This window comes from Colwellia sp. Bg11-12, assembly GCF_014076955.1.
GTDB lineage: Bacteria > Pseudomonadota > Gammaproteobacteria > Enterobacterales > Alteromonadaceae > Colwellia_A.
This window is the reverse complement of sequence record NZ_JACGUZ010000050.1, coordinates 1-57,671: the sequence shown is the minus strand read 5'-3', so window position 1 is coordinate 57,671 and position 57,671 is coordinate 1. Positions and strand designations below refer to the sequence as shown.

52 protein-coding genes and 1 other RNA gene (1 of these 53 running past the window's edge) are annotated in these 57,671 nt (G+C 37.7%); 27 read left to right on the top strand and 26 right to left on the bottom strand.

The window, feature by feature from the left end; translation table 11 throughout:
- From H4J39_RS02145 to H4J39_RS02135, 3 genes are all read right to left on the bottom strand, one after another.
- Nucleotides 1-809: the beginning of a TonB-dependent siderophore receptor gene (locus tag H4J39_RS02145; protein WP_259368733.1), read on the bottom strand. It extends 1,735 nt beyond the left edge of the window; 809 of the gene's 2,544 nt are visible here — the first part of the coding sequence; it begins with the start codon at nt 807-809; the stop codon falls past the left edge of the window.
- A gap of 468 nt (nt 810-1,277) precedes the next feature.
- On the bottom strand, nt 1,278-2,339 hold the full coding sequence (locus H4J39_RS02140) for a FecR family protein (RefSeq protein WP_182225780.1): 1,062 nt from the start codon (nt 2,337-2,339) through the stop codon (nt 1,278-1,280).
- Nucleotides 2,340-2,364: 25 nt separating this feature from the next.
- On the bottom strand, nt 2,365-2,925 hold the full coding sequence (locus tag H4J39_RS02135; RefSeq protein ID WP_182225779.1) for an RNA polymerase sigma factor: 561 nt from the start codon (nt 2,923-2,925) through the stop codon (nt 2,365-2,367).
- 290 nt (nt 2,926-3,215) lie between these two features.
- Here H4J39_RS02135 and H4J39_RS02130 point away from each other — a divergent pair, with 290 nt between their 5' ends.
- Nucleotides 3,216-3,518, top strand: coding sequence for a hypothetical protein (locus tag H4J39_RS02130; RefSeq protein ID WP_182225778.1), 303 nt, complete (start codon nt 3,216-3,218; stop codon nt 3,516-3,518).
- Between the two features lie 307 nt (nt 3,519-3,825).
- Nucleotides 3,826-4,386 (top strand): CBS domain-containing protein, encoded by a 561-nt coding sequence (locus tag H4J39_RS02125; RefSeq protein ID WP_182225777.1) that lies wholly within the window; start codon nt 3,826-3,828, stop codon nt 4,384-4,386.
- A gap of 171 nt (nt 4,387-4,557) precedes the next feature.
- On the opposite strand, the gene H4J39_RS02120 is transcribed toward H4J39_RS02125, so the two are convergent.
- The 6 genes from H4J39_RS02120 to H4J39_RS02095 form a co-directional block, all read right to left on the bottom strand.
- Nucleotides 4,558-5,658, bottom strand: a complete 1,101-nt coding sequence (locus tag H4J39_RS02120; protein ID WP_182225776.1) for a phosphotransferase enzyme family protein — start codon at nt 5,656-5,658, stop codon at nt 4,558-4,560.
- 188 nt (nt 5,659-5,846) lie between these two features.
- Nucleotides 5,847-7,391 carry a DUF2235 domain-containing protein gene (locus tag H4J39_RS02115; RefSeq protein ID WP_182225775.1) on the bottom strand — a complete coding sequence of 515 codons (1,545 nt, stop codon included), beginning with the start codon at nt 7,389-7,391 and terminating at the stop codon, nt 5,847-5,849.
- Nucleotides 7,392-7,461: 70 nt separating this feature from the next.
- The gene (locus H4J39_RS02110) at nt 7,462-8,778 is read right to left on the bottom strand and encodes a cell wall metabolism sensor histidine kinase WalK (RefSeq protein WP_182225774.1); all 1,317 of its coding nucleotides are present in this window, start codon (nt 8,776-8,778) and stop codon (nt 7,462-7,464) included.
- A gap of 5 nt (nt 8,779-8,783) precedes the next feature.
- On the bottom strand, nt 8,784-9,479 hold the full coding sequence (locus H4J39_RS02105) for a response regulator transcription factor (RefSeq protein ID WP_182225773.1): 696 nt from the start codon (nt 9,477-9,479) through the stop codon (nt 8,784-8,786).
- 31 nt (nt 9,480-9,510) lie between these two features.
- Nucleotides 9,511-9,990 carry a DUF3019 domain-containing protein gene (locus H4J39_RS02100; protein ID WP_182225772.1) on the bottom strand — a complete coding sequence of 160 codons (480 nt, stop codon included), beginning with the start codon at nt 9,988-9,990 and terminating at the stop codon, nt 9,511-9,513.
- The gene (locus H4J39_RS02095; RefSeq protein WP_182179181.1) at nt 9,980-10,843 is read right to left on the bottom strand and encodes a MipA/OmpV family protein; all 864 of its coding nucleotides are present in this window, start codon (nt 10,841-10,843) and stop codon (nt 9,980-9,982) included. The genes H4J39_RS02100 and H4J39_RS02095 overlap by 11 nt, the downstream gene beginning before the upstream one ends.
- Nucleotides 10,844-11,168: 325 nt before the next feature.
- Here H4J39_RS02095 and H4J39_RS02090 point away from each other — a divergent pair, with 325 nt between their 5' ends.
- The 4 genes from H4J39_RS02090 (at nt 11,169) to H4J39_RS02075 (ending at nt 13,943) form a co-directional block, all read left to right on the top strand.
- Complete coding sequence (locus H4J39_RS02090) at nt 11,169-12,362, top strand: acyl-CoA dehydrogenase (RefSeq protein ID WP_182225771.1); 1,194 nt, start codon at nt 11,169-11,171, stop codon at nt 12,360-12,362.
- 103 nt (nt 12,363-12,465) lie between these two features.
- Entirely contained in the window at nt 12,466-12,936 is a 471-nt protein-coding gene (gene argR, locus H4J39_RS02085) for a transcriptional regulator ArgR (RefSeq protein ID WP_220460025.1), read from the top strand.
- 229 nt (nt 12,937-13,165) lie between these two features.
- Nucleotides 13,166-13,627, top strand: a complete 462-nt coding sequence (locus tag H4J39_RS02080) for a hypothetical protein (RefSeq protein ID WP_182225770.1) — start codon at nt 13,166-13,168, stop codon at nt 13,625-13,627.
- A gap of 1 nt (nt 13,628) precedes the next feature.
- The gene (locus H4J39_RS02075; RefSeq protein WP_182223825.1) at nt 13,629-13,943 is read left to right on the top strand and encodes a helix-turn-helix domain-containing protein; all 315 of its coding nucleotides are present in this window, start codon (nt 13,629-13,631) and stop codon (nt 13,941-13,943) included.
- A 51-nt stretch (nt 13,944-13,994) separates the two neighbouring features.
- On the opposite strand, the gene H4J39_RS02070 is transcribed toward H4J39_RS02075, so the two are convergent.
- A complete protein-coding gene (locus tag H4J39_RS02070; RefSeq protein ID WP_182225769.1) occupies nt 13,995-15,098 on the bottom strand; it encodes an aldose epimerase family protein in 1,104 nt (367 codons plus the stop codon).
- A 265-nt stretch (nt 15,099-15,363) separates the two neighbouring features.
- Between H4J39_RS02070 and H4J39_RS02065 the strand changes: the two genes are divergently transcribed.
- Complete coding sequence (locus H4J39_RS02065; RefSeq protein ID WP_182179191.1) at nt 15,364-16,161, top strand: EAL domain-containing protein; 798 nt, start codon at nt 15,364-15,366, stop codon at nt 16,159-16,161.
- A 73-nt stretch (nt 16,162-16,234) separates the two neighbouring features.
- On the opposite strand, the gene H4J39_RS02060 is transcribed toward H4J39_RS02065, so the two are convergent.
- The 3 genes from H4J39_RS02060 to H4J39_RS02050 form a co-directional block, all read right to left on the bottom strand.
- Nucleotides 16,235-17,212 carry a C1 family peptidase gene (locus H4J39_RS02060; protein WP_220462101.1) on the bottom strand — a complete coding sequence of 326 codons (978 nt, stop codon included), beginning with the start codon at nt 17,210-17,212 and terminating at the stop codon, nt 16,235-16,237.
- 33 nt (nt 17,213-17,245) lie between these two features.
- Entirely contained in the window at nt 17,246-17,941 is a 696-nt protein-coding gene (locus tag H4J39_RS02055) for an iron-containing redox enzyme family protein (RefSeq protein ID WP_182225768.1), read from the bottom strand.
- Between the two features lie 79 nt (nt 17,942-18,020).
- On the bottom strand, nt 18,021-18,191 hold the full coding sequence (locus tag H4J39_RS02050; RefSeq protein WP_182179195.1) for a hypothetical protein: 171 nt from the start codon (nt 18,189-18,191) through the stop codon (nt 18,021-18,023).
- A gap of 280 nt (nt 18,192-18,471) precedes the next feature.
- Between H4J39_RS02050 and H4J39_RS02045 the strand changes: the two genes are divergently transcribed.
- The 3 genes from H4J39_RS02045 (at nt 18,472) to H4J39_RS02035 (ending at nt 27,061) form a co-directional block, all read left to right on the top strand.
- A complete protein-coding gene (locus H4J39_RS02045) occupies nt 18,472-24,597 on the top strand; it encodes a response regulator (RefSeq protein ID WP_182225767.1) in 6,126 nt (2,041 codons plus the stop codon).
- Between the two features lie 2 nt (nt 24,598-24,599).
- Nucleotides 24,600-25,511, top strand: a complete 912-nt coding sequence (locus tag H4J39_RS02040; protein WP_182225766.1) for a diguanylate cyclase domain-containing protein — start codon at nt 24,600-24,602, stop codon at nt 25,509-25,511.
- Between the two features lie 95 nt (nt 25,512-25,606).
- A complete protein-coding gene (locus tag H4J39_RS02035; protein ID WP_182225765.1) occupies nt 25,607-27,061 on the top strand; it encodes a sensor histidine kinase in 1,455 nt (484 codons plus the stop codon).
- Here H4J39_RS02035 and H4J39_RS02030 read toward each other — a convergent pair.
- The 3 genes from H4J39_RS02030 to H4J39_RS02020 form a co-directional block, all read right to left on the bottom strand.
- The gene (locus H4J39_RS02030) at nt 27,058-28,110 is read right to left on the bottom strand and encodes a trypsin-like peptidase domain-containing protein (protein WP_220462100.1); all 1,053 of its coding nucleotides are present in this window, start codon (nt 28,108-28,110) and stop codon (nt 27,058-27,060) included. The two genes, H4J39_RS02035 and H4J39_RS02030, sit on opposite strands and share 4 nt — an antisense overlap.
- Nucleotides 28,111-28,250: 140 nt before the next feature.
- A complete protein-coding gene (locus H4J39_RS02025; RefSeq protein ID WP_182225764.1) occupies nt 28,251-29,612 on the bottom strand; it encodes a Do family serine endopeptidase in 1,362 nt (453 codons plus the stop codon).
- A 92-nt stretch (nt 29,613-29,704) separates the two neighbouring features.
- Nucleotides 29,705-30,160: a YhcB family protein gene (locus tag H4J39_RS02020; protein ID WP_182225763.1), complete on the bottom strand. Its 456-nt coding sequence runs from the start codon at nt 30,158-30,160 to the stop codon at nt 29,705-29,707.
- A 176-nt stretch (nt 30,161-30,336) separates the two neighbouring features.
- On the opposite strand from H4J39_RS02020, the gene zapE reads away from it, so the two are divergent.
- The 8 genes from zapE to H4J39_RS01980 all read left to right on the top strand — a co-directional run bounded on the left by zapE (nt 30,337) and on the right by H4J39_RS01980 (nt 36,699).
- Complete coding sequence (gene zapE / locus H4J39_RS02015) at nt 30,337-31,452, top strand: cell division protein ZapE (RefSeq protein ID WP_182225762.1); 1,116 nt, start codon at nt 30,337-30,339, stop codon at nt 31,450-31,452.
- A gap of 273 nt (nt 31,453-31,725) precedes the next feature.
- Nucleotides 31,726-32,154 carry a 50S ribosomal protein L13 gene (gene rplM / locus H4J39_RS02010; protein ID WP_182179214.1) on the top strand — a complete coding sequence of 143 codons (429 nt, stop codon included), beginning with the start codon at nt 31,726-31,728 and terminating at the stop codon, nt 32,152-32,154.
- Between the two features lie 3 nt (nt 32,155-32,157).
- Nucleotides 32,158-32,550 carry a 30S ribosomal protein S9 gene (gene rpsI, locus H4J39_RS02005; RefSeq protein WP_182225761.1) on the top strand — a complete coding sequence of 131 codons (393 nt, stop codon included), beginning with the start codon at nt 32,158-32,160 and terminating at the stop codon, nt 32,548-32,550.
- 380 nt (nt 32,551-32,930) lie between these two features.
- Complete coding sequence (petA, locus tag H4J39_RS02000) at nt 32,931-33,521, top strand: ubiquinol-cytochrome c reductase iron-sulfur subunit (RefSeq protein WP_182225760.1); 591 nt, start codon at nt 32,931-32,933, stop codon at nt 33,519-33,521.
- Entirely contained in the window at nt 33,521-34,786 is a 1,266-nt protein-coding gene (locus H4J39_RS01995; RefSeq protein WP_182225759.1) for a cytochrome bc complex cytochrome b subunit, read from the top strand. Before petA ends, H4J39_RS01995 begins: the two co-directional genes overlap by 1 nt.
- Nucleotides 34,786-35,499, top strand: a complete 714-nt coding sequence (locus H4J39_RS01990; RefSeq protein WP_182225758.1) for a cytochrome c1 — start codon at nt 34,786-34,788, stop codon at nt 35,497-35,499. The genes H4J39_RS01995 and H4J39_RS01990 overlap by 1 nt, the downstream gene beginning before the upstream one ends.
- Nucleotides 35,500-35,584: 85 nt before the next feature.
- Nucleotides 35,585-36,223 (top strand): stringent starvation protein SspA, encoded by a 639-nt coding sequence (gene sspA, locus H4J39_RS01985; protein WP_182179224.1) that lies wholly within the window; start codon nt 35,585-35,587, stop codon nt 36,221-36,223.
- Nucleotides 36,224-36,240: 17 nt separating this feature from the next.
- A complete protein-coding gene (locus tag H4J39_RS01980) occupies nt 36,241-36,699 on the top strand; it encodes a ClpXP protease specificity-enhancing factor (RefSeq protein WP_182225757.1) in 459 nt (152 codons plus the stop codon).
- A gap of 89 nt (nt 36,700-36,788) precedes the next feature.
- Here H4J39_RS01980 and dolP read toward each other — a convergent pair whose 3' ends face one another.
- From dolP to H4J39_RS01960, 4 genes are read right to left on the bottom strand one after another with little or no spacing between them, the layout of a single operon-like run.
- The gene (dolP, locus tag H4J39_RS01975; RefSeq protein ID WP_182225756.1) at nt 36,789-37,358 is read right to left on the bottom strand and encodes a division/outer membrane stress-associated lipid-binding lipoprotein; all 570 of its coding nucleotides are present in this window, start codon (nt 37,356-37,358) and stop codon (nt 36,789-36,791) included.
- A gap of 1 nt (nt 37,359) precedes the next feature.
- The gene (locus tag H4J39_RS01970; RefSeq protein WP_182225755.1) at nt 37,360-37,950 is read right to left on the bottom strand and encodes a phosphoheptose isomerase; all 591 of its coding nucleotides are present in this window, start codon (nt 37,948-37,950) and stop codon (nt 37,360-37,362) included.
- A 27-nt stretch (nt 37,951-37,977) separates the two neighbouring features.
- Nucleotides 37,978-38,370: a YraN family protein gene (locus H4J39_RS01965; RefSeq protein WP_182225754.1), complete on the bottom strand. Its 393-nt coding sequence runs from the start codon at nt 38,368-38,370 to the stop codon at nt 37,978-37,980.
- A complete protein-coding gene (locus H4J39_RS01960) occupies nt 38,339-40,216 on the bottom strand; it encodes a penicillin-binding protein activator (RefSeq protein ID WP_182225753.1) in 1,878 nt (625 codons plus the stop codon). The genes H4J39_RS01965 and H4J39_RS01960 overlap by 32 nt, the downstream gene beginning before the upstream one ends.
- Before the next feature lie 76 nt (nt 40,217-40,292).
- Here H4J39_RS01960 and rsmI point away from each other — a divergent pair, with 76 nt between their 5' ends.
- Both rsmI and rnpB read left to right on the top strand, forming a co-directional pair.
- Nucleotides 40,293-41,141, top strand: coding sequence for a 16S rRNA (cytidine(1402)-2'-O)-methyltransferase (gene rsmI / locus H4J39_RS01955; protein WP_182225752.1), 849 nt, complete (start codon nt 40,293-40,295; stop codon nt 41,139-41,141).
- Nucleotides 41,142-41,221: 80 nt separating this feature from the next.
- Nucleotides 41,222-41,655, top strand: an RNA gene (gene rnpB, locus H4J39_RS01950) — RNase P RNA component class A.
- Between the two features lie 168 nt (nt 41,656-41,823).
- On the opposite strand, the gene hmpA is transcribed toward rnpB, so the two are convergent.
- The 3 genes from hmpA to H4J39_RS01935 all read right to left on the bottom strand — a co-directional run bounded on the left by hmpA (nt 41,824) and on the right by H4J39_RS01935 (nt 43,565).
- A complete protein-coding gene (hmpA, locus tag H4J39_RS01945) occupies nt 41,824-43,005 on the bottom strand; it encodes an NO-inducible flavohemoprotein (RefSeq protein ID WP_182225751.1) in 1,182 nt (393 codons plus the stop codon).
- 118 nt (nt 43,006-43,123) lie between these two features.
- Complete coding sequence (locus H4J39_RS01940) at nt 43,124-43,291, bottom strand: hypothetical protein (protein ID WP_182225750.1); 168 nt, start codon at nt 43,289-43,291, stop codon at nt 43,124-43,126.
- A 1-nt stretch (nt 43,292) separates the two neighbouring features.
- Complete coding sequence (locus tag H4J39_RS01935) at nt 43,293-43,565, bottom strand: hypothetical protein (RefSeq protein ID WP_182225749.1); 273 nt, start codon at nt 43,563-43,565, stop codon at nt 43,293-43,295.
- Nucleotides 43,566-43,740: 175 nt separating this feature from the next.
- Between H4J39_RS01935 and norR the strand changes: the two genes are divergently transcribed.
- Entirely contained in the window at nt 43,741-45,321 is a 1,581-nt protein-coding gene (gene norR / locus H4J39_RS01930; RefSeq protein ID WP_182225748.1) for a nitric oxide reductase transcriptional regulator NorR, read from the top strand.
- Nucleotides 45,322-45,494: 173 nt separating this feature from the next.
- On the opposite strand, the gene H4J39_RS01925 is transcribed toward norR, so the two are convergent.
- Entirely contained in the window at nt 45,495-46,766 is a 1,272-nt protein-coding gene (locus H4J39_RS01925) for a glutamate-5-semialdehyde dehydrogenase (protein WP_182225747.1), read from the bottom strand.
- A 196-nt stretch (nt 46,767-46,962) separates the two neighbouring features.
- Nucleotides 46,963-47,742, bottom strand: coding sequence for a pyrroline-5-carboxylate reductase (locus H4J39_RS01920; RefSeq protein ID WP_182225746.1), 780 nt, complete (start codon nt 47,740-47,742; stop codon nt 46,963-46,965).
- Between the two features lie 380 nt (nt 47,743-48,122).
- On the opposite strand from H4J39_RS01920, the gene proB reads away from it, so the two are divergent.
- The 6 genes from proB (at nt 48,123) to H4J39_RS01890 (ending at nt 54,613) form a co-directional block, all read left to right on the top strand.
- Nucleotides 48,123-49,301, top strand: a complete 1,179-nt coding sequence (gene proB / locus H4J39_RS01915; RefSeq protein WP_182225745.1) for a glutamate 5-kinase — start codon at nt 48,123-48,125, stop codon at nt 49,299-49,301.
- A gap of 252 nt (nt 49,302-49,553) precedes the next feature.
- Nucleotides 49,554-50,915: a DASH family cryptochrome gene (locus H4J39_RS01910; protein ID WP_182225744.1), complete on the top strand. Its 1,362-nt coding sequence runs from the start codon at nt 49,554-49,556 to the stop codon at nt 50,913-50,915.
- Nucleotides 50,908-52,464, top strand: coding sequence for a cryptochrome/deoxyribodipyrimidine photo-lyase family protein (locus H4J39_RS01905; RefSeq protein WP_182225743.1), 1,557 nt, complete (start codon nt 50,908-50,910; stop codon nt 52,462-52,464). Before H4J39_RS01910 ends, H4J39_RS01905 begins: the two co-directional genes overlap by 8 nt.
- Before the next feature lie 20 nt (nt 52,465-52,484).
- The gene (locus H4J39_RS01900) at nt 52,485-52,625 is read left to right on the top strand and encodes a DUF2256 domain-containing protein (protein WP_182225742.1); all 141 of its coding nucleotides are present in this window, start codon (nt 52,485-52,487) and stop codon (nt 52,623-52,625) included.
- Between the two features lie 57 nt (nt 52,626-52,682).
- On the top strand, nt 52,683-54,233 hold the full coding sequence (locus tag H4J39_RS01895; RefSeq protein ID WP_182225741.1) for a cryptochrome/photolyase family protein: 1,551 nt from the start codon (nt 52,683-52,685) through the stop codon (nt 54,231-54,233).
- 128 nt (nt 54,234-54,361) lie between these two features.
- Nucleotides 54,362-54,613, top strand: a complete 252-nt coding sequence (locus H4J39_RS01890; protein WP_182225740.1) for a TIGR03643 family protein — start codon at nt 54,362-54,364, stop codon at nt 54,611-54,613.
- A 106-nt stretch (nt 54,614-54,719) separates the two neighbouring features.
- Here the strand turns inward: H4J39_RS01890 and putA are convergent.
- The coding region (gene putA / locus H4J39_RS01885; RefSeq protein WP_182225739.1) for a bifunctional proline dehydrogenase/L-glutamate gamma-semialdehyde dehydrogenase PutA at nt 54,720-57,671 on the bottom strand (2,952 nt) is incomplete at its 5' end.

The following is a 57,671-nucleotide window of genomic DNA, read 5'->3' as shown; positions in this document are numbered from 1 at the left end:
TGATCAGAGTCTGCATCACCTATACGAAAGGTTTCACGTGTTGCGGTAGCTTCTCGCGGATCACCTAATAAATAATCTCCGTTATCAAGTTGCGTACAGCCTGAAAACTGACATGAACCATGTAAACCTGCTCGATCTGAATAGCCTCTATCACGTATGTTTAACGTGGTATTAAGAAAGCCACTATCACCCAATGAAAAACCCTTTGAAATATCAATATTAGTCGTTTCACCATCGCCTGCTGAATTCTCGCCATAAGAAACGGCAACACTTCCGCCTTCGCTTTGATCTTTGAGAATAATATTTATGACACCAGCAATTGCGTCTGAACCATATTGTGCAGCAGCACCATCACGTAATACTTCAATACGCTTTATAGAGGCAGCAGGGATGGCATTCATATCGGTGCCAGCAGTACCACGACCAACAGAAGTATTAATATGAATTAAACTGGCTTGATGGCGACGTTTACCATTGATCAATACTAACGTTTGATCTGGGCCTAAACCGCGTAATGTTGCTGGGCGCAAGGCATCAGTTCCATCACTAATTGACGAGCTAGAAAAGTTAAACGATGGGGCAATAGCTTGTAACATTCGACCCACTTCAGTTTGCCCTGTATTAAGCAACGCTTCAGCAGATAAGATATCTACAGGAACAGGTAAATCTTCAGCAGAACGACCTGCAACACGGCTACCAATAACTGAAATTTTTTCTACTTCTTGTTCATTGACCTGAGCAGGCTCTTGGGCCAGTGCAGTTTGACTGGCTGCGCTTAGTAAAAGTGGTACTAAAGCGGCTTTGAGCATTGTCTTTTTATCCATTGTTATATCACTCCTGAGATGTTTATGTTGTTTTATGCTCAGTTGACCAGTGTTATCTATAACAGCGATTAAGTCGGTATTTTGTAAAAGTTTTTGTAAGCCGTCTTTTACCGAGTATTCGCCCTGTAATTCATTTGCATCATGATCTTTTGTTAAATCATAGGAAAATAAAATTGTTTTATTTGCCTGCAACGCAAACGAAATAAGCGCTTTATCAGCACGTTGTTTCTTCACTGTAAAGTTGATCAAGCTTTCGGCAAATGCTCCAGACGTGAATAAAATACAAGCGCATATAAACAGGGTTACGCTTGTTAACGGCTGAAATACAGAAAGTTGAAAACGACAAAATAACTTTTGCCAACCTTGCAGATGTAATAAACAGTTCAGAAGGAAATTTCCTCTATAATATTTTATAAAAAATATATTGAGTTAGAAAATAGGGAATACGCGTAATTATTTTGAAGCATGTAAACTCAAGCGAATCGAGGTGTTATTTATTTTTTCAAATTGAATATTAAAATTGCTACTCAAAGATTTAAGTAATCCGTCAATATCGTTCGCTTTAAAGTAACCTGCCACTTTTATTTTAGTCAAGGCATCATCATCAATTTCAAACGTTGTTGTGGTGTAGCGGCTTACCTCTGCTAATGCTTCATCAAGTGGTTCACCGGTAAAGACCAACATACCTTGCTGCCATGCGAGTTCACGTTGAATCTTTTCAAATGATATTTTTTGATTTAACGTTTGAGTGTTATTTTCAATAGTCGCAATTTCACCCGATGTTATTAATACACCCGGTAACGCTTCCTTAGGTAAAATCGTAAGCATGTTTGCTATTTTATTTAATGGTTCGCTTGATTTTGTTATCAGTACACGACCTTCAGTGACAACGAGTTCCATATTTTCATTCGATTTTTTTTGTACATTAAAAATAGTGCCTAAAGCCGTAAATGATTTTTCACCTACCGTGACGGTAAAGGGTCTACTTTTATCTTTGGCCACATCAAAACTAGCTTCGCCTTTGATAAGCGTTAATAAGCGGTTGTTTTTTGAAAAGCTGACGTTGACTAAACTGTTGGTATTAAGCTTTATTCTTGAACCATCAGACAGTGAAAACCGCGTTTGTTGGCCAATGAGTGTTTGTAACGTTCTTACTTCGACAAATTGTTTGTCGTTAGTTGCATCAGAAAAAGGAGAGATATTCATAAATAAACTCCCAGCAAATAACAAAATAAAGGCTGTGCTCGCTGCGATAGCATATCTAGCGATAAAACTGTTTTTTTCTGGCATTGTTTTTTCTAGAGGAAATAGAGCACTTAACTCATTGAGCACACTTAAATCATCCCAAAATGCCGCGAGAGAAAATAAAGAGTTACGGTAAAAATCACTTTGCTTGGCCCATTGTTGTAAGGCAAGTTTTTCTTCTAGAGAAAGACCTCGATCGATTTTACTTATCCAAAGGCTTGCTTGCGCTTTGATATCGTCTTTACTCGTAAATGGTTTAATGGTTGTCATACAATATTCTTTCTTATTTAATACTTTATTTTGTTATTGAACGTGCGTTAATTTTTAAGACTGAAGTTTTTGGTGTACTATTTTGTTCAACCCTTTCCATATATTCTGCGCACTTTAATAGACCTTTGGCGACATGTTTTTCAATAGTACTTTCACTAAGGTTTAAATAGTTAGCAATTTCTTTTTGACTAAAGCCGTAAACCTTTTTTAATATGAATGTTTTACGTACAACGTCAGATAATTGCTCGGTAGCACGGCAAAATAATAAGAAACGTTCTTTGCTCTCAAACTGTTCTTCAAATTTTAACGAGGTTAATCCAACCACAGGGTCAGAAAAATCATCAAGCGGGTCGTTGTATTTATTATCCCACTTATTAACGTGATTTAAAGCAAGGTTTTTAGCTGTTTTAAGCATAAAACTGCGGGCGTATTTTATTTCTTCTTTGAGATCCGCTTCATAAGTACGAATAAACGTTTCTTGAATAATGTCATCAATATCATCAGGACTGACAATTTTATTGATATAGCGCTTGATGTTAGCGGTGTAATTAACAAACAGCGTAGTGAATTTACTATTCTGAGCCATTGTTGTTCTTGTTATTATTATTTTATTTTGACAGTTAGTGTAGGGGAAAAAACAAACAATCACAATGGTGTTTGGATAGGTATTCTACAAAGCTTTTAGGTTGTTGTATTCGTTTTGTAATGGCACGTTAAATGAAAATATGAATAAAATAACACCGGTAAAGTAGCGGCTAAATATTAATGAGGAGGATGTCACCAAAAACAATCGAAATAAATAATTACATTTACTCACTTGAAAAATATGTTTGTTACTCAATATTATTATAGGTAGTCATCAACTCAGAGAAATTTGTGTATAAATTTATTTTTACAATATTTTTATTTTCTGTAACTTACTCAACTATTGAGTTGGGTTATAGTGTTGCTGATGAAATAAAAGTTAACACTGCTAGCACGTTATTTCTTGATGTAGTGACTGATATTCAATTAGATTCAGAACATGAGTTGTATTCTTTAGTTACAGATACCGATAGAAATAATAGAATACTTCAACTAACTCACCTATCTAAACACCTAGCGAACAAAAATCTAAATATATTAAAAAATAAATTTCAATCTCTGCAACCAAGAGCTCCTCCCTCTATCACTGTATAAATCTCACCACTTATCATTAAGTCAATTTTCGTCTTGTTTTTTGGCGTCATGTCGCTCATTTATTGAGAAGACTGTTCTGATGATACAAGCATTTTTTGTCATGAAGCATAGGATTAACATTCTATTTGATAAAGAGTGAAACCTTAGTTCTACACTGAACTGATTAATTGTATAAACGCTATTTTTTCAACCCGCATTTGATCAGCTTAGCAGCGAACTTAAACATTCCGTTAGGTATAAAACACGATTGATCGTTAGTTGATCGTTCTGTTAAAGCCGTATTATTTTTATAAAATTAGAGGTTATTATGAAAAAATTACAATTATTTGATTTAGATTTAGTCGATAACATTATTTCTCCCGAGTATTTTGAACAAACAACGTTAATGTCTCCAGCTAAACAGGTGTTTACTGACTTTAAAGCGCATAAAGCATTAGTTATTGAAGGAGCGACTACCGCAGCGGAAGCCTTAAACTTAATGCGAAAAACCCATGTAACAATGAAAATCGTTGTTTCAGAAAATGATGATTTTATGGGGATAATTAGTACCGAAGAGTTAACCGAACGCCTTATAGTTTCAGAGGTTGCTAAAGGACGTGATCGCCATGAGGTCTTAGTCAGTGATTTGATGCTTGCAAGAGATACGTTACATGCGTTTGACTTTAAGGAAATAGAAACAGCCACTGTTAATGATGTTGTTGCGGCATTAGAAAACTATGGGTTACGTCATTGCTTAGTTCTTGATAGAGAGCATCATCATATTCGTGGTGTTATCTCTTCTAGTGATATTGCGAAAGAGTTACATTTAGCAATAGACATTTATCCTAAACCTTCCTTTAGCCAGGTTTTTAAAGTTATTCATACGTAAAGGCTTGCTAACCTTAACGTGAGTGTAAATCTTGCTCGCTGAATTCATTAAAAGCGCCACTCATTTACATTCAAAAGGTTAATCGTTTTAATGCTAAATAGGTAAATAACTTAAGTTAGGTTATTTACCTGTCACTTGTTTAATCATATTAAGAGATGAAAGTGTGCTGCACTAAATTAAGGCAAGGGAGGAATGATGAGTTATTTTATTCAGTTTCTCATGGTTTTCATGTAATAAGCGATAAAGATTAAGCTGGTTTTTGGCTCGCTCTAAGTTATGGCCTTCATGTTCAACATGAAAATAGTTATCCCCATCTAAATAATCCGTTAAAAACCGAACACCGATCATAAATGGGAGTAATTGTGCACCAATGGCTAAGCTTTGCTGCTCAAGTTCAGACATTTTATCACCAAAGGCTTCAATATAACCTTGTGCTAATGCACTATAAATATCAAAACTAACCGACATATTAGCTAAATCTTTGCCATCTTCAGGTAAGTTTGAACAACAGGTTCTGACCATATCGCCAAAGTCGTGCATGAGGTATCCCGGCATACAAGTGTCTAAATCAATCACAGCTAGTGGTTCATTCGATTTGGCACAAAATAATAAATTATTAATTTTAGTATCGTTATGGGTAACTTGTATTGGAAGTTGTTGTGTTAAAAGCTCTACTTCATCAATAAAATTTTGTTGTGCAAAGCAAAAATCAACTAACGTTTGGCATGAAGATAAGCGACGCTTTGGATCAGCTTTAATGACCGCTCTTAAATGATTAATTCGCTTAGACAAATTATGAAAATCAGGGATAGTTTCGACTAACGATTCGGCAGGGAAATCACTTAATGCAGAAGTAAACTGCGCAAAAGCTGATCCTACTTGTCTCGCTTGCTTTGGCGTCTCAACTTCCTCAACGGTAAAGCAATTGGGTATGTATTGAATAGCTCGCCAATACTCATTGCTCGCATCAATAACCATCGCTTCTGCATTTATAGTAGCGACTTGCCAAATGGGAGATAGCGAATATAAATTCTTTTGTTTTTTTGCTAGTAGGTGTTTGTTAACTAACTCAGCATTATTAATAACGTCTGCGGGCTTCTTAAAAACGTTTTTATTGATTCGCTGTAAAACAAAATTAGCGTTGTTACTACTGACTAGATATGTGCTGTTAATTAAGCCGTTCCCTAACGGAGATACTGTACAGTTATCAATAGAGCATCGGTAATTCGTTAAAACTTGGTTTAAGGTTTCGTTGTTAACAACTTTAGTCATAATTATTTACTGCTAGCGTTTGTCATTGATAAATTCAAAGACAAAATAGTCCTTCACTTTAGAATGTTATTGGTTGATTTTTTGAGATGGAATCAATAGCTATATTAATAGAAAGCCGCAAATATGGGAAGTTAAAGCTTTCCTCATATTCACGAAATGTTGTTGTCTTTAATTAAGTTAACATACCTTTATGCAGAAATGCATCGCACGGTCAGTAATAATTTACCTGAGTTATTACCGTAATAGCGGACTAAGTCATTAGCATAAGCGCAAAATTCTCCAGATTTAGGGGCGGTAAAATGCGTTAACTCAGTACCAATGAGGAAAGCATCGTCACTTGCGGTTCCTATTGAACCAATTAACGTAAACCACTTTGCATCAGGAAAACGTTTAAACGGCGCCATTGCGGCAATGGCAATCTCTTTTAATCCTAAGGATACATCAGCTCTATCCCAGCCATTAGCATCGCAAGCTATGGTGGCGTCAAACCATTGCTGCTGTTTGTTATTTACTAATTTCTCAACAATAAACTGATACGTTTTACCTTTTTCAAGCATCAGTGCGGTATGATTATTAGGCTCATAAGCGAATATACTGACGGTGGTTGATTTACCCATATCGAGTACTTTTAAATTTCGTTGCGCGAATACAATATGATCTTTAACCCCTGTCGCCGCTATTTTTTCTTCGCTGGGGTAAATAATTTCATGTGGAACGCCTTTTAATGTATCGGGCCGATAGTCACTATCGCCATTGATCCTTTGCGCAACAGAGTGATGTACTATAGGTAAGGTGCTGACAACTTCGTCATGGGCAATCACACAACAACGTCGGTCGGTTAAGGTAAACCAGTTAACAACGGGAAGACGGTCTTGTTGATGATTTTTACCAAAAACATTAGGTGTAATAATAACATCATCAATGCTGATATTATATTTAGTTTTTTCAGGTAAAAGTGTTGTAAAGTCAATGTCATCCATGGTTTTTAAAGTTAATTTAATGGGTAATTCTTGAAGCCAATTAAGCATGAACCGTAAAGTAATGTCAGATAAACCATCGCGATAATAGCCGCCGCCAACATCTGAATGTGCTCCGGCAAACCACACTTCTAAAATACGTTCATCAAGGTTCATTAGTGTTGGCTGAAAGGCTTTTCTTTTATCATCAAGTGCAACCATATGAAGGGCTTTTTCTACAGTAGAAGCTAGTGTATGGCCATGTTCAAAAATAACATCAGAATGAGGACGATCGTTTTTACTTAAGTTAGGTAAACCAATAGAAGCAACCGTTTCAAAAATCGCTTGATAGATTTTAAGCTCGGGCATATCACGGCTAATAATAGTGCAAAAGCGCCTTGCAAGTGCTCCTCCTCGGCTAAACCCTGTCAAAAGTACTTCATCACCAATTTTAAAATGTTGAATAAAGTCTGCTTTTGCTTGGTTGAGAATATTGGCAACATCTGATTTTTCTGGAGAAATTAAAGCATTAATAGCTCGTCGTAATCCACTGCCATAAGTACCAATACCGTGATAGTAGAAGCATTTTTGTTTACTGTTTTTCCAACCACTTTCATGGCCAGCAGCACTTTTTAAATTACCGCCACACAGTAAATGAAACTTAACTATGTTGGTAATATTGTCGTCTTTTTTGGTCCCCTGGGTGTTGATGCTCTGTTCAGCGTCACTTGGTTCATTAGAAGTACCATCAAAGTTAAAGATAAGTAATGATGACATAACTTGTTCCTTGTTTTAATAATGATCTTATTTCAAGAACAAGCATAGTTAAGCGTCGGTGAAATGGCGATTATTTTGAATTATCTGTATTGTTCTGCGTTGGAAATAATAAACTAAAGCGTGCACCTGAAAGGTGAGTGGCGACATCTGCTTTAATTTTTCCTTGATGCCAATCCATAACTTTAGCACTAATCGCAAGCCCTAAACCAAAGTGTCCTTGTTCTCGTGAACGCGAACTGTCGAGTTTTATAAAAGGAGAAAATATAACATCTCGTTTATCTTTTGGAATACCGTCACCGTCATCTTCTACCGCTATTTCAAACCCTTGGTTAGTAATGACTATTGACAGTATTACTTGTGATTTTGCATGCTGAATAGCATTACTGACTAAGTTTAATGCGGCACGATAACACCAATGAAAATCTAACGAATAGGTTTTCTTTGAGGCTAATGACTGACAGGTTAACTTAATATTATGTTGCTCAGCTAATGATTGACAGTCACTAGTAACCAGCTCAATTAAATTATTCACATCAATTAACTCAGGCTTTAAGTGAAAGCTTTGCCTTTCCATGCCCGCATAGTCTAGAAAAGCGGTGGTCATATCTTCCATACGCGTTAATTCATTTTCCATACGCGACAAATAATTATTTTTCTTTGTTAAATCATCGCAGTCTAAAGCTGCTTCAACACCAAATCGTAAACACGACATCGGTGTACGAATATCGTGAGAAATACTTCGGGCAAGAATTTTATTATCAGCGACCAGCTTCTCTATACGCGCCGCCATATGATTAAAACTACTTTCTAAGGTATTGATATAAGACAAACGGTTATAAGGCACGCGTACTGAAAGATCGCCTGCGCCTATTTTGGCCGCTGCAAAAGTAAGTAAGTAAAGCCGACGTGTTAAAGGTAATAGCCACAGCAGTAAAATACCACAAATACCTAGGTAGAGAATTAAGGTAAATAAAAGGTTTTCTTGTTCATTTTCAGGCACCAGCTGAGGTAACTGTAAATGTATAAGTATCTCTGGGTGTAAGGTTACTTTTCTTAATAAGTAGGCGTCGTCGTTAGATGCAAGCAGTAACCCACCTGTTTGTGAAAGTTGTGCGAGTAAAGATTGTGGTAGGGCAATATTATCAGTATTTTCAAGTGAAACATTAACCTGATAATACTGTGCTAATTGACGTGTTTTTGCTAATAATTGCTCGGCTTTTATAGTTGATAGTTGTTGTTCAAAACCATCAATGAGTTTTTGATAAATCACTAACTCAGTATTTTCATACTCATCACCTTGTTTAGCGACAAGTTTATCGAGCCCCCAACTAATGATAAATAATGCGCCTAAAACCGCAACTACCATACTGATATATAAGCGCTTCATTTATTTTATTCAGCCCAAGCGTCGGCAACAAATAAATAACCTTTGCCCCAAACCGTTTTGAATTTTTGTGGCTTTTGCGGATCGTCATTAAATATTTTACGCAGCGTTGAAAGCATCACATCAAAGCGGCGGTCTTGTCCGTCGTATTCACGACTTTTTAAAGCTTTAAATACCGTATCTCGGTCAACCACTTCTCCAGCATGACTGGCAAGAAAGGTTAAAAAAGCAAATAAGCTGGTTGATAATTCAACTTCTTCATTCTTATAAGTGACTCTTTTAGCTTCACCGTTAATAATAAGTGAGCCATGGGTAATGATTTGCGTAGACGTTTCTATGGGAGCGCTATGTTTTAAAGCACCTGTTATTCTAGCAAGAAGGGCGCGTGGACGAACAGGCTTTATCACATAGTCATTAGCGCCAGCTTCTAGGCCAATAACTTCATCAAACTCATCGGCTCTTGCTGTTAGCATTATAATAGGTAGCTGACTTTCTTGGCGAATTAACCTGCAGACCTCAATACCATTTAAACCCGGTAACATAATATCGAGCAATACCAATTGTGGTTGAAACTTTGCCATAGCGTCCATCACTAAGTCACCGCGAGCTACATGGTCGACAATAAAATTTTGCTCGCGAAGATACTCACAAACCCAATCAGCTAATGTTAAATCGTCTTCTACTAATAAGATTCGACTGGTCATTTTTTCTTTCCTTATCCCTTTTACGTTGGCACTAAAATATACGCCAGCGACGTTTTCTTGGGGTTGCTTCGTGTACCCAGCTTACTTCTACTGCTGCTTCTGCAATAACGTTATTGTCTTTTGATGACATGAGCTGGAATTCAATTTTTTTGTTTGACTCAAAATTGAAAATAATTTGGTTACCCATGCTATTTTCCCAACATTGTATGCGTTGTCGCTTTTCTTGCGCCACTTCAGGCTGCTTAATATAGAGACAATAATTTTCTTTAATATCGCTAGACCAAGTTAGTTTTACGTTAGCATAACAAGTTCTGCCGTGTCGCAAAGCAATACAATTTGCCGGTTGTGCTGAAAATGAGACGCGACTGAGTGACAATTTATTTACTTTATCGGCTTGCTCATCTTGATCTTTCTTCGTTAACTCTGCAGCCAGACTAGGCTGGAAGCTGGCAAATAAACAGCTTAATAATAACCATTTTTTAGCATGTCCATTGCTAAGTTTAAAATACATAGAGTACCCCTAACATCACTTCTGTTAAGTATTGCTTACCTGTTATCGGGCTATTTTTAATGGCTGTTGAATAATAACTTTGTGTTATACCAGCACTGAATGACCATTTTTTAGAAATGGGGTGGCGAGCAAAAATTTCTAATTGAGCTTTGTAGCTACTACCGGGTTTATAAAAGGGGCGTACCGCAGATATTTCATCTTTTTTTACACCGACAAAGTAATTGGTAACTTGTTCAGAATAATGCGTAAAACCGGCGCCAAAGTATATGTCCCAGTTTCGATAAGGGACTAACTTGCTATAAAAAATATCAGCTAACCAGCCATTAGTGCTCAATGCGGCTAAATCAACAGATAAAATGGCATTGTCATAGAAATGAGAATAACGAAGACCAAAACCTTCACCAAAGTCCCTTTCTTTGAGTCCTGCTAAAGTAGGAATATCATGGTTATTATTCTCTATTACGGTTTTGGGGTCGTAACCGGGTAAGTAAGTTTTGTGGAGAATATCAAGTTCCCAACTCTCCTGAACAATCAGTTCATAACCCACTTCTCCACCTAACAATACGGCATCAGAGCGGCGATGATTCGACTGAATAAAAAAGCCTTTATAATAAACATCAATTAACAGTGAAAGATTGAGATAATCACTAAATTCTGATTGCTCATCTCCTTTTAAAAAACCTTGTTCATAGCTAGCAGAAATCCCGCCCATTACTTGCCAACTGAACGTTTTGTCAAACACGGTGGTTTCATTTTTATGCTGGGGATCAGCCGCTAAAGCCGATACAGATATCAAGGCTATAAATAAAGCCAATAGTTGATTTTTAGACCCTATTAAAATTTTTCTGAGCATTATTTTTACCCTATTAATCGCTTGTGAGTTAAGCGTTTTTTGTCATGATTTATTCATAAATTCTTATTATTTTTTGTCTGACTAAATGTTATCAAATGTAACTGAGTTTTGTCGGATATATAGGGGTTAAAAATGTTTAAAAATTGTAAGCAAGTACACACGAGGTGTTATCTTAAACGTTAACATCACAGTTACAAAGCTATAACGAGAAAATTTTTCATGTATAGCTTTTGACTATGGCTAGCCAAGAGAAAGAATATTTTAACTTTGGTTAAAAGTTGATTATGCTCTAGTGATAAATTGTAATCAGCCTTAGGTTAACTTCATGTCAAACACATCATCAAAGCAACGTTCCTCTTTTAATTGGCAAGATCCCTTACTACTTGAGTCTTTATTGAGTGAAGAAGAGCGGATGATCCGTGATACTGCCCATCAATATTGTCAAGAAAAATTGATGCCTCGCGTCCTCGAAGCAAATCGAAATGAAGTATTTGACGCCAGCATTATGACAGAATTAGGTGACCTGGGTTTATTAGGGTGCACCTTGCCAGAAAAATACGGTTGTTCAGCGGTTAATTATGTAACCTATGGCTTAATTGCCCGAGAAGTTGAGCGAGTGGATAGTGGCTATCGAAGTGCGATGAGCGTTCAGTCTTCATTGGTTATGCATCCTATTCATGCTTATGGTAGTGAAGCGCAACGGATAAAATATTTACCTAAGCTTGCAACAGGAGAATATATTGGCTGTTTCGGGCTAACTGAGCCTAATTCGGGGTCAGACCCTGCAAGTTTAGCTACAAGGGCTAAAGAGGTCGATGGTGGTTATTGCTTAACGGGTAATAAAATGTGGATCACCAACGCACCCATTGCTGATGTTTTTATTATTTGGGCAAAACTCGAGGGTGTTATTCGTGGTTTTATTCTTGAAAAGGGCATGGCAGGTCTGTCGGCACCTAAAATTGAAGGTAAATTTTCTTTACGCGCATCGATTACCGGTGAAATTGTGATGGACAATGTGCGAGTGCCTAAAGAAAATATCCTCCCGAATGTTAAAGGTTTATCAGGGCCCTTTGGTTGCTTAAACAAAGCACGTTACGGCATTGCTTGGGGAGCACTGGGTGCTGCTGAGTTCTGTTGGCATGGCGCTCGCCAATATACTTTAGACCGCGAACAGTTCGGTAAGCCACTAGCTGCAACACAACTTATTCAGAAAAAACTAGCGGATATGCAAACCGATATTACCACCGGCTTATTCGCTTGTTTACAGGTAGGACGTTTAATGGATACTGGGTCGTTATCGCCAGAAGCTATTTCTTTAATAAAGCGTAACTCATGCGGTAAGGCACTTGAAATTGCCCGCAATGCCCGCGACATGCATGGTGGTAATGGTATTAGTGACGAGTTTCATATTATTCGACATATGATGAACTTAGAAGCGGTGAACACTTATGAAGGCACGCACGATGTACACGCCCTAATTTTGGGGCGCGCGCAAACGGGTATTCAAGCTTTTTTTTAGGGGGCGCTAATAAGTTAACGTGACTTTTTATAAATTTGTCTAGGTGAATATAGCGTTAATCGCTTAAAATAAAATTCATTGTAACTACTGTACCGACCCAGATATGATCTCTAGCCGTAAAAAAAATGAAGCAGAATTAGTTTTAGCATTCAAATCCTTATTAAAAGATCAGTGCTACGGTTCGCAAAGTCAGTTAGCAGATGCTTTAGATAAGCAAGGTTTTAAAAATATGTCGCAAGCGAAAATATCTCGTTTGTTGTCAAAACTTGGTGCGGTTAAAATGCGTAACGCCAACACCGAGGTTGTTTATATTTTACCCGACGAGCTTGCCGTACCTAAATCTAAACAATCAATTCAGTCAGTTGTTGTGAGTGTTAAGCACAATAATATGCAAATAATTTTGAAAACGGGTATTGGTGGCGCACCCTTGATTTCAAGAATGTTAGACAGCCTAGGTGAGCCCGCAGGGATTTTAGGGACACTTGCTGGTGACGACACCATATTTATTGCACCGGTTGATATTAATAGAATTGATGAAATCACTCAGCAAATTAGAGACTTATTAGACGTATAGTTAATAAGTGTTAGATAAAACTTTATATTCAGTTAAAGAGGGCAACAATTATGTTGCCCTCTTTTATTTTGTATTGTTCTATGTTATTTAATATTTTCAATGCTTTAGTTGATATGACACAGGTGTTGTCATATGACATTTTAGAGACTGTCGCTTCATTGACGCAGACTTAACGGCTTAGAAAAGTTTTACTAGCCTCACTTAATTAGCGACAAACAAAGGGATCATCATGCTAAAGAATACAGAAAATAATAAAGACCAGAACATAGCAAATAAAGAGAAAGAGCTTCAAGGAACGGTTAGTTTCAGAAAAGGTTTTAACTATAGCTTTACTGAGGGTGAACATACTGTTTATTTGAATTGCTCGGCGGTTAATGGCAAAGAGCGACTTTATGTTGATGATGCCTTAGTCTCTAAAAAATGGTCGTTCAGACGTAAATCTATTCATCAGTTTTCTATGGATGATGACCTTTATGAAGTCGAATTACATGTTGTTAATATGCTTACGGGTGAAACTCACTGTACGTTGATCAAAAATGGCGTACATGTAAAAACACTTAAAAAAGCGTTAAAGAAAAGTCGCCAACTCAATAAAGATATACTTTGGTGGTTCATCCCAAGTTGCTTTGTCGCGGGTGCACTTTGTGGTTTCTTAGCGGTTAACGTTTTCTTTATGTTGTTTGGTGAATAAGATGGATGTTAATGCTAAAAAAATAAAAGAACTTCGTACGGCCAATGGCTGGACCCAGCAACATTTAGCGGATGCCTGTGCTATTAGCTTAAGAACGGTGCAACGCGTAGAACGTTACGGTAATGCTTCTCAAGATACCGTGCTTGGACTCTCGTCAGTTTTTGAAATAACACAAGCTGAGATAGTTATACCTGAAGCACTTGATGAATCGCTTTTAGACGACGAAGACAATAGTTTTAACCCAAATATGCAAATATTATTTGCGGGGTTATTTGGCGCAATGGTTGGCGCACTGATCATGTTTCTCGTTAAGTGATGACTAGCAGATAAAAAGGATTAACGATCCTCTTTATCTGTGACTTTCATTTTAAAGACAAGAAAATACCCAGCGAGTCTTACTGTAGAAATCCTCTTCAGGCGTTAACAATACATTGTCGATAGAACAGCCTTTCTGCAAACTATTGGCGCGTTGGGTTTCTAAACAAAGTGCAGCGCGTGGCTGGTAACGGTAGTGGTCTTTACCTATTTGGCTACCGTCAATATAATTGGCGGTATATAAAATTAAGCTAGGTTGGTCTGAATAAATACTGATGCAACGTCCAGAGATTTTTTCAATAGCTTGTGCTGCAAGTACTTCCCCCCCTAAAGACTCTTTATTTAAAAGCCAATAATTGTCATAACCCAAACCAATTTTTATTTGTTCATCTTCACCGTTTATTTCATCGCCCAAAGTGCGTAAATCTGTAGCGTTGGTAAAATCATGAGCAGTATCGGTAACGAGCTTTTGTTCACCCGTGGGATAGACCCGTTCACACATCGGTAAAAAATGGTTGGCATTAATATAAACCTGATGATCTAAAATATTGCCGCTGTCATGGCCAGCCAAGTTGAAATAACTGTGCTGCGTTAAATTGACTATGGTGGCTTTATCGGTGTGGGCAAAATATTCAAGGGTGAATTGGTTATCGTCATCTAAAGTATAAATTACTTTAAAAGTAACGGTGCCAGGAAAACCAGCATCACCATCGGGGCTAGTATAGTTAAGTTCAACACTTGCAGACGTCTCTGTTTGAAAAGTATTAGCTTGCCATAATTGTTTGTTAAGCGCCTTTTCTCCGCCATGAAGTTGGCTGTCAGGCGCATTTAACGCAAGCTGAAATGCTTCGTCGTCAATACTAAAAGTGCCTTGATCTATTCTTCCTGCATAACGGCCAATAATAGCCCCTAAATAATAAGGGTCGTGTTCATAGCTTTGAATGTTGTCGTAACCTAAAACAATATCAGCAAAAATCCCCTTATTGTCTTGGGTATTTATCGACGTAATAATACCGCCAAAATCAGTGATACTGACCGTCGTTCCCTTTTCATTTTTCAGCGTAAACTGTTGTGTAGTTTCACCACTGGATAATTTTCCAAAAGTAGAGGTCACTATTCTATCTATACTGTTCTTAACGTCTAATTGCTCTTTCACCACTGAACTCCTCTTTCTACAACGCTATTTATTCACCCATACATCTTATTGAAGCTCAGTGGTTAAGCAAATAAAAAATTGTAACGTTTTTAACTCATTTATAAACTATCAAATTGAAATCGTACCTAGGTTATCGCTCGACTGCTTATTTATAAGATTTCAGGGGGCTTGCCTTTTGATAATATGAGGAAATCAATAGGATCAAAAGGCCTGTCATAAAAATGTAATAGTATTCACCTACACTCCAGCAATTAAGGAGTACTCTGTGAAAAATAAACTTTTAGAAATATTAGCAAACAAAGCAGTAACCACCGTTTTTCAACCCATCTTCAATGTACAAAAAAAAATTATCCTCGGCTATGAAGCACTCACGCGTGGGCCAGAAAACACTGAATTGTATTCACCGGATAAACTTTTTTATTTTGCATCACAGTACGACTTAATTTCTGAATTAGAAATACTTTGCCGAGATAAGGCAATAACTCGCTTTGTTGAATTGAAATTACAGGGGAAATTGTTCCTAAATATTAGCCCTTTGGTACTGCTAAGTAAGCATCATCCGCAAGGCGAGACAATCAAATTTGTTCAACAAGCGGGTTTGCGTTGCGATCAAATTGTTATCGAGCTCAGCGAAAAATATCCGGTGCCTAATGACACTATGCTCAGTGAGGCACTGGCGAAATATCGTCAATTTGGCTTTGATGTGGCTATTGATGATTTAGGGGCAGGGTATTCAGGGTTAAAGTTATGGAGCCAGCTTCGCCCTGATATTGTCAAAATTGATCGCTATTTCGTCGAAAACTGCCATCAAGACAGTTTTAAACGCAAATTTCTTAAAGCTATTTTTGACTTAGCACAATCTGCTAAGGCGCAGGTTATTGTTGAAGGAATAGAAACCATTGAAGAATTCGAGTTATTGCAAAGGCTTGGCATGGTTTACGCGCAAGGCTTTTATTTAGCTAAGCCAGCCATCATGCCTATTAGGCATTATCCTAAATATCTTGATGCAGATTATCAATATTACAGGCAAGTACCACAAACAAAGCGCACTTCTCTTGGTTGAACACAGGCGCTTTATATAACGGCTGACTGTGATTAACGAGATATTATGACCTTACTCATCAATGACTAATGAATTACTCATGAGTGAGGCACCAGAAACTAAAGGTATTATCTTGCAAGTCTTTAATCTGACCTGTTTGGCTGGTTTGATATTTACCGGTAAAAAAATCATAAGGAATATAACAATAGCCTTTATCGCCAAATTCTTCGCCCCATGAGTTTCTAACAATAAAGTGCTGCTTATTATCATCATAACCAACCGCTAGTAACGCATGTCCCCCAAGCCTAATTTCATCAGGAGGTGGCAGGGTAAAAACACCATTTGCCGGCGTTAAATAAAAACTTCTCGGCACCATCATGCCAAAAATAACGGGAAAGCCTTTCGACAAAGACAATTTAAAGTCAATCAAGCCATTATCAAGCGTTAGCTTACAATAACGGGTAATAATATGTTTTTTCGCTTGTGTGAGTGCCTGCACAGAGGGGATTTGTGAAATAGCAGCATGTAACTCGGTTTCATTGTCTTTTAGTGCTTTTGCTATCGCTGCTGTAATTTCTGCAACGCTGCCTGTTCTAATAATATCTTTAATGCTTTTGGGGAATGTTGTTTCAGGATAAGGCCAAGAGACTTCTGAACAAATGCCGTTTTTAAACAAAGATTTAATTCCGTTACGAATAAAAACTGGGGCATTTAAATCAACTTTACCTTCTATTACGCGCTCATTGTAGTAAATGAACATTTGTGAAGCATCGATATTACTGATGTTCTCATTAATAAAAGGCTGATTATCTTTGATTAAATAAAGTTCAGCCGCTACCGCAATAGCACAGGCTGAACATGAATTAAGTAACCCTTGGTTGATTATCTCTGAGGTAAGGCTTTTGCGTAAATCTACCATAGGGAGAATATCTTCAGCCATTTGCGCTTTTAATTTAATTGGGCAAGTTATATGGTTGTACTGGGGCGATTTGTCACCGTGATGCAGACAAAATTGGTGATCACGATGATCATGAATATCAGGTTGTACGGTTCTTTTATGCAAGGCTTCCATGTCTTTTCCTGTCATCAGCTGAGTACTCGAACGTTAAAATGCTGTTGCTAAAGGTTTAGGTGCCGATTTACAAATATCTTCCATCATCAACGCAATATAACGGAAGGTTTGAAATGCGCTCATTTCTATTATTCTCATGTGCTCTTCGGTTAACGGTAAAGTATTAATTAAATTGATAATGTCTTTACTGTGATGAATATCAATTTTTGCATGCAACATTACGGTATCAAACCCTGCCGCTGGCATTCCAGAATCTTTAATCATGCCATTTACGTGTTCTTCTTTGAGTGGATAAGTTTCAAGTGATCCCATATAACCAAGGAACGCGATAGGATGATGATGTTTAATCCAGTAATACTGTGAACCGATCATCGCGGCAATATTTGGTGAAGGTATACGTGAAAATACTTCTTCACGGCTCATACCTAAAATCCCAAGGTCTCTTACATACCATTCGTCATGATCTTTTTCTTCCACGATATGTTGTTTCATATAAGCAATAAGAGGCGCAGATAAGGGGTCGTTAGGTAAAGCTTCTGCGCAGCGAATAACTTCTTCCATCATTGGAATAGTTGCTCTAGCAACACTGTGGTTCATATGAATAAAGTTAATACAAATGTCTGAAAACTGCGGATGATTTCTAAAGTCATTGTTGGCATGAAATGCCTTTAAACTGATAAATTTTATACTTTCTTGAATACGTTGATAATGGGTAAGTTTTTCTGTCATTGGTCATTCCACGTTACAGTTTACAAATACAGAGCAATGAATAAGGTAACTATTATAAATTGCTCTTTAATCAGGGGATCTAAAAAGGTGCGCCAGTAGTATGTGGAATATCACCTAATTTTTTTGAAATGCTAATGACTTGTTCAACTTCTTCATTGGATAAACTTTCAATCGATTTTTTATGATCGTCATTTAGTTTTTCTTTATCAATAACGTTTGCTTCATGCAGTTTATCAGTATTAGTGCTCATACTTTTTCCTCAAGTAGTAGTAAATTATATGTTTGTCTATTCCTCAACAAGTTAAATTAATCGCTTGAATATTCTAGCTTTACTTTGCTTATATTGAGGGAGGAATTAGCTTAGCCTTAAAATAAAAACTAAACAAGAGGGATTATTCAAGATAATTTAAAATGTTAAAGATAGTTTTATGCTTCCCTTATTATTACATTATCCTTGCTTGTTTGATTCTTTTTGGTTTTAATTCAAAGTCTAATAATTCCCGCACCATAATAAAAATAAGATAATTGCTATGCGTTTAATATTCTGTCTGTTTTATTTGTTAATTTCTATTAATTTATATGCAAGTGAATCAACTATTCATTTTAGCCATTTATCCGATGTCGATGGTTTGTCTACCAATACTATTAATGATGTACTTCAAACTAAGGATGCCTTCATTTGGGTAGCAACAGTAAATGGTTTAAATCGTTATGATGGTTATCAATTTAAGGCTTTTCGCCATGATCCTGATAATATTGATACAGTCTCAGACAATTTTATAACGGCTCTGATTGAAGATAAGCAAGGTGGTTTATGGGTAGGTACCAGTGCAGGCGGCTTAAATTATTTTAACGTTAAAACTGAAAAATTTAAACATTATTTTAGTGTGTCAGAAGAAGAAAATAGTATCAGTGATAATTATATAAATAGTGTTTTTCAAGATAGTAATAACACTATTTGGATTGCAACCAAGAACGGCTTAAATAAATTCAATGTAAAAACAAAAACATTTAAACGTTTTATTTATCAAAAAAAGAACACTAAATATAACGACTTTCATTCCATTATAGAAGATAAAAAAGGGATGTTGTGGTTAACGAGCAATCGTGGGGGGCTCACTCAGTTTAACCCCGTAATAGAAACGTTCACCTATTATAGCGATAAGAATAATCAAGTGAACAATATTAACGCTGATCGAGTTAATGCCTTACTTTTAGCTAAAAATGGAGATGTTTGGCTTGGAACTAACCTAGGCATTAGTATATTTGATACCACCGATAAAAAATTTATTGATTTTATTACCCTTCCAGTAAAAGATGGTGTGGCAAATAGTAATATTCATGATATTTACCAAGACAGTAACAATGACTTCTGGATTGGCACTTTTTCAGGGCTTTATAAATATACTGCAGCGATCCAGTCATTTACTCATTTTGAAGAAAATAATAGTGATTCAAGTAGTTTAAGTTTTAATCAAATTACCGATATTTATGAAGATAAAAATTATAATTTATGGGTAGGTACTTATGGTGGAGGGCTTAATAAATTAGCGCTTAATCAATTTAACTTTGCTCATATTCAACATTCAACCACTAATATTAATAGTCTGAGTAATAACCTAGCGTTTGCTATAGCTGAGGATAATTACGATTATTTTTGGTATGGCACTTTTGGTGGTTTAAATAGGTATAATCCTAAAACGCTAACTTTCACTACATTTACCCATGATGCTAATCAAGCTAGTACTATCAGCAGTAATAATGTTTTGTCTGTTTATGTCGACAGTAAAAATAATAAATGGGTCGGTACTTACGATGGCGGCTTAAATAAACTCAGTAATAATTCAAGCGAATTCAAGCATTATCAACACCAAGCGAACGATGCTTCTAGTATTAGTCATAATTCAATTTTATCTATACAAGAAGACTATGCAAATAAATTATGGGTTGGTACTTGGGGTGGGGGATTAAATAAATTCGACACAACAAGTGGAAAATTTAACCGCTTCGTTGCTGATGGAAATGAAAATAGCCTTAGCAATAATACAGTTTGGGACATATATCAAGATCAGAAAAACCGTTTATGGGTTGGCACAGATAATGGTTTAAATTTATATCAAGAAAATAGAGAAAATTTCATCGTATTTAAGCATGACCCTGATAATCGCAATAGCTTGTCTAATAATAAAATAATGACCATTTATCAAGACAAGCAAAATATTTTCTGGTTTGGTACATGGGGGGGGCTTAACAAATATGATGAATCTACAGGGGTATTTACCCACTATCGTGAACAAGATGGGCTGGCTAACGACAGTGTATACGGCATTTTAGAAGATCCCCAAGGCACCTTATGGCTAAGTACCAATAAGGGAATTTCGCATTTTGATCCTAAAACAGAAACTTTTAAAAATTACGATGTTTATGACGGCTTACAAGGGAATGAGTTTAATGGGGGCGCTTATTATAAAAGTAAAACCGGCGAGTTGTTCTTTGGTGGGGTCAATGGCATTAGCCACTTTTTTCCTGAAAGTATTGAGAATGATAATACAATCGCTAATGTTGGTTTGACCGATTTTTTATTAAATAATATATCTGTACCGGTTATTTCGTCAAGCGTTGACGATAACATCGGTGTTGTGAATGAAAATATTTTTAGCCTTGAACAGGCGATAAATCAACTCGATAGTCTCACCCTTTCACATAATGAAAAATTAGTTACTTTTGAATTTTCAGCTCTCCACTTTTCTGAGCCAATGAGTAATAAATATGCTTACACACTTGAAGGTTTTGATGAAAAATGGGTTTATACCGATGCAAAAAACCGCCGAGCCACTTACACCAATTTACCAGCAGGCGATTATGTCTTTCGGGTAAAAGCCAGTAATGGTGACGGCTACTGGAACGAACAAGGAAAGTCATTAAACGTTAAGGTGTTACCCGCGCCATGGCTTTCTTGGTGGGCGTTTACTTTTTATTTTATTGTCGGTATTGGCGCGCTAATCTCTTATATTTATCGTTTGAATTACCAACGTTTAAAAGAGCAAGCCATTAATTTACGTTTAACCCGCGTTGATAAATTGAAAGATGAATTTTTAGCCAATACTTCCCATGAGTTACGTACGCCCTTAAACGGTATTATTGGTTTAGCTGAATCGTTAATCGACGGTGTGGCAGGGCAATTACCTGATAAAGCCAATCACGATTTATCTATGGTAGTGGCAAGTGGTCGGCGTTTGTCTAACTTAGTGAACGATATTTTAGATTTCTCTAAGTTAAAAAACCATGGTTTGCAGATCCACACTTCAGCAATTGATATTAACAGCATGATTGATGTGGTATTCACGTTATCTCGTGCAACATTAAAAATCAAAGATTTAGTGCTAGTCAATAATATTGCCAGCGATTTTCCTGCGGTAGAGGCAGATGAAGACCGATTACAGCAAATTCTTTTTAATATTGTCGGTAACGCGATTAAATTTACCGAGTCAGGCACTATTACTGTTTCAGCCCAACTCGTTGGTAATAGTGAAAGTGACGAGCAACAGTTTGTTTGTATTGATATTACCGATACCGGTATCGGTATCGCCGCAGAAAATTTATCAACCATTTTCGAATCTTTTGAACAAATATCAGGAGATGAAACACGCGGTGCCAGTGGTACAGGTTTAGGTTTAGCGGTATCTAAACAGTTAGTTGAATTGCATGGTGGCAAAATCACCGTAAGCTCTACGCTTAATAAAGGGAGTACCTTTAGTTTTACTTTACCTGTTTATACGCTTGGTGGCAGTGAAATTGGTGCATCGTCGCCCCTGTTTGATGGAAAAAACGAGCAAACTAAACAGCAATTGTCACGTTTACAGGCGTTAGATGACACCATAGAATATTTCCCCCTCGACAATGAATTCAATAAAGCTGCAAGTGGCTCTATCGCAAGTAAAGATAATCGTGATTTTAGGGTATTGATTGTTGATGACGATGCGATTAATCGCCAAGTGCTACATAATTATTTATTGCCACTTAACTATCAATTGTTTCAGGCCAATGGCGGCGAACAAGCATTAGCGTTTATTGAAAAAGCGAGTGAAGGTCTGCCTGAAGGAGAACGTCCGTTCGATTTGATTTTACTTGATATTATGATGCCAAAGGTTTCAGGTTATGAAGTGTGTAGAAAGCTTCGTGAAACTTATTTAGTGAACGAATTACCGGTGATTTTCTTAACCGCTAAAAATCAGGTCGTCGATTTAGTTGAAAGTTTTGCTGCTGGCGGTAATGACTATTTAACGAAACCTATTTCGAAGCACGAACTGTTGTCTCGTGTAGAAACGCATTTAACCTTACTTGATATCAATCGTAGTTTAGAGCAGAAAGTGGCTGAACGAACCGTTGAACTTGAACATGCGATGCAAGCGAAAGGCGAGTTCTTGGCAAAAATGAGTCATGAAATTCGCACACCGATGAATGCTATTATTGGTTTAGGTTATTTAACACTTAAAACAAATTTAGATCCCCATCAGAAAGATTTAATTGGGAAAACACAAGACGCCTCGCAAGCGCTTTTAGGGCTAATTAACGATATTCTCGATTTCTCAAAAATAGAAGCGGGTAAAATGTCGGTAGAATCTGTCACCATGAATATGGGCGGATTGATTAAGAAAACCAATAATATTTGTGCCTTGCGTGCGCATGCTAAAAACTTAGAACTTATTGTAAAAGTGCACAGAGATGTGCCAAAACATATTAAGTCTGATCCGATACGCTTGCAGCAAATTCTGGTGAACTTAGTGAGTAATGCAATAAAGTTTACTGACCAAGGTCACATTCTTATTGAAGTCGGTTTGGCTAATCAGCCATTAACTAAAGATGACGATAGCAAATTAACACTTGAGTTCAGTGTTTCTGATACCGGTATCGGTTTAGAAACCGCTACAATGAACAACCTCTTTCAGTCGTTTACGCAAGCGGACAGTTCTATTACTCGTAAATTTGGAGGTACGGGTTTAGGTCTCTCAATTTGTAAAGAGCTGAGCGGCTTAATGGGCGGTGAAGTTTGGGTTGAGAGTACGTTAGGTGAAGGCAGTAAATTTAGTTTTAATATCGTCTGTGAAAAAAGCGATTTACCCGTGAGTGAATTGGAAAATATTGATGCTATTAAAGGACTCAATATTTTAGTGGTTGATGACAACGAGCTTTGTTTAAGTGTGATCACTGAATTATTACAAGAGTTTCATTGTGAAATTACTGCCGTTGAAAGTGCAGAAACAGCATTAGAGCTGTTAGCCACAGCAAAAAGTAATGATCAATCTTACGACCTAGTTATTACCGATTGGCGTATGCCTAATATGGATGGCATTGCCTTTGCAAAAGCCATACAAGATGATAAAAACCTTTACGACGTTCGAGCCGTATTAATGGTAACTGCTTTCGATAAAAATGATGCTATGCCGTTAGCGAGTTCTGCTGGTATTGATGGGTTTTTAGAAAAACCCGTTAATGCTACGGTGCTTTTAGAGGCCATGATGGACGCATTGAAAATTGATCTTGATGAAGATTTTTATAGCATGAAAAATGCGAGTTTAATGGATTTCTCATCAACAGATATATTGTTAGTTGAAGACAATGAATTAAACCAACAAGTGGTGTTAGGCTTTTTAGAAGATACCAAAGCTAAGGTTGATGTTGCGAGTAATGGTTTAATTGCTTTAGAAAAATTAGCCAATAAAAACTATGACCTTGTCTTGATGGATATACAAATGCCTGAAATGGATGGTGTAACCGCAACACAAGAAATTAGAAAACAAGCTCGATTTAACGCGCTGCCTATTATTGCTATGACCGCCCACGCGATGCCTGATGAACTGAACAAATGTTTAGACGTAGGCATGAATGAATACTTTACTAAACCCATAGATCCCAACGCTCTATTTAGCCTGATGGCAAAATACTTAAGTGATAAAATTAATGGGGTGCAAAATAAGAATGATCATTGCACAGAAAAATCGTCTGATATTGCTGAGTTAGTTATTGAACCACCTAGCGAGACGTTAATGGAACGTATTACAAAACTGACCTGTTTAGACAGTAAAAAAGCCTTGTTGGCTATGGGCGGCAGACAGCATATTTATGAGAAACTGGTCATCGATTTTTATAAAAGTACAAAAGTATTGCCTATGGAATTAGAGCAGGCTTACCAAGATAAAGACTTTAATACATTATATCGACTTGCTCATTCTTTAAAATCAAATGCTGCTTATATTGGTGCTTATTATTTAGCTGATTTGTCGGCTGAATTAGAAGGTCATATAAAAGAGCAACCAGAAAACTGTGCGTCGCCCATGAAGCGACTCATTAACGAACATCAAATAATATTGTCGGCTTTAACAACTTTAACGGATCATGATAGTAGCGTTTCTTTGGGTGAACAACCTAAGGTGTCGATTAATAAAGAGTTGCTGACTGTGTTACTTAATTCTATGGTGCACTTACTTGAGCAAGAAAATGCTGAAGTAGAAGATTTATTACCAGCATTGGCAGAGTATACTCAAGGTAGTGATCTCGGCAGTCTCGTTGATAGTATTGTCGAATTAATTGAAGATGTTGAATACGCTAGCGCATTAAAATGTATCGAAGCATTAAAAAATAAACTGGTATCGTAAGCATGAAAACTTTAGATCAAAGCATATTAATTGTTGATGACGATAAAGCAAATCGTAAAATGTTGAAAGAATTGTTACAAGAACAAGCAAAAATTATTTTTGCAAAAAACGGTCAACAAGCGAAAAAATTAGCTATAAAGCATGTGCCTGATCTTATTCTATTAGATGTGGTTATGCCTGATTTATCTGGTTTTGAGGTTATTGATATTTTAAAAAATGATCCTAAAACGATGAATATTTCCGTGATTTTTATCACGGGTTTAGCCAATGACGACGATGAAGAGCGTGGTTTTAATTTAGGGGGCTGTGACTATATTTATAAACCCTTTAAATCGAACATTGTTATAGCACGAGTGATGATGCATTTAGAGTTAATTCGTCAACGAAAAATGCTAGACGAAATTGCCCATATTGATGCTTTAACCGGGGTTAATAATCGCCGTAAAATGGATGTTGTTCTAAAAGACGAAGTGGCTGCTAACAAGCAAGATAACACGACGTTATTAGTGGGCCTTATCGATATTGACTACTTCAAGCAATATAACGATAACTACGGTCATGGTGCTGGCGATGTAGCTTTAAGACAAGTTGGACAGGCACTACGTGAAATTTGTTTACGACCACGAGATTTTGTTGCGCGTTATGGCGGTGAAGAATTTGTTATAATTTTACCTGATTGTGATAAAGCAAGCGCTGACATTTTGCTCAGTAATATTGCTCAAGCCATAAAAGACAAAATGATTAAACATGAATACTCTAGGGTGTCTAAGCAGTTAACGGTCAGTGTGGGGGCCGTTGTTGTGAAGTCATCAGAGTCAGCTGTTGTCGCTGGTATTATGAAAAAAGCTGATGCTTTATTGTACCAGGCGAAAAATAACGGCCGAAATCAGTGGTGTATTGCTGAATTGTATTAACGTTTTTTTTTATATAAAAAAACCTCATGTTATTCACTTTCTTTAATTCAATATTTTACTAAACTTAATACAACGACATTAAGTGAGGTTTACCATTGTCTACTCCTGAAAATAGTGCCACTTCAAAGCTTAATGCATTAAATAGCCAACAATATATCCTGCAGCTTGAACAAGAACTTGCTGACAGGAAGCGTTCTGAAAAGCTTCATCATGCGCTATTTAAAATAGCGTCGATAGATTATAACAATAATAATCTCGATTCATTTTATCAAAACGTTCATAACATCATTGCTGAACTCGTTTATTCAAAGAACTTTTTTATTGCTTTATATAGTGAAGAAGACTTCAGTTTAACGATCCCCTACTTTATTGATGAAAAAGACGAGCACGATCTTGTTGGCAGAAAGTGGCTAATGGGCAAGGGGGTTAGTTCCTATGTCATCAGAACCCGCAAAGCGCAATTATTAGATATTACGCAAATAAATAAGCTTATTGCGCGTGGGGAAATAGAGGAAGTTATTGGTTCAACAGACTTTACCTCATGGATGGGGGCACCGATGATTTCAGCTAACTTTTTACATGGGTTAATTGTGATTCAAAGTTACGATAAAGATATTATTTATAACAAAGACGATCTTTTGCTACTTAATTTTGTGGCGCAACATGTGGCGAATGCTATTGATACAGTGGTAAATAGCCAGCAGCGAAAAGAATCTCAGTTAAAAATGGCTAAGCAACATCGTCTACTTGAGCAAAAAAATAGAGATTTAAATCGAGCGATTAAACAATTAAATATAACGCAAGAAGAACTGATACAAAAAGAAAAGATGGCCTCACTGGGTGGTCTTGTGGCGGGGATTGCGCATGAAATTAATACCCCGTTAGGTATTTGTGTTACGGGTGTTAGCCATTTACAAGAAGAGTATAAAATAGTAAAGCGTTCGGTCGATAATAAATCAATTACAGAACTACAATTGATGAATTTTTTTGAAGATATTGAAGAGGTGCTGACGATTCTTGCCACGAATACTCAGCGTAGTGCATCGCTAGTGAATAGCTTTAAGCAAGTGGCCGTAGATCAATCATCTAATGAGGTACGAAATATTAATGTACTTCAATATATTGATGAAATTATTTTATCATTAAGACCAACATTAAAAAAAACCCAAATAACGATTGATGTTGAATGTGACTCAACATTATCCGTTAATGTTAATGCAGGAGCTATTTCACAAATATTCAGTAACTTAATTTTAAATTCTGTCAATCATGCTTTTGCCAAAGGCGCTAAAGGCAGAGTACTCATCGAAGTATATAAAAAGAAAGAAAGTATTATTATTAGATATCGAGATGATGGTATAGGTATTGATGATGAAGCGCTTAAGTTACTTTTTGAACCCTTCTACACGACGAAAAGAGGAGAAGGGGGCAGTGGCTTAGGAACACACTTAGTTTACAACCTAGTTATTAGTGCGATTAAAGGTAAAATAACAGTTAAAAGCCAAGTGGGTAAGGGCTTAGCTTATCTGATTAAATTTCCTATGGCTTAACTTTTTGGCTTTTCAGCAATGGTAACCGACACTTCTAATAACTGTTTTTTTCTAACTAACTTAAAAGGCAGCGTTGTACCGGGTTTTGTTTCTGCAACAATGTCTAGGGCCTGAGGAAATGAATTGATCGCGACATTATTTATTTCATAAATAATGTCGCCTGGTTTCAAGCCAGCTTTAAATGCGGGGCTGTTATCTTCAACAGTATCAATAGCAAACCCTTTCATTGTATTTTGTGATGGTGAAACAGATACACCTAAATAACCACGAATAACTCGGCCATTGGTAATAATCTTCATCATCACTTTATGGGCGAGTGAATAAGGTACGGCGAAAAATATACCTTGAATACTTCTTTCTTTATTGGTGAACTTTCTTGAATTAATGCCGACTAATTCTCCGTTAGTATTTATAAGTGCACCGCCAGAATTACCTTCATTGATTGCGGCATCCATTTGTAATAACTCTAAGTAATTAATAACACTTAAACCACTACGACCTGTTGCACTAATAACTCCTTGGGTGACTGTCTGCCCTAAATTCAACGGGTTACCTATCGCAAGAACCACATCACCAACAAGTGATTGTAAGTTAGCTCTTTGGGGGATCACGGGTAAATTGCTTGTTTCAACTTTGAGTACGGCTAAGTCAGTTTCAGCATCAAAGCCAATTAATTCTGCAGGAAATTGCTGGCCATTCTGGAGTAACACCGTGATTAAGTCAGCATTTTGCACTACATGATAATTAGTTAAAATGTAACCATCGGCATGCATGATAACACCTGACCCTAAGTTAGTAGGTCTTCTTGCTTTTGCTCGATATACGGGGTTTGAATTTATTTCTTCAGAATAAATATTCACCACAGCTGGGCTAGCGGTGCTTACAGCTTTTGCATAAGACAGAGGCTGTTGGGGTTGCTGTTGATTTTTTTGAAGTACTTGCAAAGTATTCGTGCGTAACTCGGGTACTAATAGGAGTAAAGCAACAGCTATCATTACACCGTAACTGGCCGGGCGAACAATATATTTTATTAGGTTGATTATGTTCAAAATTAATTTTTATTATAAGTATGTAATATCGTTAATCATAGCATAAGCTTAATTAAATCTTATAGTTTGAAAATAGTATTACTCATAAAAAAAGGCTCATAAAGAGCCTTTAAATTAATTTTGATGTTTACTTTTTAGTGTTAGCGGATCATTAAAAATAATGTGCTATTACCTCTGATAATATTTATTGCAAAAACACCTTTATTATCATTTAAGTAACTACGTAATTCACCTATAGATTTTATACGTGTGCGGTTTATTCCACTGATAATATCACCTTTTTGAAGGCCAATGAAAGCTGCTGGACTTTCTTCTGCTACTGATTTTATATCAATACCTTGACCATTTGCGCTATTTTCAAGCTCAGCGCCATCTAACATCTTGTGAATGCTTGCTGCTTCGACTTTGGCTGTTTCTTGCTTTTTAAGGGTAACGTTATAGGTTTTTTCAGAGCCGTCTTTTTTAATCACGGTTAATTCGACACTCTTACCTGCGCCAATCGAGCCTATTTTTCCTCGTATTGCCGCAAAGGTCTTCACCATTTTCCCATTAACTTTAGTAATAACATCACCAGACTCAATACCGGCTTCGTCTGCTGCTGAATCAGCTTCTACTTGCTCAATAAAACCACCTTGGCTTGATTCAAGCTCTAAAGCTTCAGCGATTTCACCATTAACACTGCGTCCTAATACACCTAATACTCCGCGGCGTACTTCACCAAATTCAATGAGCTGTTTAACGATGTTGTCGACCATATTGCTCGGTATAGCAAAGCCAATACCAACATTTCCACCATTTGGACCTAATATAGCCGTATTAATACCGACAAGTTTTCCTTGTAAGTTAATTAATGCCCCACCTGAATTACCACTATTAATAGCCGCATCAGTTTGAATGAAGTCTTCATAATTTTGCGCGTTTAATCCGCTACGTCCTAAGGCACTTATAATACCTGAGGTTACGGTTTGACCTAAACCAAAAGGGCTACCAATAGCGACAGCAAAATCTCCAACACGTATATTATCTGAGTCGGCGAGATTTACTTCTACTAAGTCTTTGGCTTCTATTTGCAGTAAAGCGATATCACTACTGGCATCAGAGCCAATTTTTTTCGCTGTAATTTGACGACCATCTTTTAAGGTTATTTGAATTTCGTCAGCTTCATTAATTACATGACTGTTAGTAACAATGTAACCTTGTTCAGCATCGATAATGACACCTGATCCCAAACCTCGAAATTCTCGCTTTCTTGATTGGTTTTCATTTTGATTGGGGTTACCAAAGAAAAATTTAAAGGCTTCTGGTACTTTTGATTTTTCTACATGGGTACCTGTAACAGAAATTAACACGACACCTGGTGTTACCTTTTCTAGCATGGGCGCTAAACTTGGCATTTGTTGACCACTAACGGAAAAAGGTAAATTTGCGTGGACGGGCAAACTGGCAACGGCAATAGAGCCCGATAATAAAATACTTGTTGCTAAAACAGACAGTTTTTTCATAAATGAGACAACCTTTCTATAAATATAATGATTTAATGTAATTTATATACCTAACTGAAGACCTAAGCTGTTTATGTTAGTTCAAGATAGCCTTACCCTACATTTGTAACACTTTGTTTCTTGTCAGCAAAAAGACCACTGGCTTGATCTGAATAGTCACGTGGGGGCTCAGTACCTGATTCTTCATTTTTACGCTCGGCTTTGCTATGGCGCAGCGATACTGTTTGAGCAAGTTGCTCTTGGGTTTCTTTTGAGAAAAATGGCATGCCGTCAACTTCTAAAGGTGTTGCTTGTTTTAGCAGTTGCGTACTTTTTTCCATTTGTTTCATTGCTGTTTGACAGGTGCTATTCATTTTATCTAATAGTTTTGTCGAATCATCTAAATGTTCGGCAACGTCTAGTTTATATTGTGCTAAAGCGGCTTCACTATTACTGACACGTTCACTGAGTTTCTGATTGTCTTTGACTGAGGCAGATAAAAAGCGACTAGCAACAAAACCCATTGCCGTACCAACGATTAAAAGAAAAATTGCTAAAACTATATCCATAGTGTGAAACCCTCGTTATATTCGTAAAAATTAGTAAAAATATATGAACTTATTTTGTATAATAGCGCTTCTGTTCGCGCTTACCTAATGAATATGATTGCGAATTTGTTAATTTCAAGAAAATATTCCATTAGTCCTTCAAAGACTCTGTGTAACAAAATATAAGTGGCCAAGAAATGATCAAGCTTTCACCTTTAGATAAGTATAATCAAGATTTAACCCGTGATGATTTTTTATATGACGAGGCGCAAGAAAATGCAGTAAAAAATTTACAGCGTTTGTACGAAGATCTTCAAAATAAACCTTTACCTGTTAAAGGATTTAAAAAAGTACTCAATCGCTGGAAGCGGATTGTTTCTCAATCGGAAACTAAAACCATTCAGGGACTTTATTTTTGGGGGGGCGTTGGTCGCGGAAAAACTTACTTGGTTGATACATTCTATGATTGTCTGCCTTTTGAAAATAAAATGCGTGTTCACTTTCACCGCTTTATGCATCGGGTTCATCAAGAATTAAAAACTTTAACAGGACAAGCTGACCCCTTAAAAATAATAGCGAAACGTTTTGCTGACGAAACCTGCATCATTTGTTTTGATGAATTTTTTGTTTCTGATATCACCGACGCAATGATCCTCGGATCTTTATTTGAAGAGCTGTTTGCTCATAACGTTACACTCGTTGCAACGTCGAATATTATTCCTAATGATCTTTACCGTAATGGTTTACAACGTGAGCGATTTTTACCCGCGATTAATCTTATTAATCAGCACTGTGATGTGGTTAATGTTGATAGCGGAATTGATTATCGTTTACGTACTTTAGAGCAAGCTGAAATTTTTCACTCCCCACTTGATGCACAAGCCAGTGAGAATTTAGCTGAATACTTTATAAAACTTTCTGTGACACCAGGAAGTAAAAACGTTGATATAGCAATAAACGGCCGTCCACTTCTTGCGATTGAAGAATCTGACGGTATTGTGCATTTTGATTTTTCAGTATTGTGTGAGTCAGCACGTAGCCAAACTGATTATATGGAATTAAGTCGTTTATATCACACGGTACTATTAGCCAACGTAAAGCAGATGAGTGTTGAACGCGAAGACGCGGCACGTCGTTTTATTGCGCTGGTTGATGAATTTTATGAGCGCAATGTGAAATTAATAATTTCTGCAGAAGTCGATATGGAAAATTTATACAGTCACGGCGGTCTAGTCTTTGAATTTAAGCGTTGTTTAAGTCGTTTACAAGAAATGCAGTCCCATGATTATTTAGCAAGTAAGCATTTACCGTAAGTTCAATTTTAAAATATTTATCCTAGGATTTATTATTTAACGGATAAAAGTGTAAATAAAGTGCAATTGATTGTGATTTATACGTGATCTTATAGGATAACTTCTGTATAATCCGCGCTCCCTGCGTTACAAATGCCTACTGTTTTTGACTTTTGTGAAAAGTAGTGGCGATGGACTCGATACTCGAAGGGGTAGAGCGTGGTCTTTTTAACCGGTGGTGTTAATTCTTAACATTCATCATTTAAAGTAACATAATAAATATTGGGTTTTTTAATGAAAACTTTTGTAGCAAAACCAGAAAGCGTACAACGCGAATGGTTCTTAGTGGACGCCGAAAATAAAACTTTAGGTCGTATCGCTACTGAAATTGCAAGCCGTTTACGCGGAAAGCATAAAGCAGAATATACTCCTCACGTAGATACTGGCGATTACATCGTTGTTATCAATGCTGAGAAAGTGAAAGTAACTGGTAATAAAGCGAAGGGTAAAATTTACTACTCGCATACAGAATTCCCAGGCGGTCTTAAGCAAATTAGCTTTGAAAAGTTAATTGTAAAAGCTCCAGAGCGTGTTTTAGAATTTGCTGTTAAAGGTATGTTACCTAAAGGTCCTTTAGGTCGTGAAATGTTCCGTAAGCTTAAAGTTTACGCGGGCACTGAACATAAGCATACTGCACAACAACCACAACTTTTGGAGCTTTAAGCAATGGCTGATAATCAATATTACGGTACTGGTCGTCGCAAGAGCTCAACTGCTCGTGTGTTCATGAAAGCTGGTAACGGTGCAATTACAATTAACAAGCGTGACATTTCTGTATACTTTGGTCGTGAAACGGCTCGTATGGTTGTTCGTCAACCATTAGAATTAGTTGAAATGGTAGAAAAGTTTGACTTTAACATCACTGTTGTCGGTGGTGGTATTTCTGGTCAAGCTGGCGCAATTCGTCACGGTATTACTCGTGCATTAATGGAGTTCGATGAAACTTTACGTGGTTCTCTACGTGTAGCTGGTTTCGTAACTCGTGATGCTCGTAAAGTTGAACGTAAGAAAGTTGGTTTACACAAGGCTCGTAAAAAGCCACAATTTTCAAAACGTTAATATTTACCTTATACGTTTTCAAAAAACCGACTTCATGTCGGTTTTTTTATATCTACAATTCAGAAATACCTCCCAAAATATTACAATTAGTCTTTTCGATAAAATAGCTAATGAGAAACTATTTTTTTATCCGCGATTTTTAAATAATAATCTTTCGTATTTAGCGGAGTGTCTAATGTGGTAAAGTCAGTGATATAAAGATATATAACTGATGTTTCGCTTATTTTTACTTGTAAAAAAGTGCGTATTTCTTTATTATCAGAAAAATTTTTGTCGCAAGTTTGGGCAAACAATTGGAAATTATTTCCTCTCGCAGCTCACTGTAGCTGTGAGAATAATTATTCGAATTTGTTTGAAACAATGTTATTTGGAGATTTTGAATGAGCAATGCGCCCGTGAATAACGGCCGTCGACGCTTTTTAACTGCTGCTACTTCGGTAGTAGGTGGTGTTGGTGTTGTCGGTTTGGCTGTGCCTTTCATTGGTTCTTGGAACCCTAGTGCTAGAGCGAAAGCTGCTGGTGCTCCGGTTGAAGTCAATGTGAGTAAAATAGAACCAGGTCAATTAATCCGCGCTGAATGGCGAGGAAAACCTGTTTATGTGGTCCGTAGAACTGAAGAAATATTATCAACTTTAGCGGCGCATGACGGTCAATTGAAAGACCCAGGTTCAGAAGAGCCTCAACAACCTACTTATGCAACGAATGCATATCGTTCAATTAAACCCGAATTCATGGTGGCTTTAGGTGTTTGTACTCACCTAGGTTGTGCGCCTACTCACCATAAAGGTGATTTTGAAGAGTTTGTTGAGGGAGTTAAAGACGGTTTCTTTTGTCCTTGTCACGGTTCGAAATTTGACATGGCTGGTCGTGTTTTTCAAAGCGTTCCTGCACCAACAAATTTGGTGGTTCCTGAACATTCATTCCCAACAGCAGACACTTTGTTAATTGGTGTTAGCGCAGGAGAAGCATAATGTTTGCAAATTTTATGGCCTGGATTGATAAGCGTTTACCGTTAACTGACGCAGTAAACAAGCACGCTGGACAATACCCTGCACCTAAAAACTTTAACTTTTGGTATGTCTTTGGTGTTTTAGCGAGTGTCGTACTCGTCAACCAATTGTTAACGGGTGTTTGGTTAACAATGAGCTATGAGCCATCAGGCGAAGGTGCGTTCGCTTCTGTAGAATATATCATGCGTGATGTTGATTATGGCTGGTTACTTCGTTATATGCACTCTACAGGGGCGTCAGCGTTCTTTGTTGTTGTTTATATGCATATGTTCCGTGGCATGATGTACGGTTCATATCAAAAGCCTCGTGAGTTACTTTGGATCTTCGGTATGTTGATCTTTTTAGTGCTTATGGCTGAAGCTTTTATGGGTTACTTATTACCTTGGGGTAATATGTCTTATTGGGGCGCGCAGGTTATTATTTCACTGTTTGGCGCTATTCCAATTATAGGTGATGACTTAACACTTTGGATACGTGGTGATTACGTTATATCAGGCGCTACCTTAAACCGTTTCTTTGCCTTACATGTTATTGCAATGCCACTGGTTTTAGTTGTATTAGTTTTCTTACATATTCTTGCACTTCATGAAGTGGGTTCGAACAACCCTGAAGGCACCGATATTAAAAAACCTAAAGGCAGTGTGCCATTAGAAGAGCAAAGTAAATTTACTTTCCATGAGCAATATACTAAAAAATACGACATTGTAGATGCAATACCGTTCCATCCCTATTACACCGTAAAAGATCTAGTAGCGATTGTTATTTTCTTAATCATTTTCTGTTGGGTAATGTTTTTTGCACCAGAAGGCGGTGGCTACTTTATGGAAGCGCCAAACTTTGAACCTGCAAACGGCTTGAAAACACCAGAGCATATTGCTCCTGTTTGGTACTTTGGTCCTTTCTATACCATTTTACGTGTTATCCCTGATAAGCTATTAGGCGCTGTTGGCATGTTCTCTGCAATTATAGTTTTATTCTTATTGCCTTGGTTTGATCGCGGCACAGTTAAATCTATTAAGTTCCGTTGTACTGCTCATACCGTTAATTTAATACAATTTGTTGTTTGTTTTATTGCCTTAGGTATTTTAGGTACGTTGCCATCAACACCCATTAATAACTTAATTGGTACTATTGCTACGTTTGGTTATTTTGGATTCTTTATTGCCTTATGGGTATACAGCAAGAACGAAAAAACTAAGCCAGTTCCAGAGAGGGTATCAGGATAATGAATAAATTTATTAGAGCTTTTACTTTCGGGATTTTTGCGCTTGTGCCAATGTTAACCCTTGCTGCTAGCAGTGGTGTTCATTTAGACAAAGCGGGTAATGATTTAAGTGATAAAGAGTCACTTAAACGTGGTTTTCAATCTTACATCAATTATTGTTTAGGTTGTCACCAGTTACAGTACCAAAGATACAATCGTACTTTTGATGATTTAGGTATTAGTGAAGCAGATGGTATTGCTAATTACATGTATACTGGTGAAAAATTGGGTGATCATATTACTAATACTATGCCAGCAAAAGATGCGGCTAAATGGTTTGGTAATACACCACCTGATTTAACGTTAATGGCGCGTTTAAAACCAGGGCCTGATTATATTTATACTTACTTGCGCTCTTTTTACGTTGATCCTGAACGTCCATTTGGCGTTAATAATACCGTATTAAAAAATGCGGGTATGCCTCATGTTTTACAGGGTTTACAAGGTGTTCGTACGATGGACGAACATGGTAAACTCAGTGAAGCTACGGGTGGTTCTATGACCGTTGAAGAATACGATGCTTTTGTTCGTGATTTAGCCAACTTCTTAGAGTACACCGGTGAGCCAAGCAAGCTTAAACGTGAAGCGATGGGATATTGGGTAATAGGCTTCTTATTTATTTTCCTTATTTTTGCTTACTTACTTAAAGTTGAATATTGGAAGGATGTACACTAACAATTATTGTTAATGTACAGCGTTTTATTTACGGGGGGCTTTGGCCCCCTTTGTTAGTTTTTTATTACAGATTTTTGGAGGCATTATGGCCGTAGCAGCAAACAAGCGTTCAGTGATGAATTTATATTCTCATGCTGATGATATGTATAGTCATCAAACACGCATCGTACTCGCTGAAAAAGGCGTTGGCGTTGATATTCATTTAGTTGATTTGGCTAACTTACCAGAAGATTTACTCGACTTAAATCCATATGGCACAGTACCAACGTTAATTGATCGTGAGTTAGCATTATACGAAGCATCAATTATTATTGAATATTTAGATGAGCGTTTCCCTCATCCGCCATTAATGCCAGTTTACCCGGTATCACGTGGTCGTAGCCGTTTGATGATGCATCGTGTTGAACAAGATTGGTATAGTCTAGCAAAAATAATTATGAGTGGCCCAGCAGAAGCTGCAAGCAAAGCTCGTCAAGAACTTAAAGAAAGCTTATTAAGTGTTGCACCCATTCTAAATGAAGCACCGTATTTTATGAGTGAAGAGTTCAGTTTAGTTGATTGTTATTTAGCTCCATTATTATGGCGTTTACCTGCTTTAGGTATTGAGCTTGATGGTGAAGGATCTAAAGAATTTAAAGGTTACATGTTGAAGTTATTCGAACGCGAATCATTTCAAGCATCATTAACTGAAGATGAACGTGAAATTCGTTTAGGTATGTTTTAGCCTTGGCATCTCCAGAAATGACTTCTAATAAGCCTTATATTGTTAGGGCTTTTTATCAGTGGATCTCTGATAATCAACTTACGCCGTACATTGCAGTAGATGTAAGTGTTTACGGTGTGTTGGTGCCAATGGCTTATGTCACTGATGGGCAAATTGTGCTGAACGTTTCAATGTCAGCCGTGGGGTCTATTTCTCTTGGGGATCATGCTATAGAAGTTAGTGCACGTTTTGGTGGCAAGCTTGAGCACATTGTTGTGCCTTACGGCGCGATTGCTGCTATTTACGCAAAAGAGAATGGAGCAGGTACATCGCTAGCTATTGAGCACCCTGAACCTGAACTGAGCGAAGATATAACGCCTGTAAAACCTGTAGGGCTATCAAGTGTATCCTCAGATAACACCAGTACTGACAAAACTAATTCAGAAGCGAAATCACCAAAAGCGAAAGGTAAGCCTAGCTTAAAAGTGATTAAGTAACTCTATCTATAAATTATTGCTTATAAAAAAGCTTCACGAGTATTTACTTGTGAAGCTTTTTTTATGTTCATATTTAAAATATTTGAAGGTTAAATATACTCAAATATTTTGAAAACGCGGTTTACACCACTGACATTACGCGCAATATTTACTGCTTCATCTGCGTGTGCTTCGCTGATTAAACCCATCAAAAAAACCTCGCCATTTTCAGTAACAACCTTAATATTAGTTGCATCAATATTATCGCTGCCAAACAGTGCGGTTTTGACTTTTGACGTTAACCAAACATCGTTGCTTTTAGTGGTGACCGATGTGGTGTTACTGATACGAATTTGATTATGCAGCTGGATAATTTGCTTAACTTCATTAATCGACTTTATTGCTAAATCACGTAAATAAGTATTTGGCGCTTGTCCTATAACAAGTACACTTCGGTTAACACTGATCACTTGTAAGTTAGTATTATCATCAAGTGCTTCATGCTTTGAAAGCTTGGCATACGCTTCAAATTCAATTTTTTGGTCATCGAGCTGTGTGCCAATGCTGCGTTCATCAGTAGCGGCAGATGCACCACCAATAATAGTAACAACAGCTGCGGCAACACATCCTTGTAAAAATAAAACAGCACTAAGCGTTATAAATAATTTTTTAGCAGCCATATTAATTCACATCTTGAGGAAATAAGGTGGTATCAATAATGTCGCACAAACAGTGTATCACTACTAAATGAACTTCTTGAATTCGTGCAGTACGAGATGATGGTACGCGTATTTCAACATCGTTATCACCGAGTAAACCCGCGATATCTCCACCATCTCCACCGGTAAGTGCAATAATTGGGATGTCGCGTGATACTGCTGCTTCAATGGCTTTTACCACATTACGAGAATTACCACTGGTTGAAATTGCTAGAAGAACATCGCCATTATTACCAAGTGCTCTCACTTGTTTAGAAAATATCTCATCAAAGGAATAATCATTACCAATTGAAGTAATGGTAGAGGTATCCGTTGTTAAAGCTATTGCTGGCAATGGTGGACGCTCAGTTTCATAACGGTTTAATAACTCGGCTGAAAAGTGTTGTGCATCACCCGCTGAGCCACCGTTACCACAAGCTAGTATTTTATTACCCGCTAATAAGCTTTGCACCATTATCATACCTGCATGCTCAATAGGACCAGCTAATAACTCGCTGGCGGAAATTTTGGTTTGGATACTTTCGGTAAAGTTACTTTTGATCCGTTCTAACATAAATGAAACTCGCTCCGTTTATTGTCTCTAAAAGGCATTTTTTAGCCAGGTAATATCGAGATTGTTTATATTACCTTGTAAAGCAATAACATCAAATCGACAAGAAGTATTATATTCGTTTAAGCCACATTGTTGCAGATAAAATGCGGCTGTTTTTCTAATTTTTTGCTGTTTTTGGTCCGAAATAGCTGAAATCGCTCCACCAAACAGTGCTGAAGCGCGATATTTAACTTCTATAAAGACAAAAGTGTTGCCGTCTTTCATGATTATATCAATTTCACCCATGCGGCTATAGAAGTTTTTTTCTTGGATAATCAATCCTTGTTCCACAAGATATTTAGCGGCAACCTTTTCAGTTATATCACCTGTTTCTCGCGTGGTAACCTTTTTAGTCCATGGAAATTTCAGAGACCTCACCATTTTGATAAATACCCCATAATAAACTTCGAGTCAGTGTATTATTACTATTTAATTTTAAGATACCTGTTTGACCGTAATGACGAATATAAGGTCTTTGTTTCATTAATGGTAGTTTATCAACTAAATATAAGCTGTCGTAACCCATGGCAAATATTCGTTGTAACGAGTCACTACGACTTGGCCAAAGGGTTTTACTTAACTGAGCTAGCTGAGCATTTTGTTGCTGGCTACTTAAAAGCCAAGGCATTTCAGTAAACATAAGGTTGCGAAGGTCGTTATGCTGACTTGAGTCCTGTTTACTACTATGGCTTCGAGAGCTTGCATACACAGGGATGATTTTAGCAAAGGGGCTAGTATTTACATCAATATAGGGTTTCAGTAATTTAGTTTGTGCAGGAGACCCTACTAAGTAAAACATATCTATATCTCTACGGTTTCTTGATTCTGTATCTATGCTTTGTTTTAACCTAATTTTCAAATCTTTAATGCGAGCTTGGCTTAGATCAACTTCTAAACTTGCCTTTAATTGCTCTTGCATTTTTTTACCTTTTTCGAAATAAACCACTTCAGGTAAATAACCATTGAGAAGTTGCCACTGCTGGGTAAATGCTTGAGCAATTCTCTGACTTGCCGTATCTCGATGACTTAGTACCACCGGCGCACGATAATTTTTACGACTTAGTGTGGTTGCTGCTTGAAAAGCTTCGTCTTCTGGGCGCATTGATAGTATAAATTGTTCGGTATTAAGTAAGACATTTTCAGGGGTGTTTAGTAATAAACTGGGGATTAATATTTCATGCTGAGCGAGATACTTGTCAACATTGTCTTTAAGCAATGGACCGATAACAAAATGGCTATCTAAGGTGATGAGCTGTTCATTTAAGAGCGCCCAATCAAGCGTGTCAGCATCAATAAAGCTTAAGTTTTTATGAGGTATATTATTATAAGCCGCTAAAATACCTTGTTGGGCTGCTTTTCCCGCAACTGCTTGTTTACCTGACAGAGGTAAAATAATCGCGATATTTTGAATAACTCGCTTAGTGGCTAATTCGCCTGCTCTTAAGCTTTCGATGATGGCTTGCGCGGGATGGGCTGAAAAATCTCGTTGCCACTGAGTTAAGTAACGATCAAAACGGTCAATGTCACCACCAAATTTATGTGCATAAGTTAACAGTTGCTGCCAACCTTTAATGTGAGGTGGGTTTAAGTCCGCTAATTGGTCGAGTTGCCAAGTAGACAGTAAACTTAATGCTTGCCATAGCGCATGAATATCATCGGTATTGGTGCTAGGGCTAATAGCAAACCAATGCAGCTTCGCATTGAGCGAGCTAATTTCTAGGGCTCGACTTTTTTGAACCTTTGCAAACAAGTTGTAGTAGTCTTCGTGATGCCTAATGCCATTGTCAGCTGAAAGTTGTTCAGCAATTTCTAGCTGCTTAAAAGCTAATGCCACTTCGCTTATTTCAAGGAAACCATTTGCACTGACTAACGCTAAGCGATATTTAAGTGCTTCGCTTTGTGTTAATTGAGCAAGTTGCTGTGATAACCATAACGCTTGTTCAAAACTGTTTTCAGTTATAAGCTTTTCACTTGCTTGGGTTAGCGTAGCGATCGCTTGATCTGAATCTTGTGTTTGTGCAAACAACAGGAGTTGTTGTGCTGTTATTTTATCAGCAGAAGTTTCCAGAGATTTTTTAAATGGAGCATCTGTTACTTGTTTGTTTGTTACTTTTTTCGATGTACTACAACTCGTCGTTAATGTAGCGGTTAGTAAAACCACAAAACAAAGAGAAGTTATGCGATAAAAAGTGCTTTTATTTGAAAACAAAAAATTAGTTTGGCTCACCAGCGATAAATCCGTACTTTATTAGTTAGCTTTATAATAAACTTCATCTTCATCAGTCTCAACTTAAGTATTCATTATGTCGTCAGTATTTGTAGAATCAGGCACGCTTTACATTGTCGCCACACCGATCGGGAATTTAACCGACATCAGTCAACGCGCACTTGATGTGTTAACGCATGTGGATATTATTGCCTGTGAAGATACTCGCCATACTCAAAGATTATTATCGACGTATTCTATAAAAAATAAAACACTATCATTGCATGACCATAATGAACGTCAACGCCAAGATTATGTTGCAACACTTTTACAAGAAGGGAAAAGCATTGCACTGGTTTCAGATGCGGGCACGCCATTGATCAGTGATCCTGGTTTTCACTTGGTGCGTCATTGCCGACAACTTAATTTACCCGTTTCACCTATACCTGGCGCTTGTGCAGCAATTGCTGCTTTATCTGTGGCGGGTTTACCCACAGACCGCTTTTCATTTGAAGGTTTTCTTCCTTCAAAGTCCGGCGCTAGACAAGCAACGTTAGCGAACTTATTAGAAGAACCACGCACTATGGTGTTTTATGATGCACCACGTCGAGCGATTGATACCGTTGAAGACATTGTAAAAGTGTTAGGGGGTGAACGCCATGTGGTTATTTCTCGTGAGTTAACTAAAACGTTTGAGACCATTCACTCAGATACAGCGAGTAACTTATTAGCGTGGTTAAAAGAAGATCCAAATCAGCTAAAAGGTGAAATGGTTTTAATTATCGAAGGTAATAAAATAGACGCAAACGCAATTCCGGCAAAGGCCATTGACACATTGAAGTTATTGTTGGAAGAAATGAAACCTAAGAAAGCCTGTGCCATTACCGCTGAAATTTATGGCGTGAAGAAAAATGCGTTATATGAAATAGCACTTTCGTTGAAGTAACTCGCGACGCATGAATTAAACAATATAAACTAAATATATTATCAATTGGCTATCGGTAAAAATTCAGGTAAAATGCGCGGCGAGTTGACCAGACAATCGCTGCTTTATCAAAGTATCAGAGGTGCAAACTGAAGATATACAGATAGGGGGGAGGAAAGTCCGGGCTCCAATGAGCAGGGTGCCAGGTAACGCCTGGGCGGCGTGAGCCGACGACAAGTGCAGCAGAGAGAAGACCGCCGATGGTTGTTCTTAGGAACTTCACAGGTAAGGCTGAAAGGGTGCGGTAAGAGCGCACCGGATTGCTGGTAACAGTAATTGCAGGGTAAACTCCACCCGGAGCAAGACCAAATAGGGTTTCATGATTATTTAGGCGCAAGTTTGAATAATATAAGCGCGGCTCGCGTGGAAACCGGGTAGGTTGCTTGAGCCTTAGAGCGATTTAAGGCCTAGACGAATGATTGTCACTCTTTTTCGAAAGAGATACAAAACCCGGCTTATACGGTCAACTCAACTATTCTAATAACCGCTTGATTATCTAATAAATAATCAAGCGGTCTTTTAAAAAATTAAAATAAAATATATTTCTATTAACACTTCTTCTATCAAACGCAAATTCAAATTTCACTAAATATTAAATGCCGCAAGAACGGTCAAGTTTCGACAAGCCTGAAATCTAGCTTATTTACAATGACTGGTGTGGACCAAATACTTCGTAATGAATACGAGTTTCTGTTACACCTAATGCGAGCAATTGTTGCTTTGCAAATTGCATGAACCTAGTAGGCCCACATAGATAAAAATCACCTTTATGTATTGGTAAAGCCAGCTCGTTGAAATCCATAACACCCTGAGAAACATGTGGCTGTTCTTGTTCTTTAGTTTGATACCAAATATGCTGCTGCCAGTCATTCTTCTTTATTATTTCTGTGGTACGTGGTGCAAAAGAATGTTGTCCGCTACTTTCACAAGCATGTAAATAATGTACAGTTTGTTCATAGTTTTGCTCAGCTAACGTTTCTAACATGGCTTGCATTGGGGTAATACCTACACCCGCAGAAATTAATACCACTGGATTTTTACGGTTAACAAAGAAAAAATCACCTGCTGGCGCGTATAAATTAACTTCATCACCAATATTGATATCGTCATGTAAGTAATTAGACACTTTACCAGGAACAACGGTGGCCTCTCGTTTAACTGAAATACGATAAGTTTCTCCATTGGGCTGAGCTGATAATGAATATTGGCGAATTTCTTTATATTCACCTTTGTTAGGGGTTACTTCAATACCTAAGTATTGACCCGGAGAAAAACTAATAACACCTTGTTGGTCTACGGGAGAAAAAATGAAACTTTTTACCAGATCAGATTCGACAATTTTATCAATAACTTTAAATGCTCTAGCATCTCGCCAACCGCCGATGCTAGCCGCTCTTTGCTGATAAAGTTCAGCTTCTCTATCGATAAAAATTTGCGCTAAAAATTGGTAAGCTGCAGTCCAAGCTTCCTCCACATCAATACTAAAAGCATCTCCAGTCAGTTCGCGAAGCGTTTCTATCAAATGATGACCCACCACTTGATAATGTTCAGGTTGAATATTTAAACTGGTATGCTTTTGAGCAATTCTTTCTACCGCGCTTTGTAATACAGCGACATTCTCAATATTTTTTGCATAGGCCGCTATCGCTTCAAAAAGCGCAACTTGTTGCTTGCCGTTCGCTTGATTAGACATATTGAAAATATTTTGTAACTCAGGTGCATGTAAAAACATGCGTTGATAAAAGTATTTAGTTAAGGCGGGGCCGGCATTTTCTAACAGCGGGATAGTGCTTTTTATTATCGGTATATGTTGTTCAGTTAACATTATTATTCCTAATTAAAACTCAATTGAATCGTATGGAAAGTCAAAGGAAAAGTGCCTTTGATCTTTATGTGCAGGTGAATTTTGTGCTAGCCTCTTTTTATAAAGATGAATTAATCATTTAAATAATCTGCCCAATAACTATCGCGAAAATCAAGAATAAAAAGTAACTTTTAAAGGGCAATTCAAAAATAGGCGGTTGGTTTAGCTGTTTATGCCAACTAAGTGATTTTTGTTCATGCATTAATTGCATTAATTGCATTAATTCTGGGTCTTGAATAACAAGCATTTTAAAAATTCCTTTTACCAAAGCCATGCAAAGCAACACAGCGCAGTACATAACCAATTTTTAATAGGCCAGCAAAAACAATTGTGGCGATATGTGCAGATATTTGCACTGACATGGCGAATAGTTCATCAAAAGCAAAAGTGATAAAAATACTTGATGTAACCACAAGAAAAGAAAATATCATCAGATAATTTCCTAAAATGAGGCACTTTTGAAAATTCAACGCATTCGGTATTAAGGGTAATTGATCAGCGATAGTAAATTGTGAATACATACATGACTCCATATTTGCGTAGTTATTAAATTGCAAACTCAATGCCAATAAATTTAATGATTATTAATCAATGTTTTAGGGTTTATTACTCCTATATTTAGGTCTATATGACTCTTTCTTTCTGTAGTCTTAATGACACGTTAGTGTTATTGTGCTAGTTGAAAAGGAGATAAATATGAGCCAAATATCATCAAGTGCAATTATCGAATTAGCACTTAACCTAGCAGGTAGCCTAAATACAAAAGATAGATTTGACCGACTATTAGATACCGTAAGAAAAACCATTGTTTGTGATGCAGTTGCCTTGTTGTCTTATCATGGCGATATTCTTAAACCTATCGCATTACAGGGGCTAAGCAGAGATACTTTAGGGAGGCGGTTTCGTGTTGCTGAACATCCAAGATTTATGGCTTTGTGTCAATCCAAATCGCCGATTCGATTTGCGGCAGACTCTCCATTACCTGATCCCTATGATGGTTTGTTAGTTGACCGTACAGGAGATTTACCCGTACATTCCTGCATGGGCTTACCCCTTTATTATGATGATAAATTATTAGGTTTATTAACTATAGACAGTTTAACGCCGCATATTTTTGAAGATATTCCCAAACGTACTTTAGCGGTCATCTCCGCAATGGCATCAGCAACACTCAATACGGCTTTTTTGATTGAACAATTAGAAAATCAAGCAGATCATTCTAAACGGGTAGTCACCGAGCTAACCGAAGAAGCATGGAAACGCGATGGCGGCGAATTGATCGGTGAAAGTCAGATCATGCAGCAGCTTAAACAAGAAATAGATATTGTTGCACCGTCAGACTTTAATATTTTGGTCTATGGTGAAACAGGTGTGGGTAAAGAGTTGGTTGCTCGTACGCTTCATCATAAGTCGTTACGAAAACATGGGCCTATGGTTTATGTTAACTGTGCGGCTTTACCGGAGAACTTGATAGAAAGTGAACTTTTTGGCCATGTTAAAGGGGCTTTTACGGGAGCAGAAAAAAACCGTGCTGGTAAGTTTTCTTTAGCTAATGGTGGCACCTTGTTTTTAGATGAAATAGGCGAACTGCCTATTGCCGCACAAAGTAAAATTTTGCGTGCAATACAAAGCAATGAAATTCAACCTGTAGGGCAAGATAATGTTGAAGAAGTTAATGTTCGCATCATTGTTGCTACCAATAGAGATTTAAAAGAAGAAGTTAAAGCTGGACGCTTTAGAGCAGATTTATATCATAGATTAAGCGTTTATCCGATCAGAGTACCTCAATTACAAGAACGAGTAGGAGATGTACAACTACTCAGTGGTTACTTTGTTGAACAAACAAAACAAAAGTTAGGGATAACACAACTAAAAATAACAGCAGATGCCATTTCTCATTTAGAACAATATAGCTGGCCCGGAAATGTTCGCGAATTAGAGCATGTCATCAGTAGAGCCGCATTAAAAGCAAGAGCACGGCAAAAGCATAAAGCGATTATTGCGATAGACCGCAATGATTGTGGTTCACTCTCGAATACTTTAAACGAAAAATCTTCGCCAATAAATGAACCTGTTCAGGAAAATAAAGTAACCACTAATATCAACCTCCGCGAAGAAACAGAGCATTTTCAACGTCAGCTTATTAGAAAAATATTAACACAAGAAGGTGGCAACTGGGCAGCTGCGGCAAGAAACTTATCGACCGACAGAGCAAACTTAAATCGTATTGCTAAGCGATTAAATATTCAGGTAATAAAATCGGTGGTTGAAAATTAATAGGAACTCTAATTGGCATTTATAGTGGGTGATTAAAAGCAGATACCTTGCTTTTCTAACTTTGGCTTAGAGTGGTCGGCCAACACAACATCTACAGCGGCATTAATGAGCGGTAGATGTTGTGTATACTTTAAATCATGCTTTTATTAATTAAATAGTTAGATTTAAAACGCTTAAGGACGCGTTTGCCCTTGACCCGCGACACGATATTTAAAGATGGTTAGTTGCTCTAAACCAACCGGTCCACGTGCATGAACTTTACCGGTAGCAATACCAATTTCAGCGCCCATACCAAATTCGCCACCATCAGCAAACTGAGTTGAAGCGTTATGCATTACTACTGCAGAATCAACAGAACGCATAAAAATTTCCGCAGTATCGTCATTTTCGGTGATAATAGCATCGGTATGTTTAGATGAATGCTCTTCAATAAAATCAAGTGCTTCATCTAGGCTCTGTACTATTTTAACCGATATAATGGCATCAAGGTATTCAGTATCCCAATCTACATCAGTCGCTGCATTAATACGGGGATCACAGGCTTGAGCGGCAACATCGCCACGAATTTCACACCCCTCTAATGTATCAACGAGTTGTGGTAAAAATTCTGTCGCTATTGCTTGGTCTATAACTAAACTTTCAGTAGCGCCACAGACACCGGTTCTACGTAATTTAGCATTTTTAATAATGCTTAACGCTTTTGCCAAGTCGGCATCTTTATCTACATAAATATGGTTATTGCCATCTAAATGCAACAATGTTGGTACTTGAGCCTCGTTTCTTACCAGCTCAACTAAACCACGACCACCTCGAGGAATAACTAAATCAACATAATCAGCACAGCGCAGTAAAGCGGTAACGGCAGAACGATCATCGGTGTCAACCAATTGTATACAGTTAGCCGGTAAGCCAGCTGCACGTAAACCTGTTGCCATACATTCAACAATAATACGCGTTGAATTTAGGCTTTCAGAGCCACCACGTAAAATTACTGTGTTACCTGATTTAAGACATAACGCGCCAGCATCTGCGCCAACATTAGGACGTGATTCATAAATCATTCCAATAACGCCAATAGGTGTTGCCACACGAGTTATTTTAAGACCATTTGGACGATCAAATTCGGCTAATACTCGACCCACAGGATCGGCTAATTTGGCAATGTCTTCTAACGCGACAGCCATACCTTCAACTCTTTCTGGGTTAAGCTCTAGTCGGTCTACAAATGAGTCGGCTTTGCCAGCTTTTTTGACGCTTGAAACATCCAGCGCGTTAGCTTTAAGTAATGCATCCATATTTTCTCGTAACGCATTTGCGGCAATCGTTAATGCTTTGTTTTTTTGTTCAGTCGTTGCACAAGCAAGCACTTTTGCAGCAGCTTTTGCTTGTTTACCAAGGGTTGTGATCATTGTTTCGATAGAAATATTCTTAGGGGTATTTGACATTAATGTCTTCCTTTTACTTGTTCATTTAACACTAAACTGTTTGATCAAATTCAACTAACTTGATTGAATGATATGACTTTTATTTTTATCGCTGATATTAATATCAAAAGCAATAGTAAAAGTTCAGTTTAAAGAATTTATAGCTGTAATATTCATCAATAAATGTTCGAGCACGTCATTGCTGACGAGGTAAAAATTAGCGCAAGGCTACTGCTCGTTGATAAGCCGATGAAACGGTTGACTCAAACAAAGATTCTAATTTTTTATCTTGCATAAGCGCATTTAACCCAGCAGCTGTCGTACCATTTTTACTGGTCACTGAATTACGTAAATTTTCGATATCTTCTTTACTGGTTAAAGCCAACTCCATTGAACCACCGAGTGTGTTTAACACCAACTCTCTAGCAGTTTGGGGAGAAAAGCCAAGTTTTATTGCCGACTCTATCCAGCAGCGTGCTATTTCAAATGCATAACCAGGCCCACTTCCTGCAACTGCAGTTACTCGGTCTAGCTCGTCCTCGGTGGCGGCTAAATGGGTATATCCTACCGCATCTGTTAACGCAACAGCGTTGTCAATTTGAACATCACTGCAACGTGAGTTTGCGTAAAGTCCACTAACGCCTCGGCCAATTTGAGCGGGTAGGTTTGGCATCACTCGCACAACGGCCTGCTCACCAATCAGTTTTTCTATTGAAGCTACTGAATAACCCGCCGCAATCGAAATAATGCAACCTGAATCAGCAAGGTGTCGACGATACAAGGGTAATACTTGTTCAATAAGCTGCGGTTTTATCGCAATAACGATAATGTCGAAACGCTGGTCAGATAACTCGTCAATCGCTTGCTTGACGATAACACCTTGAGGTGCTTTAACTAATGAAGGATTAATAATAGTGATAGTGTGATTTGTAGAGGTTGCCCAACGAGTCAATAATGAACCGCCCATTTTACCACAACCAATCATAAGTAATGACATGAAACTCCTGATTTTTTTAGCTTACATTGAATGAAATGCAGATCGTTTTGCAGGTGTTCAGTATGAACTTTTAAAAGTCCTTAACGATATTTTTCAAAGAGGTGATCTTGAGTTCAATTGAAAAAATATGTTTTTTAGTATATGATATCTGCACTCATTTGTCGATTGCCGTCAAATTCTAACGTTTTTAACCGACGTTTCAGTAATTTTTTATCTACTACTTTTAATGCGACCTTCGCAAGTAAAACTGACTTTATAAGTAGTAAGCATAACTCTAATACGACAATAAAATATCACGGAAATAGCTGCAATTTGTTGAATCAATTTTGTAAACGATTCAAGCCGCTATTTAATTTAATTAATCAGAGCACGGAGTAATTTTGCCCTCATTTGAACAACAAAAAACTGATAAATCTTCTCGAAGCAAGCCACGTATCGTTATTAAAGTGGGTTCGAGTCTCTTAGCAAATGTTAAAAATTTAACGCCTAGTTTTGCTTTTATGCATGGTCTTCTAAGTGACATATCTTTGTTACGAGAACAAGGCTACGAAGTTGTACTAACATCTTCTGGCTCGGTAGCATTAGGTCTAAACACGGTTGGCTGCACTATTGAAAACGCCAGTGTCCAAGATAAGCAAGCCGCAGCTGCTTGTGGACAACCGATATTAATGCATGCTTACAAGCAAATTGCCCTTGAGTATGGTTTTGATATCGCTCAGGTTTTAGTTACCCTAGATGATTTAGAAAACAGACGTCGTTTTTTAAATATCAAAAACACTGTTCATCGTTTGATAAAACAAGGCGTAATGCCTATCGTCAATGAAAACGACACAGTGACCACGGAAGAAATTCGTGTGGGTGATAATGACAGACTTGCTGCTAAAGTTGCTCAGATGATTGGCGCAGAATATTTGTTTATTCTTACCTGTATCGATGGCGTGTATGACCGAGACCCTTCAGAAGAAGGCGCGGTTTTCGTTGAGTCTATCGAAGATGTTAGTAGTTATATGGAAGCGGCAAGCGGTACCAGTTCTTTAGGTACCGGTGGTATGCTGACTAAGTTACAAGCCGCTAATATGGCGCAAAATGCTGGTTGTACTACTATAATTTCGAGAGGGACTATGGAAGCTCCTGTTACCGGAATATTGCGCGGTGAACGCAGACACACTAAGTGTATTGCTCACTCATCACCTTCATCAGCCTGGAATATCTGGTTAACAGACCGATTGCAAATGGCCGGCAGTTTAGTGATAAAACAAGAAGTAGCTGATGCCTTGTTTGGTGGTGACGAAGGATTTACCTGTCATGATGTTGTTTCAATACATGGCACCTTTGAACGCGCAGATGTGCTTCACGTCTATGATGAAAAAGGCGAAGAAATAGCACGTGGTTTATGTAATTTCTCATCAGATGAAACAGCAATTATTTCAAGCCGTCCAAATGAAACGGTTGAAAATATCCTCGGATATAGTGCTTCACAACGCTTGATCAATAGTGAAAACTTGGTTGTGTTAAGTGAACATCATCTTTCTTGGGATGAACCTGTTCAAGATGCTTAATTGATTGAATAACCTCTGCAGCAGTGCAGAGGTTTTTTTATTTATTAAACGCGTTAATAATTCTTATCCACTTAACGTTAGCCTCAACTAACCGACTATACTATTATTGTCTACAATCTCTTCTTTTTATAATTGAGTGGGCGATAAAGTGCCTCACTTCATCATATAGCCCCGCCTATAATCACTCAACAGTGTTGATCTAATCGCTGAGTTTATTCGTATATAATTTTTTTAACCATCTGAATTATATCTATGAAACGTTCTCTATACTGGGTGACCAATGATCTTCGTCTTAATGACAATATTGCACTCAACTTAGCCAGAAAAAGTGAACAATTACTTTGTGTATATGTCGTAGACAAAAGATGGTTCGAGCCTAATAACTATCAATCAAAACCTTTGGGTGATAAACGATGGCATTTTTTACAAAGCTGTTTAAGTGATTTTAATCAGAGTTTATTAACGTTAGGACAGCAACTTTACATTGTTTACGGCGATACACTGTCGAGCTTAACCGCGCTGTGTGAAAAATATCAAATTACCGATGTTATTACTACTCGTGTCCCGGGGACTTACGAAAATAGTTTGATTAATACACTGGCTAAGCATTTGCCTGAAGTAGAAATTAATCAAGTTGATCAATTCACTTTATTTCCACACCGAGCACTTCCTTTTGAACTTGACCAGCTACCGGCAAGTTACTCTAAGTTTAGAAAAGTTATGGCTGATGTCACTATTTCAGAAGTTGTTCCAACGATTCAATCTTTGCCGAGTATGTTTGCAAATATGCCATCACCCACCATTTTTAGGCCGCAATGGTTACCTAACACCCCTTATCAAAGAGCTAAGCGTGGTTATAATTTCGATGGCGGTGAACAAAATGGTTTAGCACATCTCAGGCGCTATTTTTCGTCAACTCTGCCCTCAAATTACAAAGAGGTTAGAAATAATTTAGATGGCTGGAAAAATAGCAGTAAATTATCTGCTTGGTTAAATTATGGCTGTATTTCTGCTCGACAAGTGATGAGTTCGATTATCGAATATGAAGAGCAACGTGGTAAAAATAGCTCAACTGAATGTCTATATCTCGAATTACTTTGGCGTGAGTACTTTCAATGGTTACATTTTAAAATTGGGGTGAAAACCTATAAATTTAAAGGGCTTGCTGAACACTTACCTTTGACCACATTTTATCCTGAACGGTTTAATAAATGGTGTTCAGGTAATACACCTTATCCGCTAGTAAACGCCTGTATGAATGAATTAAAACAAACGGGTTATTTAAGTAACCGAGCTCGGCAAATTGTCGCTAGCTGTTTGGTTAATGAGTTAAGTGTTGATTGGCGCTATGGCGCTGCTTGGTTTGAAGAACAGTTAATTGATTACGATGCTGCGGTTAATTGGGGGAATTGGCAATATATTGCAGGTGTAGGTGTCGATCCTCGAGGCGGCAGACATTTTAATCTTGAAAAGCAATGCGTAATTTATGACCCTGAAGGTCTTTACCAAGCTAAGTGGGCAGGGCAAAGTAATCAAATGACTCAATTGAATCAGCCACTAGATTCTGTTGATGCTTCAGACTGGCCTGTGCAAACGACAAGTCAGAATGTCTGACAATATTATTGAAGAAGTTGAGGTAAAGACTCGCGTGAATATTGTTTGGCTTAAGCGTGATTTGAGACTGATTGACCATGAGCCTTTAGCGCAAGCGATTAAATCAGGAACAACCTTGCTTTATTATGTCTTTGAGCCTTTATTGATTAATGATCCACATTATGACGAGCGACATTGGCGCTTTGTAACCCAATCAATTGAAGATCTTAATGCGCAGTTAGCCGCTTTTAATTCGCGTGTGTATGTGTATTTGGGTGATGCAATAGCGGGTCTTAATGAAATTAATAACACTTTTAAAATAGACAAATTATTTAGTCATCAAGAAGTCGGTTTATTGTCAACGTATCAGCGTGATAAATCTGTTGAAAAATGGTGCCAAGCACAAGATATAGTCTGGCATGAAAGTGATTTTGGTGCGGTAACTCGAGGCAAGAAAAATAGAATTGACTGGGATAAGCACTGGCGCAACGTTATGAAATCGCCTTTAATTGAGCCTGAGCTATCTTGTACCGCACTTGTTAGCGCTGAATATATAGATAAATTGCCAGCGTCTATTTTACCTATAGCGTGGTCAATTCCCAACGAATTTATGCTTAAGGGGGGTGAAATATGGGCACAAAGAACACTGCAATCATTCCTAAAGGGTCGTGGTAAAGGCTATCACTTTGATATATCTAAGCCACAAGCAAGTCGTAAAAGTTGTTCTCGATTGTCACCTTACTTAGCCTGGGGAAATATAAGTTTAAGAGCGTTCTATCAAACTATTTTGATAACAAGATCAGAGCGGGGTTGGAAACGTCCAATAGATGCGTTGGCTTCTCGGTTACATTGGCATTGTCATTTTATTCAAAAATTTGAAAGTGAACACCAAATGCAATGGCGACCCGTCAACAAAGCCTATAATGACTTAATGTATCCTGATATTCACTGTGGACTGAGTGTTGATGAACGATTAAATATATGGAAAATGGCGCAAACAGGCTACCCATTAGTCGATGCTTGCATGCGCTGTTTAGAGCAAACGGGCTATATAAATTTTCGTATGCGGGCAATGCTGGTAAGCTTTTTGTGCCATCATTTGCTAGTAGATTGGCGTTTAGGGGTTATGCATTTAGCACAATTATTTCTTGATTTTGAACCGGGTATTCATTATCCACAATTTCAAATGCAATCAGGTGTTACTGGTACGAATATCATTCGGGTTTATAATCCTGTTAAACAATCGTTAGAGAAAGACGGCGACGGTGAGTTTCTTAGAAAATGGTTGCCGGAATTAATTGAATTGCCCAATGAAGTGATTCATACCCCTTGGGCACTTTCGCCAATGGAACAGCAGCTTTATCAATGTCAATTAGGTGAAGATTATCCATCGCCTATGGTTGATATCAATGAAACAGGGAAGATTGCACGCGACCTGCTGTGGGGATTTCGTAATCGTTTTACTACAAAAAAGGAAGGACAACGTATTTTAGCCAAACATGTTCGAAGCAATAAAAAATTAACGAAAACTAAAAAGCCCCAACAATTAAAAATTAAAGAAAGTGAATAACCAATTATAAATAACTAATTATGCATAAAAAATTAATGTTACCCAAGAAAAGTTGCCTGACCTGTAAAAAAGATTTTACTTGGCGTAAAAAATGGCAAGCTTGTTGGGATAATGTGCTGTATTGCTCAGAGCGATGCCGACGTAATAAAAAATCATTATAAGCTAAAATGAATATTGAAAACTTAATCTCCTAGTTCAACTTAACGTAAGGTAAATTAATGAAGGCGAAATATCTTAGGCTTATATTAGGCGACCAGCTTAATCCGAAGCACAGCTGGTTTGAACATATCGATGCTGATGTAGTTTATGTTATCGCTGAGCTTCATCAAGAAGCCACTTATACCAAACATCATAGTAAAAAAATCACCGCGTTTTTTGCTGCCATGAAAAATTTTGCTGAAACTCTCGAGGATAAAGGGCATCGCGTCTGTTACTTAACCTTAGATGATACTGAAAAATATCAAGATCTCCCTGAACTAATAAAAACCTTAGTTTCAAGCTATGCCAGTGAAAACTTTACTTTTCAGCGTCCTGATGAATATAGATTACGCGCGCAATTAAGCGGAATGTCTGAGCAATTAGACTTACCTGTTTATGAAGCAGACAGTGAACATTTTTTATTGCCTTTTGATGAATTACCCATTCATTTTCAAGCGGCTAGCCACGTAAGAATGGAAAATTTTTATCGTTTTATGCGCAAGCGTTTTGCTATTTTAATGAATGGCGCCAAGCCTGAAGGTGATGCCTGGAATTTTGATGCGAATAATCGTCAATCCTTTAAAAAAACCGATCTTAAACTGATTCCTAAACCACTGGTCTTTGACAACCCAGCAAGTGATTATTTACAACGGATAAAACATCATAAGATTGACACGATAGGGCGTGAATCTGAGCATGTTACTTATCCTATTAATCGTCAACAATCGCTAGAATTGTTAACGTTCTTTTGTGAACACCAGTTAGAAAATTTTGGTAATTTTCAAGATGCGATGACGATAGCCTCACCTTATGCTTGGAGTTTATATCACTCGCGGCTCAGCTTTTCATTGAACTGTAAAATGCTTAATCCAATGGAAGTTATTCAAACGGCACTTGCTGCTTACCAATCGTCAGCAGGTAAAATAACACTTCCTCAAATTGAAGGCTTTATTAGGCAAATATTAGGTTGGCGAGAATATGTCAGAGGTATGTATTGGGCTAATATGCCAAATTATGCCGAGCAAAACTTTTTAGACGCTAAACGTGATTTACCGGCTTTTTTTTGGAACGCAAACACTAAAATGCAGTGCTTAAGAAGCGCAATATCTCAATCACTTGAACACGCCTATGCACACCATATTCAACGGTTAATGATCACTGGCAACTTTGCTTTATTGGCCGGTATAGAGCCTAGACAAGTCGATGATTGGTATTTAGGCATTTACATCGACGCGATTGAGTGGGTGGAGTTACCCAATACCCGCAGCATGGCACTTTTTGCTGACGGTGGTTGGATCGCGACAAAACCTTATGCAGCTAGCGGCAATTACGTCAATAAAATGAGTGATTACTGTAAGGGCTGTCATTACAATGTTAAAGAAAAACTGGGTGCTAATGCTTGTCCGTTAAACAGTTTATATTGGAACTTCATTGATCAAAATTACGATAAATTTGCCAATAATCATCGCATGAGTTTTCCTGTGCGTAACTGGGATAAAATGGATCTAGCGAAAAAAATTGAAATTAGAGAGCATGCAACTCAGTTATTAAATAATCTAGATAAGTTATAGGCTCAATTGCTAGCGCTGTCTAAATAGGCAGACGTTCAATAAATAGATAAAATTTAGGCTTCTATGGTCTTTATCTATTAGTAGCGCGTATAACGGTTATGTTTATTTATTATATTTAGGATCTTTTTATGCGATTTTCTATGGATGAAGAGTCAAGAATTATAGAAATGGCTTGGGAAGATAGAACGCCATTTGAAGCAATAGACCATCAGTTTAGTTTGCAAGAACCTGATGTTATTAAGTTTATGCGTAGTCACTTAAAGCCAAAAAGCTTTAGGTTATGGCGCACAAGAGTGAGTGGTCGCTCAACCAAGCATGTCAAATTAAGGAGTGCTGACGTATCGAGAGGATACTGCCCAACACAATACAAACAACGTTGATCAGCGCTATACAAAAAAATATTAACAAAAAAGGCATCTTATGATGCCCTTTTTAGTTAGTACTGACCCATACTAGGATGGGTCATGCTTTTTATGTCATCAGCTTTTAATCTTCTTCAACTAAAGTCATCAGCGATGTATTACCACCTGATGCCGTGGTATCAATACTAATCGTTTTCTCGGTTAATAGACGCTGAATTAAATTATCAAAATACTCTGAACTGATCACGGGCAATATTGCCCCTTGACGTTCAGCTAATTTTTCACTGATAAAGTGCTTACGATCACAGTGACTGTCGACCACAACACCTGACAAGGCAGGGTGCGCTAACATCGTTGATAAGTGGCGTAAACGTGCAACCTGAAAAACACCTTCATCGGCACCCGTTGAGAGGAACTTGTCTCTAAAGGCGATTGCTTCATCATAATACAAATCAGAAACAACACTAACAACGGTATTACCGGTAGCCAGCGCCGTTACAATAGACAGTACCCAGAAGTGAAAGCTCACCGTCGCATCGGCAAAACAGATAATATTACCGCGGTTTTCCAAATACAACACATTAGACTCACCCGTTGGTCCTGGTAAGAATGTTGGCTTTTTTAAACGCTTTTCAATATCAATTAATTGTGAACGAGCGCCTTTTAAAGTGAGGTTTAAATTGTCGGCTAAATCATCAACAATATCGATATGAGCAATTTTAGCTAACAGCTGACGAACACAAGAAAGACGGGTATTTAACTCAGTTAAGCGCCAGCCTTTTTCTGCTGCATTTGCTTTGTCCATAAACAAGGTTGAGGCTTTATCTGATTCTTCATCACCGTCTAAAGCTTCTACCTGCGAAGGTAGTAAGTTAAATTGTTCGGCATCTGGTGTAGCTTTTTCAATAACTAAACGTGTTAAGTAATTGGGTCCACCTGCTTTTGGCCCAGTACCAGAAAGACCACGACCACCAAAAGGTTGTACACCAACAATAGCGCCAATCATATTACGGTTGATATAAACATTACCTGCGCGTGACAGCTTAGCTAAATCAAAGGCACGATGTTCAATACGCGTATGAATACCCATAGTTAAACCAAAACCTGTACCATTAATTTTATCTATAACCGCTTCTATTTCATTGCCTTTAAAACGTACAATGTGCACACAAGGACCAAAGACTTCTTTTTCTAACACGCTTATATCTTTGATTTCATAAAGGCGCGGTGCAAAGAAGAAATGCTCGTTACCCGCTACCTCAGCAGATATTTCACACTGATATAACAATTGACCATGTGTTTTCATATAATCACTGTGCGCATTTAGAGCGCTAAGTGCTTTTTCATCAATAACAGGGCCGATATCAGTGCTTAAGTATTCTGGGTTACCCACATGTAGTTCGGCTAAGGCACCTTTAAGCATCTTAATAACGTTATCAGCGATGTCTTCTTGTAAAAATAATACGCGAAGCGCAGAGCAGCGCTGACCTGCCGATTGAAATCCTGAAGAAATAACATCGTCAACAACTTGCTCAGGCAAGGCAGTTGAGTCAACTATCATACAATTTTGTCCACCCGTTTCAGCGATGAAAGGGACTTGATCGCCACCTCTATCAGCCAACGTTTGTGAAATTATTGTGCCGGTTTCAGTGGAACCTGTAAACATAACAGTTTGAATACGAGCGTCAGGCACAATAACACTGCCCACTTCGCTTCCGCGAGCAATAACCGCTTGAACAACACCTTCAGGTAGTCCAACCGACTCCATCAGTTCAATGGTGCGCAAGGCAATTAAACTGGTTTGTTCAGCAGGTTTTGCTAATACGGTATTACCGGTAGCGATTGCCGCAGCAACTTGCCCTAAAAATATCGCTAATGGGAAATTCCATGGGCTAATACAGAGCACTACACCACGAGCTTCTAAGCGTTCATCTTCTTCGAGTTCAATCGCTTGGTTAGCATAATAGCGACAAAAATCAACCGCCTCTCTTACTTCATCAATACCGTCTTGGGCTATTTTACCGGCTTCTTTAATACATAACGCAATGAGCTCGTCCATATGGCGTTCAAGAATATCGGCAACACGGCACAATAGCGCTGCTCGCTCTGCAACTGGCGTTTTTGACCATGAAGCGAAGGTGGCTTGCGCGGTATCGATCATAGCCAACATTTCATCTTTAGTATGATGTTGGTGAAAACCAATTATTTCACTATGATTAGCAGGATTTTTAACCGCAATAGCACTTGCTGGCACATCTTCGATATTAATTAAGTGATCGGTAAACCAGTTATCTAATGACGATTTTAATGGCGTTATAGCGGCAATGTCAGTTAAGTCTAATCCTTTAGAGTTATCACGACCCAGACCTTTTGCATCATGGTATAAGGCAATAGGTTTAATTATCTGGTTGTTATATTTATCTTTTAAACGCTGTGTTTTTTCAACGGGGTCACCCAGTAAAGATTCCACTGGTTGAGACTCATCGACAATAGCATTGACAAAAGAAGAGTTAGCACCGTTTTCTAATAAACGACGGACTAAATAAGCTAATAGCTCTTCATGATGACCAACGGGAGCGTAGATACGACATTGAATGTTTTCACTTGAGACAATTTGGTCATATAAAGAATCTCCCATGCCATGTAAACACTGAAATTCAAAACCTTCTTTATCGTCACCGGCCAACTCAACAATCGTAGCGGCAGTGTAAGCATTGTGCGTAGCAAACTGTGGGTAAATAGTATCTCTATATTCTAATAATTTGTTCGCACAGGCATGGTAAGAAACATCAGTAGAAGATTTACGCGTAAATACAGGAAAATGCTGAAGACCATCTTTTTGAGCATTTTTAATTTCAGTATCCCAATAAGCGCCTTTCACTAAGCGCACCATCATTTTTCGGTTGGCACGTAGCGTTAAGTCTCGTAACCAGTCCACCACAAAAAGTGCGCGTTTTTGATAAGCTTGTAATGCCATACCAAAGCCAGTCCAATCGGCTAAATCATCATCACTAAAAACAGCTTCAATAATATCAAGTGATATATCTAAACGTTCAGATTCTTCTGCATCAACGGT

Excerpts from the sequence above, each read along its gene's own strand:
- H4J39_RS02140 (WP_182225780.1), bottom strand. The coding sequence starts at position 2,339 with ATGACAACCATTAAACCATTTACGAGTAAAGACGATATCAAAGCGCAA.
- H4J39_RS02135 (WP_182225779.1), bottom strand. The coding sequence starts at position 2,925 with ATGGCTCAGAATAGTAAATTCACTACGCTGTTTGTTAATTACACCGCT.
- H4J39_RS02125 (WP_182225777.1), top strand. The coding sequence starts at position 3,826 with ATGAAAAAATTACAATTATTTGATTTAGATTTAGTCGATAACATTATT.
- H4J39_RS02120 (WP_182225776.1), bottom strand. The coding sequence starts at position 5,658 with ATGACTAAAGTTGTTAACAACGAAACCTTAAACCAAGTTTTAACGAAT.
- H4J39_RS02115 (WP_182225775.1), bottom strand. The coding sequence starts at position 7,391 with ATGTCATCATTACTTATCTTTAACTTTGATGGTACTTCTAATGAACCA.
- H4J39_RS02110 (WP_182225774.1), bottom strand. The coding sequence starts at position 8,778 with ATGAAGCGCTTATATATCAGTATGGTAGTTGCGGTTTTAGGCGCATTA.
- H4J39_RS02105 (WP_182225773.1), bottom strand. The coding sequence starts at position 9,479 with ATGACCAGTCGAATCTTATTAGTAGAAGACGATTTAACATTAGCTGAT.
- H4J39_RS02100 (WP_182225772.1), bottom strand. The coding sequence starts at position 9,990 with ATGTATTTTAAACTTAGCAATGGACATGCTAAAAAATGGTTATTATTA.
- H4J39_RS02095 (WP_182179181.1), bottom strand. The coding sequence starts at position 10,843 with ATGCTCAGAAAAATTTTAATAGGGTCTAAAAATCAACTATTGGCTTTA.
- H4J39_RS02090 (WP_182225771.1), top strand. The coding sequence starts at position 11,169 with ATGTCAAACACATCATCAAAGCAACGTTCCTCTTTTAATTGGCAAGAT.
- argR (WP_220460025.1), top strand. The coding sequence starts at position 12,466 with ATGATCTCTAGCCGTAAAAAAAATGAAGCAGAATTAGTTTTAGCATTC.
- H4J39_RS02080 (WP_182225770.1), top strand. The coding sequence starts at position 13,166 with ATGCTAAAGAATACAGAAAATAATAAAGACCAGAACATAGCAAATAAA.
- H4J39_RS02075 (WP_182223825.1), top strand. The coding sequence starts at position 13,629 with ATGGATGTTAATGCTAAAAAAATAAAAGAACTTCGTACGGCCAATGGC.
- H4J39_RS02060 (WP_220462101.1), bottom strand. The coding sequence starts at position 17,212 with ATGGAAGCCTTGCATAAAAGAACCGTACAACCTGATATTCATGATCAT.
- H4J39_RS02055 (WP_182225768.1), bottom strand. The coding sequence starts at position 17,941 with ATGACAGAAAAACTTACCCATTATCAACGTATTCAAGAAAGTATAAAA.
- H4J39_RS02050 (WP_182179195.1), bottom strand. The coding sequence starts at position 18,191 with ATGAGCACTAATACTGATAAACTGCATGAAGCAAACGTTATTGATAAA.
- H4J39_RS02045 (WP_182225767.1), top strand. The coding sequence starts at position 18,472 with ATGCGTTTAATATTCTGTCTGTTTTATTTGTTAATTTCTATTAATTTA.
- H4J39_RS02040 (WP_182225766.1), top strand. The coding sequence starts at position 24,600 with ATGAAAACTTTAGATCAAAGCATATTAATTGTTGATGACGATAAAGCA.
- H4J39_RS02025 (WP_182225764.1), bottom strand. The coding sequence starts at position 29,612 with ATGAAAAAACTGTCTGTTTTAGCAACAAGTATTTTATTATCGGGCTCT.
- H4J39_RS02020 (WP_182225763.1), bottom strand. The coding sequence starts at position 30,160 with ATGGATATAGTTTTAGCAATTTTTCTTTTAATCGTTGGTACGGCAATG.
- zapE (WP_182225762.1), top strand. The coding sequence starts at position 30,337 with ATGATCAAGCTTTCACCTTTAGATAAGTATAATCAAGATTTAACCCGT.
- rplM (WP_182179214.1), top strand. The coding sequence starts at position 31,726 with ATGAAAACTTTTGTAGCAAAACCAGAAAGCGTACAACGCGAATGGTTC.
- rpsI (WP_182225761.1), top strand. The coding sequence starts at position 32,158 with ATGGCTGATAATCAATATTACGGTACTGGTCGTCGCAAGAGCTCAACT.
- petA (WP_182225760.1), top strand. The coding sequence starts at position 32,931 with ATGAGCAATGCGCCCGTGAATAACGGCCGTCGACGCTTTTTAACTGCT.
- H4J39_RS01995 (WP_182225759.1), top strand. The coding sequence starts at position 33,521 with ATGTTTGCAAATTTTATGGCCTGGATTGATAAGCGTTTACCGTTAACT.
- H4J39_RS01990 (WP_182225758.1), top strand. The coding sequence starts at position 34,786 with ATGAATAAATTTATTAGAGCTTTTACTTTCGGGATTTTTGCGCTTGTG.
- sspA (WP_182179224.1), top strand. The coding sequence starts at position 35,585 with ATGGCCGTAGCAGCAAACAAGCGTTCAGTGATGAATTTATATTCTCAT.
- H4J39_RS01980 (WP_182225757.1), top strand. The coding sequence starts at position 36,241 with ATGACTTCTAATAAGCCTTATATTGTTAGGGCTTTTTATCAGTGGATC.
- dolP (WP_182225756.1), bottom strand. The coding sequence starts at position 37,358 with ATGGCTGCTAAAAAATTATTTATAACGCTTAGTGCTGTTTTATTTTTA.
- H4J39_RS01970 (WP_182225755.1), bottom strand. The coding sequence starts at position 37,950 with ATGTTAGAACGGATCAAAAGTAACTTTACCGAAAGTATCCAAACCAAA.
- H4J39_RS01965 (WP_182225754.1), bottom strand. The coding sequence starts at position 38,370 with ATGGTGAGGTCTCTGAAATTTCCATGGACTAAAAAGGTTACCACGCGA.
- rsmI (WP_182225752.1), top strand. The coding sequence starts at position 40,293 with ATGTCGTCAGTATTTGTAGAATCAGGCACGCTTTACATTGTCGCCACA.
- hmpA (WP_182225751.1), bottom strand. The coding sequence starts at position 43,005 with ATGTTAACTGAACAACATATACCGATAATAAAAAGCACTATCCCGCTG.
- H4J39_RS01940 (WP_182225750.1), bottom strand. The coding sequence starts at position 43,291 with ATGCTTGTTATTCAAGACCCAGAATTAATGCAATTAATGCAATTAATG.
- H4J39_RS01935 (WP_182225749.1), bottom strand. The coding sequence starts at position 43,565 with ATGTATTCACAATTTACTATCGCTGATCAATTACCCTTAATACCGAAT.
- norR (WP_182225748.1), top strand. The coding sequence starts at position 43,741 with ATGAGCCAAATATCATCAAGTGCAATTATCGAATTAGCACTTAACCTA.
- H4J39_RS01925 (WP_182225747.1), bottom strand. The coding sequence starts at position 46,766 with ATGTCAAATACCCCTAAGAATATTTCTATCGAAACAATGATCACAACC.
- H4J39_RS01920 (WP_182225746.1), bottom strand. The coding sequence starts at position 47,742 with ATGTCATTACTTATGATTGGTTGTGGTAAAATGGGCGGTTCATTATTG.
- H4J39_RS01910 (WP_182225744.1), top strand. The coding sequence starts at position 49,554 with ATGAAACGTTCTCTATACTGGGTGACCAATGATCTTCGTCTTAATGAC.
- H4J39_RS01905 (WP_182225743.1), top strand. The coding sequence starts at position 50,908 with ATGTCTGACAATATTATTGAAGAAGTTGAGGTAAAGACTCGCGTGAAT.
- H4J39_RS01900 (WP_182225742.1), top strand. The coding sequence starts at position 52,485 with ATGCATAAAAAATTAATGTTACCCAAGAAAAGTTGCCTGACCTGTAAA.
- H4J39_RS01895 (WP_182225741.1), top strand. The coding sequence starts at position 52,683 with ATGAAGGCGAAATATCTTAGGCTTATATTAGGCGACCAGCTTAATCCG.
- H4J39_RS01890 (WP_182225740.1), top strand. The coding sequence starts at position 54,362 with ATGCGATTTTCTATGGATGAAGAGTCAAGAATTATAGAAATGGCTTGG.